General features: G+C 72.3%; 33 protein-coding genes. 16 read left to right on the forward strand and 17 right to left on the reverse strand.

Going from position 1 to position 44,067, the window contains the following annotated elements; genetic code table 11:
- The first annotated feature begins 548 nt into the window (after positions 1-548).
- The 6 genes from ACFV1J_RS34750 (at position 549) to ACFV1J_RS34775 (ending at position 8,859) form a co-directional block, all read left to right on the forward strand.
- A complete protein-coding gene (locus tag ACFV1J_RS34750; protein ID WP_385864990.1) occupies positions 549-3,701 on the forward strand; it encodes an alpha-N-acetylglucosaminidase TIM-barrel domain-containing protein in 3,153 nt (1,050 codons plus the stop codon).
- 34 nt (positions 3,702-3,735) lie between these two features.
- Complete coding sequence (locus ACFV1J_RS34755; RefSeq protein ID WP_385864992.1) at positions 3,736-3,966, forward strand: DUF397 domain-containing protein; 231 nt, start codon at positions 3,736-3,738, stop codon at positions 3,964-3,966.
- Positions 3,967-4,075: 109 nt separating this feature from the next.
- A complete protein-coding gene (locus ACFV1J_RS34760) occupies positions 4,076-6,049 on the forward strand; it encodes a hypothetical protein (protein ID WP_385864994.1) in 1,974 nt (657 codons plus the stop codon).
- A 67-nt stretch (positions 6,050-6,116) separates the two neighbouring features.
- Entirely contained in the window at positions 6,117-7,031 is a 915-nt protein-coding gene (locus tag ACFV1J_RS34765) for a metal-dependent hydrolase (protein ID WP_385864996.1), read from the forward strand.
- A gap of 1 nt (position 7,032) precedes the next feature.
- A complete protein-coding gene (locus ACFV1J_RS34770) occupies positions 7,033-8,127 on the forward strand; it encodes a PDR/VanB family oxidoreductase (protein ID WP_385864998.1) in 1,095 nt (364 codons plus the stop codon).
- Between the two features lie 36 nt (positions 8,128-8,163).
- Positions 8,164-8,859, forward strand: a complete 696-nt coding sequence (locus ACFV1J_RS34775; RefSeq protein ID WP_385865000.1) for a TetR/AcrR family transcriptional regulator — start codon at positions 8,164-8,166, stop codon at positions 8,857-8,859.
- A gap of 64 nt (positions 8,860-8,923) precedes the next feature.
- Here the strand turns inward: ACFV1J_RS34775 and ACFV1J_RS34780 are convergent, their stop codons facing one another.
- Together ACFV1J_RS34780 and ACFV1J_RS34785 are read right to left on the reverse strand one after the other, a co-directional pair.
- On the reverse strand, positions 8,924-9,604 hold the full coding sequence (locus tag ACFV1J_RS34780) for a class F sortase (RefSeq protein ID WP_385865002.1): 681 nt from the start codon (positions 9,602-9,604) through the stop codon (positions 8,924-8,926).
- Complete coding sequence (locus ACFV1J_RS34785) at positions 9,601-10,428, reverse strand: hypothetical protein (protein ID WP_385865004.1); 828 nt, start codon at positions 10,426-10,428, stop codon at positions 9,601-9,603. The genes ACFV1J_RS34780 and ACFV1J_RS34785 overlap by 4 nt, the downstream gene beginning before the upstream one ends.
- A gap of 166 nt (positions 10,429-10,594) precedes the next feature.
- Here ACFV1J_RS34785 and ACFV1J_RS34790 point away from each other — a divergent pair, with 166 nt between their 5' ends.
- A complete protein-coding gene (locus ACFV1J_RS34790; RefSeq protein ID WP_385865006.1) occupies positions 10,595-11,110 on the forward strand; it encodes a GNAT family N-acetyltransferase in 516 nt (171 codons plus the stop codon).
- 30 nt (positions 11,111-11,140) lie between these two features.
- On the opposite strand, the gene pulA is transcribed toward ACFV1J_RS34790, so the two are convergent.
- A complete protein-coding gene (gene pulA / locus ACFV1J_RS34795; RefSeq protein WP_385865009.1) occupies positions 11,141-13,840 on the reverse strand; it encodes a pullulanase-type alpha-1,6-glucosidase in 2,700 nt (899 codons plus the stop codon).
- A gap of 308 nt (positions 13,841-14,148) precedes the next feature.
- Between pulA and ACFV1J_RS34800 the strand changes: the two genes are divergently transcribed.
- Positions 14,149-15,015 carry an SAM-dependent methyltransferase gene (locus ACFV1J_RS34800; RefSeq protein WP_385865011.1) on the forward strand — a complete coding sequence of 289 codons (867 nt, stop codon included), beginning with the start codon at positions 14,149-14,151 and terminating at the stop codon, positions 15,013-15,015.
- 52 nt (positions 15,016-15,067) lie between these two features.
- On the opposite strand, the gene ACFV1J_RS34805 is transcribed toward ACFV1J_RS34800, so the two are convergent.
- Positions 15,068-15,520: an ATP-binding protein gene (locus ACFV1J_RS34805; RefSeq protein WP_385865013.1), complete on the reverse strand. Its 453-nt coding sequence runs from the start codon at positions 15,518-15,520 to the stop codon at positions 15,068-15,070.
- 153 nt (positions 15,521-15,673) lie between these two features.
- On the opposite strand from ACFV1J_RS34805, the gene ACFV1J_RS34810 reads away from it, so the two are divergent.
- Together ACFV1J_RS34810 and ACFV1J_RS34815 are read left to right on the forward strand one after the other, a co-directional pair.
- Complete coding sequence (locus ACFV1J_RS34810) at positions 15,674-16,516, forward strand: Scr1 family TA system antitoxin-like transcriptional regulator (RefSeq protein ID WP_385865015.1); 843 nt, start codon at positions 15,674-15,676, stop codon at positions 16,514-16,516.
- Complete coding sequence (locus ACFV1J_RS34815; protein WP_385865017.1) at positions 16,513-16,764, forward strand: DUF397 domain-containing protein; 252 nt, start codon at positions 16,513-16,515, stop codon at positions 16,762-16,764. Before ACFV1J_RS34810 ends, ACFV1J_RS34815 begins: the two co-directional genes overlap by 4 nt.
- Positions 16,765-16,781: 17 nt before the next feature.
- On the opposite strand, the gene ACFV1J_RS34820 is transcribed toward ACFV1J_RS34815, so the two are convergent.
- Genes ACFV1J_RS34820 through ACFV1J_RS34840 form a run of 5 tightly spaced genes read right to left on the reverse strand, consistent with a single transcriptional unit; the run spans position 16,782 to position 22,524 of the window.
- A complete protein-coding gene (locus ACFV1J_RS34820; RefSeq protein WP_385865050.1) occupies positions 16,782-17,852 on the reverse strand; it encodes a LacI family DNA-binding transcriptional regulator in 1,071 nt (356 codons plus the stop codon).
- Positions 17,837-19,471, reverse strand: a complete 1,635-nt coding sequence (locus tag ACFV1J_RS34825) for a glycoside hydrolase family 13 protein (protein ID WP_385865019.1) — start codon at positions 19,469-19,471, stop codon at positions 17,837-17,839. The genes ACFV1J_RS34820 and ACFV1J_RS34825 overlap by 16 nt, the downstream gene beginning before the upstream one ends.
- Before the next feature lies 1 nt (position 19,472).
- The gene (locus tag ACFV1J_RS34830; RefSeq protein ID WP_385865052.1) at positions 19,473-20,309 is read right to left on the reverse strand and encodes a sugar ABC transporter permease; all 837 of its coding nucleotides are present in this window, start codon (positions 20,307-20,309) and stop codon (positions 19,473-19,475) included.
- A 5-nt stretch (positions 20,310-20,314) separates the two neighbouring features.
- Complete coding sequence (locus ACFV1J_RS34835; RefSeq protein ID WP_385865054.1) at positions 20,315-21,193, reverse strand: carbohydrate ABC transporter permease; 879 nt, start codon at positions 21,191-21,193, stop codon at positions 20,315-20,317.
- 53 nt (positions 21,194-21,246) lie between these two features.
- The gene (locus ACFV1J_RS34840; RefSeq protein WP_385865021.1) at positions 21,247-22,524 is read right to left on the reverse strand and encodes an extracellular solute-binding protein; all 1,278 of its coding nucleotides are present in this window, start codon (positions 22,522-22,524) and stop codon (positions 21,247-21,249) included.
- Positions 22,525-22,774: 250 nt separating this feature from the next.
- Between ACFV1J_RS34840 and ACFV1J_RS34845 the strand changes: the two genes are divergently transcribed.
- From ACFV1J_RS34845 to ACFV1J_RS34855, 3 genes are all read left to right on the forward strand, one after another.
- On the forward strand, positions 22,775-24,397 hold the full coding sequence (locus ACFV1J_RS34845) for an alpha-amylase family glycosyl hydrolase (RefSeq protein ID WP_385865024.1): 1,623 nt from the start codon (positions 22,775-22,777) through the stop codon (positions 24,395-24,397).
- Positions 24,398-24,446: 49 nt separating this feature from the next.
- Complete coding sequence (locus tag ACFV1J_RS34850; RefSeq protein ID WP_310728892.1) at positions 24,447-25,496, forward strand: LacI family DNA-binding transcriptional regulator; 1,050 nt, start codon at positions 24,447-24,449, stop codon at positions 25,494-25,496.
- A gap of 212 nt (positions 25,497-25,708) precedes the next feature.
- Positions 25,709-26,542, forward strand: coding sequence for a phosphatase PAP2 family protein (locus ACFV1J_RS34855; RefSeq protein ID WP_385865027.1), 834 nt, complete (start codon positions 25,709-25,711; stop codon positions 26,540-26,542).
- 718 nt (positions 26,543-27,260) lie between these two features.
- On the opposite strand, the gene ACFV1J_RS34860 is transcribed toward ACFV1J_RS34855, so the two are convergent.
- The 4 genes from ACFV1J_RS34860 to ACFV1J_RS34875 all read right to left on the reverse strand — a co-directional run bounded on the left by ACFV1J_RS34860 (position 27,261) and on the right by ACFV1J_RS34875 (position 33,267).
- Positions 27,261-30,338 carry a bifunctional [glutamine synthetase] adenylyltransferase/[glutamine synthetase]-adenylyl-L-tyrosine phosphorylase gene (locus tag ACFV1J_RS34860; protein ID WP_385865029.1) on the reverse strand — a complete coding sequence of 1,026 codons (3,078 nt, stop codon included), beginning with the start codon at positions 30,336-30,338 and terminating at the stop codon, positions 27,261-27,263.
- A 27-nt stretch (positions 30,339-30,365) separates the two neighbouring features.
- The gene (gene glnA / locus ACFV1J_RS34865; protein WP_360951714.1) at positions 30,366-31,727 is read right to left on the reverse strand and encodes a type I glutamate--ammonia ligase; all 1,362 of its coding nucleotides are present in this window, start codon (positions 31,725-31,727) and stop codon (positions 30,366-30,368) included.
- 335 nt (positions 31,728-32,062) lie between these two features.
- Positions 32,063-32,950 carry an alpha/beta fold hydrolase gene (locus ACFV1J_RS34870; protein ID WP_385865033.1) on the reverse strand — a complete coding sequence of 296 codons (888 nt, stop codon included), beginning with the start codon at positions 32,948-32,950 and terminating at the stop codon, positions 32,063-32,065.
- Positions 32,947-33,267: a hypothetical protein gene (locus ACFV1J_RS34875; RefSeq protein ID WP_385865036.1), complete on the reverse strand. Its 321-nt coding sequence runs from the start codon at positions 33,265-33,267 to the stop codon at positions 32,947-32,949. Before ACFV1J_RS34875 ends, ACFV1J_RS34870 begins: the two co-directional genes overlap by 4 nt.
- Positions 33,268-33,703: 436 nt before the next feature.
- Between ACFV1J_RS34875 and ACFV1J_RS34880 the strand changes: the two genes are divergently transcribed.
- Positions 33,704-35,788, forward strand: a complete 2,085-nt coding sequence (locus ACFV1J_RS34880) for a multicopper oxidase domain-containing protein (RefSeq protein ID WP_385865038.1) — start codon at positions 33,704-33,706, stop codon at positions 35,786-35,788.
- 112 nt (positions 35,789-35,900) lie between these two features.
- Positions 35,901-37,655, forward strand: coding sequence for an NAD+ synthase (locus ACFV1J_RS34885; RefSeq protein ID WP_385865040.1), 1,755 nt, complete (start codon positions 35,901-35,903; stop codon positions 37,653-37,655).
- A gap of 41 nt (positions 37,656-37,696) precedes the next feature.
- Here the strand turns inward: ACFV1J_RS34885 and ACFV1J_RS34890 are convergent, their stop codons facing one another.
- The 4 genes from ACFV1J_RS34890 to ACFV1J_RS34905 all read right to left on the reverse strand — a co-directional run bounded on the left by ACFV1J_RS34890 (position 37,697) and on the right by ACFV1J_RS34905 (position 42,677).
- Entirely contained in the window at positions 37,697-38,923 is a 1,227-nt protein-coding gene (locus tag ACFV1J_RS34890; RefSeq protein WP_385865042.1) for an MFS transporter, read from the reverse strand.
- A 178-nt stretch (positions 38,924-39,101) separates the two neighbouring features.
- On the reverse strand, positions 39,102-40,106 hold the full coding sequence (locus ACFV1J_RS34895) for an endonuclease/exonuclease/phosphatase family protein (RefSeq protein WP_385865055.1): 1,005 nt from the start codon (positions 40,104-40,106) through the stop codon (positions 39,102-39,104).
- Positions 40,107-40,392: 286 nt separating this feature from the next.
- A complete protein-coding gene (locus ACFV1J_RS34900; protein WP_385865044.1) occupies positions 40,393-41,052 on the reverse strand; it encodes a TetR/AcrR family transcriptional regulator in 660 nt (219 codons plus the stop codon).
- On the reverse strand, positions 41,049-42,677 hold the full coding sequence (locus ACFV1J_RS34905) for an MFS transporter (protein WP_385865046.1): 1,629 nt from the start codon (positions 42,675-42,677) through the stop codon (positions 41,049-41,051). The genes ACFV1J_RS34900 and ACFV1J_RS34905 overlap by 4 nt, the downstream gene beginning before the upstream one ends.
- Before the next feature lie 229 nt (positions 42,678-42,906).
- Here ACFV1J_RS34905 and panB point away from each other — a divergent pair, with 229 nt between their 5' ends.
- Positions 42,907-43,767 (forward strand): 3-methyl-2-oxobutanoate hydroxymethyltransferase, encoded by an 861-nt coding sequence (gene panB, locus ACFV1J_RS34910; protein ID WP_385865048.1) that lies wholly within the window; start codon positions 42,907-42,909, stop codon positions 43,765-43,767.
- The last annotated feature ends 300 nt before the right edge of the window (positions 43,768-44,067 follow it).

The following is a 44,067-nucleotide window of genomic DNA, read 5'->3' on the forward strand; positions in this document are numbered from 1 at the left end:
GGGGCCTTGTTCGTGGACTGCTTCGCTTTACGTCCACGAACAAGGCCCCTCCGGCCCGTCCCCTCCCGTGAGGGGGGAAGTTGAGGGCGGTGGGGGCGGGCGTCGGAGGTCCCTTAGGGCGGGGCCGAACAGATCCCGTAAGGGATACGGGCACCCCTTGCGGGCCACAACTCGACGGGCCGGGAAGGTATTCCCGACACCGCACGACACAAGACACCGCACGACACGAGACACGGCGCGACGCAAGACACCGCCGAACGACAACGCCCACCCCCACTCACCCCTCCCCCCACCAACGGGAGGGGACAGACCGGAGGACGAAGTCTGTAGGGCTGTCACCGCACCCAAAAACACCACGCCCGCCGCCAGGCGCAACGGCGAACAACCCCGACGGCGGGACAGACGACAACGTACGCGGCGCCGCAAAGCGCGCAACGGCGAGCGAGCCCCACGGCGGGACAGACAGGTACGTACGCGGCGCCGCCAAGCGCAGCGGAACGGCGAGAAGACCCGCGGCGGGACAGCCAGGTACGTGGGAGCATTTGCCCATGGGCCAACCGTCACGGCGTGCGTTGTTGGGGACAGCAGGGGCGATCGGGGCAGGGGCGGTGCTCGGTGGGACCGGGTACGCCGCCACGGAGCGGGTGGGGGCATGGGACACCGGTCCGGCGCGGACCGCGCTGGAGCGGTTGCTGCCGGAGCACGCCGATCAGTTCCGGCTGGTTCCGCTGGCCGCGGGGCGCGCCGACCGGTTCCGGGTCGACGGGACGGCCGGGCGGATCACCGTGGCGGGGACCTCGCCCGCCACGCTGCTGACCGGCGTCCACTGGTACCTCAAGTACACCTGCCGGGCCCATCTGTCCTGGGCCGGTGACCAGGTGGCGCTGCCCGCCAGGTTGCCCGCGCCCCGCTCCCCCTTGGAGCGGAGCAGCACCGTGCCGCATCGGTTCGCGCTGAACGACACCCACGACGGGTACACCGCCCCGTACGCCGACTGGGCGCGCTGGGAGCGGCTGATCGACGTCCTGGCGCTGCACGGCGTCAACGAGGTGCTGGTCACGCCGGGTACCGAGGCCGTCTACCACCGGCTGCTGACCGGGTTCGGGTACTCCGATGCCGAGGCCCGCCGCTGGCTGCCGGCGCCCTCGCACCAGCCGTGGTGGCTGTTGCAGAACATGAGCGGGTACGGGGGGCCGATGAGCCCCGAACTGCTGGCGCGGCGAGCGGAATTGGGGCGGCGGATCACGGGGCGGCTGCGGGAGCTGGGGATGCGGCCGGTGCTGCCCGGGTACTTCGGCACCGTTCCGGACGGTTTCGCGGGCCGTAACGCCGGGGCCCGGACCGTGCCGCAGGGCACCTGGTCGGGGCTGAAGCGGCCCGACTGGCTGGATCCGCGCACCGGGGTCTTCGCCGAGGTCGCCGCCGCCTTCTACCGGGCGCAGGAGCAACTGCTGGGCCCCGCCGGGTACTTCAAGATGGACCTGTTGCACGAGGGCGGCGATCCCGGTGACGTACCGGTGGCGGAGGCGGCGCGGGCCGTCGAGCGGGCGCTGCGTACCGCGCACCCGGACGCCACCTGGGTGATCCTCGGCTGGCAGGACAACCCGCGGCGGGACCTGCTGGACGCCGTCGACCACGACCGGATGCTGATCGTGGACGGGCTGGGCGATCTGGACACGGTCACCGACCGGGAGCGGGACTGGGGCGGGGTGCCGTACGCCTTCGGGTCGATCCCCAACTTCGGCGGGCGCACCACGATCGGCGCGAAGACCCACATCTGGGCGGAGCGCTTTCCGGCCTGGCGGGACAAGCCGGGCAGCCGGCTGGTCGGCACCGCCTATATGCCGGAGGCCGCCGAGCGCGATCCGGCCGCGTTCGAGCTGTTCAGCGAACTGGCCTGGCGGGAACGGCCGGTGGACCGCGCGGCGTGGTTCGAGGACTATGCCGCGTTCCGTTACGGCGACCGTGATCCGCACGCCCGTGCCGCGTTCGCCGCGCTCGGCACCAGCGCGTACGAGATCGCCAGCAAGGACGGCCGGCCGCACGACTCCGTGTTCGCCGCCCGGCCCGATCTGGCCGCCCGTTCCGGGACCACCTATGCCACCCACACCCCGGCCTTCGACCCGGCCGCGTTCGACACCGCGTTCGCGGCGCTGCTCGCGGTCCGGCCCGCGCTGCGCGGCAGTGACGCCTACCGCCACGATCTGACCGATGCCGCCCGGCAGGCGCTGGCCAACCGGTCCTGGCAGCTGATCGGGCAGCTCCAGGACGCCTACCGGCGCAAGGACCGGGCGGCCTTCCGGGCGCTGTCCGGGCTGTGGCTGCGGCTGATGCGGCTGAGCGACGAGATCGCCGGCGCGCACCGGCACTTCCTGCTCGGGCCGTGGCTCGCGGACGCGAAGGCGAGGGCGTCCGGCCCCGAGGAGGAGGCCCAACTGGAGCATTCCGCACGGGCGTTGATCACCACCTGGGCGGACCGGGCCACCGCGGACGGCGGGGCGCTCGCCAACTACGCCAACCGCGACTGGCACGGCCTGATCTCCGAGGTCCACCTCCCGCAGTGGCGGGCGTATCTGGACGAGCTCGCGGATGCGCTGGCCGCGGACCGCCCGCCGAAGACGTTCGACTGGTACGCCCTGGAGGAGCCCTGGACGCGGGCGCGGACGAGCCATCCGCTGCGCCCCACCGCCGATCCGTACCGGACCGCCCGGCGGGTCCACGACGTCCTCGCCACGGCCCCGTACCAGGGCACGCTCACGGTGGCCGCCGATCCGGCCGCGCTGCCTCCGGGCGGTCGCGCCCTGCTGACCGCGGCGCTGCGCAACGAGAACGGCCTGCGGGCCACCGGCCGCGTCGACTTCGCGCTGACCGGGCTGCCGGCCACCGCCGACGGACCGGTCGGCGTGGCGTCCGTGCCTCCCGGCGGCACCGGGCGGGCCCGTTGGCGGATCACCGCCCCGGCCGGTCGGCCGGAAGAGCCGCTCCAGCCCCTCCCCTACCGCCTGACCGCCGCTTACGGCCCCCGGGGTGTCTCGCGGGTCCGGGCCGTCCGGGACGGCCGGCTCTTCGTCGCCGGGCCCCTGGACGCGGACCTGCGGACGGTGACCACGAACGCGGCCGTCTTCGGGCAGCTGGGCGACCGTTTCGCGATCAACGGTTCCGGCGCGGATCTGTGGCGCTCCACCGCGGAGTTCGGTGCGCTGTACCGGCCGGGCGCCCTCGCGGTGGGCGGTGCGATGACGGCCGAGGTGACCAGCCAGGACCCGACCGCGCCCTGGGCCCGGGCCGGTCTGATCGTCCGCAACCGCCTCGCCCCGTCCGGCCCGGACGCGCCGGACGCCGCCCTGGGCTTCCTCAACCTCTCCGTCACCCCGGCCACCGGCGTCGTGCTGTCCTACGACGCCGACGGCGACGGCCGGCTGGACACCTTCCGCCGCCTCACCGGTGTCACCGCGCCCGTCCGGCTGCGGTTGACCCGCGGCCCGGACGCCGGGCGCGCCGGTACGTACACCGGCTCCTGCTCCACCGACGGCGGCGCGACCTGGCGCGAGATCGCCACCGTGACCGTGCCCGGAGCGGCCGGCCGGCAGGACGCCGGGTTGCACCAGTCCGCCGCCAACTCCGGTTCCGGGGACCGCGGAACGGCCGCGTTCCGTCACTGGACGATCACTGGAAGCACGCGCGGCCACCGCGTACGCTGATCCGGAACTGCACCACGAGCGAGGGGATCACGGTATGAGTGCCGCAGCAGAGAAGGAGTGGCTCTACGCCCTCGACATCTCCGGCGCCGTCTGGCAGCGCCCGCCCGGCGATGCCGAGGAAGCGGTGGAGATCGCCTTCCTGGAGCGCGGCGCGGTGGCCATGCGGAACTCCACCGAGCCCGACGTGGTGCTGCGCTACACCGAGGCGGAGTGGCGGGCGTTCGTGCTGGGCGCGAAGGACGGCGAGTTCGACCTGGAGCGCTGAGCGCGGCCCGTCGCCGGGGGCCGGCCGGCGGCCGCCCCCGGGCCCGGTCACCCGTCGGGGCGTCAACGCTCGCCGGTGACCATCACAGGATTCACTCGTTTCACGGAACGTGAAACAGCAGCAGTCCTCCCCCGCGCGTCCGGACCGCACCCCCTCCGGCAGCCTCGCGGACATCGACGAGGTCATCGATGTCGAGCAGGCCGAGGCGGCGCTGGTCGAGCACTACCCCCGGCTGGTCCGGCTGGCCTATCTGGTCCTGCCGCCCGGCCGGAGCCGCGGCCGCCGGGTGCTGGCCGCCCACGGTGTGGTGCAGCGGGCCCTGCCACGCCAGCGCAGCTCCACCCGCGCCCTGGGACTGCCGGGCCAGCGCGCCGGCGCACAAGCGGCGATCGACCCCGGCTACGCCTTCGTCCGGATGCGGGTGCTGCGCGCGGCGCTGGCCGCCGCCCGGTCGCCCCGCCGGCTGCCGGCCCCGCCGCCGCTCCTCCCCCAGGTGTGGGGGCTGCGGCTGTTCCCCCGTTCCGGCGGCGCCGATGAACTCGCCCTGGACCAGACACTGTCGGCGCTGTCCGGGCCCGGCCGGGCCGCGTTCGTACTGCGTGATCTGGAACGGCTGAGCCCGCCCGAGGCGCGCCGGGTGCTGGAGGCGGCGGGGGTGGCCGAGCCGCGGGAGGCGTGGGACGAGGCGGAGCGGGCCGCGACGCCGGCCGGTAGCCGGGACCGGTCGCTGCTGGAGTCGCCGGAGTTCGACCCGTGCGCACTGCAGGCCCGGCCGACGGATCTGATCCGGCGGCGCCAGAACGGGCGGGCGGTGCTGGCGGCGGGGGCCGCGGTCCTGGTGTGCGGGGCGCTGCTGGGGCTGCCGGGCGACGGCTGGGGCCCGGACGGCGCGGCCGCCCCGCCGTACGCGCGCAACGCCGCGTCCGAAGCCGCCCTGGACCCGGGGAAGTTGCTGGTCACCTCGGCCGCGGCCTGGAAGAGCGCGGCCCGTCAGGACTTCGCGGCCTGGCCGGCCCGTGGGGACCGCCGCCACGACAAGGCCCTGCTGCGCCGTGCGCTGGCCGTATGGGCGCGTCCCGGCTCGGGGGTGCAGATGTCGGCGACGACCGGCACCCCGACCGGTCCCGCGGCGGGCCCGCCGCAGTTGCTCTTCGCGGGCGTGGTGGACCACGCGGTGGTGGTGCTCTTCCACGACGGCCTGCGGGTGGTCCGGTACGCCGAGGCGGCGGACGGCGAGGGACAGGGCGAGGGCACCGGTGCGGCGCTGGACTTCGCCCGTACGGACGGTGCCGCGGCCGATACGGCGAGCGCCGTGGTGGTGGGCCGCACCCAGGGCAACGTCCGCTATCTGACCGCCCCGTGGGTGAAGGGGAAGGCCGCACTGGTCGATCTGACCAGGCCGGATGCGGCAGCCCAGCCGGTGCCGGTCGGGGCGGACGGGCTGACCGACCCGGTGCCGGTGCCCCGTCCCGACCAGAAGTGCACGGGCTGGCCGGCGCTGCGGCTCGGCGGCCACCTGCTGACCGACCTCGGCGAGCTGACCCCGGCGCGGCTGACGTACGGCAGGCCGCGCAGGCCGGGTGAGGTGACCGCTCCGGAGGCCAGGACGGCCTGGGCGCGGACGGCCTGTGAGCTCGCCGCGGTCCGCGGTCAGGGCGTGCGCACCGTCAACGCCTGGGAGTTCGCCCGGCAGCCGCTGCCCGGCGGTGCGGGCAGTGCGGTCTGGCTGTGCACCCGCGCGGAGACCTGGCGGGGCGCGGGCAGCCGGACGCTGGCCCAGATCCAGACCCCGCCGCCGAACGGGCAGCCGTACGCCCCCGGGGCGGTGACCGCCCGCGCGGAGGGTGGTACGGCCTGTGGTCCGCGGGCGCCGCAGGCGCTGGCCGGGGTGCTGTGGAAGGCGCCGGCCGGCCAGTGGTGGCTGCTGGCGGCCGGCAGCGACCAGGTCGCGTCGATCACCGCGTCCGGTGCGGTGCGCGGCGAGGCGCCCGGCCGGTTCCTGACGCTGCCGGCGAAGGCGGGCGACAACGCGGAGCTGGCCGGCCGGCTGACCAACGGCAGGAAGATCGACGCGGTGGGCTGACGGAGTCGCGGGATTTTCGCCGCACGAGGGGTATCGACAACTCCTTACCCGCCAGTACATTGACGCCATGTCTAACAAGGCCTCGTTGCGGCCCCAGCCGGTCGCGTCCGAGCACACCCCGCTGAAGGCCCGCAACGTCGCCTTCGACTGGGCGGACACCCCGTTGCACTGGATCCCCGGCGACCCCGCCAGCACCCATACGATCAATGTGCTGCACCTGCTGCTGCCGGCCGGCGAGCGCTGGTTCGTGCACGTCTACAAGCAGGCGCTGCCGTACGTCCGCGACCCCCAACTCCGGGCGGACGTCCTCGGGTTCATCGGCCAGGAGGCGATGCACTCCCAGGCGCACGACGAGGTGCTGCCGCACCTCAAGGCACAAGGCCTGGACCCGACCCCGTACACCGCGCAGGTCGACTGGCTCTTCGAGAAGCTGCTCGGGGACCGTACGCTGCCCCCGGGCCGGGCCCGCCGGTGGTGGCTGCTGGAGCGGGTCGCCCTGATCGCCGCAATCGAGCACTACACCGCCTTCCTGGGCGACTGGGTGCTGGGCGCCGAGGCGCTGGACGCCAGGGGCGCCGATCCGACCATGCTCGACCTGCTGCGCTGGCACGGCGCCGAGGAGGTCGAGCACCGGTCCGTCGCCTACGACCTGTTCGTCCACCTCGACGGCGGCTACCGGCGCCGGGTCCGCACCTGGGCCACGGCCTTCGGCGCGCTGGTCTTCCTGTGGCAGCGCGGCACCCGTTTCTTCATGGCGAACGACCCCACACTGGCCGACGGCCGGGCCACCTTCCGGGAGTTCCTGCGCGGCGGACGCGAAGGCGTACTGCCGACCGCGGGCGCCATGGCCCGCTCCATCCCGCAGTACCTGAGCCGCGGTTACCACCCCTCCCAACACGGCAGCACCGCCCGGGCCGTGGCCTATCTCGCCGGCTCCCCCGCCGCCACCGCGGCCGAGGCCCGTACGTCCGGAGGTGCCTGAGATGCCCCGCATACGGACGGTCGTCGCGGTGGGTGCGGCGGTCCTGGTCACCCGGCGGGCGCTGCGCCGGCGCGTCCAGTCATCGCCACTGTGGCCGCTGCCGGCCCTGGACGAACCGGTCTCCGGCCGCGGCCGGGCCGGTGCGCACGCCGGCGCACGACGGCTGACGGTCGTGGAGCGGGCGACGGAGGCCGAGGGCGTGCTCCGCCTCCGCCTGGAGGGCAGCGATCTGCCCGCCTGGGAACCGGGCGCGCATGTGGACCTCGTACTGCCGTCGGGCGCGGTCCGCCCGTACTCGCTGTGCGGCGATCCCGCGACACCGGATGCGTACACCGTCGCCGTCAGGCTCGTCGAGGACGGCCGGGGCGGCTCGCGCGAGGTCCACGAGCAGCTGCACGAGGGCACGGAGGTGGAGGTCCGCGGCCCCCGCAACCGCTTCCCGCTCGCCGACAGCCACGCCTATGTCTTCATCGCGGGCGGCATCGGCATCACCCCGATCCTGCCGATGGTCCGGCAGGCCGAACGGGAGGGGGTGCCGTGGCGGCTGCTGTACGGCGGGCGGTCCCGGGCCTCGATGCCGTTCCTGGCGGAGGTGGAGAAGCTGGCGGGGGCCGGGGCGGACCGGGTGACGGTGGTCGCCGAGGACGAGGACGGCCGGCCCGACCTGGCCGCGCTGCTCGCCGGCGCACCCCCGCACGCGGCGGTCCACTGCTGCGGCCCGCAGCCCCTGATGGACGCGGTCGCCGCCCTGCTGCCCGACGGGCCGGACGGCCTCACCCTGCACACCGAACGCTTCGCCCCGGCGGCTCCCGCGGCGGCCGGCGAGCAGCTGCCGTGCGAGGTGGAGCTGCGGCGCACCGGCCGTACGGTCACGGTGCCCGCGGACGAAAGCGTCCTGCGGGCGATCCGCGACCAGGCGTTGCCGGACCTCCCGTACTCCTGTGAGCAGGGCTTCTGCGGCACCTGCCAACAGCGGGTGCTGGCCGGCGAGGTGGACCACCGCGACGAGCTGCTGACCGACGCCGAGCGCGACGACTCGTTGCTGATCTGCGTCTCACGGGCGCGGGACGGCGGACGACTGGTCCTCGATCTGTGATTCCGCGCCGCGCCCCGGATCGTTAGGGTGGTCCGCATGACGACCGGGGCGCGGCGCAGGATGGGCGTCGAGGAGCGGCGCGATCAGCTGATCGCGGTCGCCCTCGACCTGTTCAGCCACCGTGCGCCCGAGGACGTGTCGATCGACGAGATCGCCGAGGCGGCCGGGATCTCGCGGCCGCTGGTCTACCACTACTTCCCGGGCAAGCAGCAGCTGTACGAGGCCGCGCTGCGGCGCGCCGCCGAGGAGCTGACCGCCCGCTTCGTGGAACCGCACGAAGGGACGCTCGGCGCCCGCCTGTCGCGCGTCATGGAGCGCTTCTTCGACTTCGTCGACGAGCACGGCCCCGGCTTCTCCGCGCTGATGCGGGGCGGCCCGGCGATCGGCTCGACCCGTACCGGCGCCCTGATCGACGGCGTCCGCCAGGCCGCGTACGAGCAGATCATCGCCCACCTCGGCCTCACCGATCCGCCACCGCGGCTGGAGATGGTGGTGCGCTCGTGGATCTCGCTGGCCGAGACCACCGCCCTCCTCTGGCTGGACGGCCGCCGGGTCCCCCGCGCCGAACTGGAACGCCAGCTCGTCCACGATTTCGCCGCGCTGGCGGCGGTGAGCGCGGCGTACGACGACCGCATGGCCGGGATCGTCCGCCGCATCCTGGCGGACGAGCCGGCGGACGGGATGTTCGCGGATCTGGTGGGCCGCTTGATGGCGCTGCCGCAGCCGGTGTAGGCGGGGAACGGGCGGTTCCGTCGGGTGGCCGCCCCTGGGGCTCGGGGCGGCCGCCGGAGGACGTCTAGGCCTTGCCGGTGAGGCTGGCGAACACCACCACGTTGTCCGGGTAGTAGTGCTTGCTCTGGTCGTAGTCCCCGCCGCAGGTGATCAGGCGAAGGCCCGCGTGGTCGAGGTTCTGGTAGACCTCCACGGTGGGGAACTTGTTCTTCGGGTACTGGGCGACCCGGTCGACGGTGAACTTCGCCGTGCTGCCGTCCTTCCGGGCGACCTCGATGGTGTCCCCGCGCTTCATGGAGGACAGTTTGCGGAACACCGACGGGGTGCCGTTCCAGGTGACGTGGCCGGCGATGACGGCCGGCCCCCGGGCTCCCGGTGTCGGCCCGGGCCGGTACCAGCCCGCCTTGGCCGGATCGCGCGGGGTCTCCATCGTCCCGTCCGGGTGCTGGCCCAGCGTCTCCAGCGTGGACGACACCTTCAGCGCGGGGATGGAGAGCCGTACGGGGTCCGACGCGGGCATGCTCGCGGCGGCGGCGCCCGGTCCGTCCGCCCCGGCGGACGCCTCGTCGTGGGCGGCGTGACCGCCCTGGCCCTGCTGCCCGGCGGGGAGCGGGCGCGACGCCGCGGCGTCCTGTCCTCCGCATCCGGCGAGCAGTACGGCGGCCACCGCCGCGGCGAGCGCACCGCCGAGGGCCCGGCGGCCCCGGCGTCCGATGGGCACGGCGGAACGGGTGGGGGTGCTCATGCGGCGGCCCCGCCGTTCTCGCCGGGTACCGGGGACAGTTGGGCCCGGCGGCGGCGCAGCAGGACCAGGGTGCCGGTCGCCGCCGCGACGGCGGTGCCGCCGGCGCCCAGCAGCGCGAGGGGAGCGCTCGTACCGGCGGGCGGGTCCACGGGCCCGGTGCCGGTCTCGACCCCGCCGATCGGGATGGACCCGACCGCGGCGCCCTGGATCTCACCGCAGTTGGTCGGGGCGGTGGCCTCCTGGGGGAGTTTCGGGTCGAGTTCGCTCTTGCCCGCGCCGTCGAAGTCGTACTTGTTGTTGCCGTTGCGGTCGATGCCGTGCTGCACGATGTGCAGGTCCTTGATGTGGTCGATCACGTCCTGGGAGACGGTGAGCGTGCGCTCGTAGGAGAGCTTGCCCTGGGCGTCCGCCGTCGGCATCCGGTCGACGGCGAGGCCGCTCTTGGCGTCGGTGGAGCCCTGGGTGGTCAGCGAGATGTTGATGTCTCCGTACTGGACCGTGGCTTCGGTGTTGTTGATGACCCCGTCGCCGTTCGTGTCGGCGCTCGGGTCGGGGCAGTGGAAGTCGTGCCCGTCGGTGGAGCCGTGGAGGTGCTGGGCGTGCGGCTGCCCGGGGACGAGCCCCTCGGACTCGATCTTCACGGTGAGCTGGTCGCCCTTGAGGCTGAGCATCGCGACGCCCTTGGAACCGGAGTTGTTCAGCTGTGCCAGGTTGATCTGGTAGGCGCCGTCGGCGGCGGCCGGGGAGGCGGCGGCCAGGGTGAGGGCCAAGGCGGCCGGCAGAGCGGCGAGTGCGGCAAGGCGGCTGGTGCGCGTGGGGATCACGTTCGTTCCTTTCCGACGGCCCTCCGTGGCGGAGGCCCGCATCATCCAGGTGCGAAGCGACACCTCGGTGAGGCATCACCCTCTTATTCGCAGCGGGGGCGCCCCAGGGCGGCTGGTACGGAAAATTTGTCGTCACGGCACAAATCCGCGCGGCACAATTCCGCGCATGGCAGAGGAGATCACTTTCCGGCTCGCGGACGAGGGCGACCTTCCGGTCCTCGTGGGCCTGTACGACGCGGCCGCACGGTGGATGCAGCGGTCCGGCATCGAGCAGTGGAAGCCCGGCGGGAAGAGCGAGGAGCACTTCCGGCTGCGGATGAAGGAGGGCGAGGTCTGGCTCGCGGAGGCCGACGGGCACATAGCGGGCGGCTTCGAGCTGTGGTGGACGGACGAGCCCGCGTGGGGGCCGCAGCCGCCGGAGGCCGGGTATGTGCACCGGCTGATGGTGGACCGGGAGCGGGCGCCGAAGGGGACCGGGCGGGCGATGCTGGCGCATGCGGAGCGGCGGGTCGCGGAGGCCGGGCGCCCCTGGGCGCGGCTGGACTGCCTGTCGTCCAATCCGCGGCTGCGGTCGTACTACGAGGGTGCCGGGTACACGGTCGTCGGGGAGCAGCCGTTCAAGGAGGGTGGCGGCGGAAGTCCGTACGCCGTCACCCTCCTTGAGAAGCGGCTGGGTGGATAGCCGGTCGGTCCGGGGGCCGGCGGCGAGGGCTCAGCGGCTGTGGAAGACCGCCACCGTGTAGGGCGGCACCGTGAAGGTGCCGGTGGCCTCGGTGTACGAGGCGGTGGCGGTGGTGCGGTCCGTGCCGTGGGCCTGGACGGGGTGCAGGGCGTAGGGCCGGCCGGCCAGGGCCGCGACGGTCTGGTGCTGCGGGTGCGGGGTGGCGTTGAAGACGACCACCAGGTGGGCCAGGCGCATGGTGAGCACGCCGGGGGTCTCGTCCTTCCCGGAGAGGGGGAAGGCGAGCTGCGACTGGACCGCGGCGGCGGTGCGCAGGCCGAAGGCCGGTTCCGTGGCGTGGATGCGGAGCAGGTCGCGGTAGGCGGCCGAGGCGCCGTGGACGGTCGGGCAGTCGGGGCGGAGCGCGGGGTCGGCCAGCAGTGGCTTGTCGTAGGGCCACTTGTCCTTGTTGTCGGCGGCCGGCGGCAGCCCGCGGCCGAAGCCGTTGCCGTCGGCGCAGTTCCAGTGGACGGCGTTGAACCAGTCGCCGCTGTTGAAGGAGTTGCGGTCCAGGGACTTGGAGCGCAGGAGGTCCGAGCCGGCCTGGGAGAGCGCGGGGCCTTGCGAAAGGGCCGCGGTGGCGAGTGCAAGAACTTGCAGGCGGGCACGGTCGGTTGGGCTGGTTCCTTGCGGAAGCTTGTACGCAAGGGCGTCGTAAAGGGTTTCGTTGTCATGCGCGTCGGCGTACGCGAGCGCGTCGCCGGGAGCGGCGGCGTACCCGGCCGGTGCGCCGTTGTAGTCGACCTGTGAGCCCTTGACGCGGTGGCCGGCGGTGTCGGTGAAGGTGTAGTCGGCGAGGTTGCCGGTGAGGCCGACCTTGAGGAGGTCCTGGTAGTGCAGCAGCCGGGCCCGCTGGGCGGCCGGATCGCCGTTCGCCGATGAGGAGTTGGGGGCCGTGTAGAGGCCCGAGGCGAAGCCCTGGACGCGGGGGTCGGCGTCGAAGGGGCCGCCGCCGCGCACCGCGTCGCGGGCCCGGTCGCTGAAGGTGGCGATGCCGGTGCCGGCCATGTTCCGCTGGGTGGCCTGGACGAAGCGGGCGTCGTGCGCGGCCTCGCCGAAGTCCCAGCCCTCGCCGTAGAGGACGATCTTCTTGCCGTCCACGCCGTCCCGGGCCGGGGTGAGCGCGTCGAGGGCCTTGCGGACGGCGAGGATGTTGGCCTTCGGGTGGTGTCCCATCAGGTCGAAGCGGAAGCCGTCGACCTTGTACTCCTTGGCCCAGGTGACGACCGAGTCGACGACGAGCTTGCCCATCATGGTGTGTTCGGGTGCGGTGCCCGAGCAGCAGGTGGAGGTGGCGACCGTGCCGTCGTCGAGCAGCCGCTGGTAGTAGCCGGGGACGATGCGGTCGAGGACCGAGTGCGGGTCCTGGCCGGCGGCGGCGGTGTGGTTGTAGACGACGTCCATGACGGTGCGCAGCCCGATGCCGTTGAGGCCCTGCACCATGCGGCGGAACTCCACGGTGCGGGCGGTGCCGTCGGGGTCGGAGGCGTAGGAGCCCTCGGGCACGGTGTAGTGCAGCGGGTCGTAGCCCCAGTTGTACGCGTCGCGGGCGGCGGACCCGGTCACGCACTGCTGCTGGCTCTCGGAGTCCGGCGCGTAGGAGGCGAGGTCGCAGCGGGGGCGGTCCTGGTCGGCGCGCTTTTCGGGGACGGTGGCGCCGTCAAAGGCCGGCAGCAAGTGGACGTAAGAAGTTCCAGCGGCGGCAAGGGATTTCAGATGGCGCATGCCGTCGGAGCGGCGGTCGGTGAAAGCGAGGTACTGGCCGGGGTGACGGGAGGTGCGGTCCTCGACGGAGAAGTCGCGGAGGTGCAGTTCCTGGATGCGGGCCCGGCGCAGCGGCACCGCGGCGGGCTTGCGCAGGTCCGCCCAGCCCTTGGGGGCGAGCCGCGGGTCGTCGAGGTCGACGACCAGGCTGCGGGCGGAGTCGGCGGTCAGGGCGGTGGAGTAGGGGTCGGTGACCTTGTTGGTGACGGTCCTGCCGACCGTGGGCGCCCAGACGGTGACGAGGTAGCGGTAGGGCTTCCCGGCCCAGTCGCGCTGCCCCTGGACGCGCCAGATGCCGCTGCGGTCGTCGCGCCGCATCGGGACCGTACGGCCGTCGAGTTCCAGGGCGACGGTCCGGGCGGTGGGTGCCCATACGGAGAGGGTGGGGCGGCCGTGGTGGAAGACCGGTCCGAGGGCGGCGTGCCGGGCGTGCGGGCCGTAGAGGTCGTCGAGCACCCCGGGTATCTGCACGCCGGTCGTGGCGCTTCGGCCGTCCGCGGTGTGCTGGGTGGCGACCAGGCGTCCGCGCAGCGCCGTACGGGCGAGGCCGCGGTCGCGGGGGTCGACGGTGAAGGCCGGGTAGCCGGACAGGTGCGGGAAGGCGGCCCGTTCGGCGGGGGTGAGCCGACCGGGGGTGAGCCGGAGGCGCCCGCCGGCCGCCCCTGCCCGGCCGGTCCCGAACTCCAGCTGGGCGGTGGTCCGTTCGGCGCCCTTCCAGATCACGGTGTCGCGGTCGATCCACTGCGCCAGGGCCGCTTGCGGGCCGGACGGGGCGGCGTGGGCCGGCTGGGCGGTCGGCGCGGAGAGGAGGCCGGTCGCGCCGAGGGCGAGGACGAGGACGGCGGCCAGGCGCCGGCCGGGCCGGCGTCGGGCGGAGGACCGTGCGGTGGTGGCCCGTGCGGTGGAGGCCCGTGCGGTGGTGGACATGGCTCATGGTTCTATCCGCGACGATCCAGCGTTGCAAGACCTTACGCAAGACATTGCAAGGGTGTTACGTTGCGGGACCAGCCGGTCCGGCCGGCCGGAGGCCCACCCCAACGGGCCCTACGCGCCCGGCCGGTCGGACCGGCCCCATCCCCGAGAAGTGCCGCTGCAGTACCCCGTGCAGTGGCGCTGCAGCATCCCCGAGAAGCAGCGCTGAAGCATCCCCGTGCAATGGCGCTGAAGTGGCGCATTGTCACCCGTACCGCCGCACATACCGCGTCAGTCCTCCGCGAGCGGGGAAGTCACCCCGCATGATCGACGATCCTGGGCACGACACCGCCCGCACACCGGACCACGACGACGCGACCCGCCGCTACTACGAGACCGGCGATGTCGACGCCTTCTATGACGCCGTCTGGGGCGGTGAGGACATCCACGTCGGCATCTACGCCGAGGGCGACGAGCCGATCGCGGAGGCCTCGCACCGTACCGTCGAGCACGCCGCGGACAAGGTCGCCGACCTGCTCGGCCCGCACGCCACCGTGCTCGACCTCGGCTCCGGATTCGGCGGCTCGGCCCGCGCGCTCGCCGCACGCTTCGGCTGCCGGGTGGTGGCCCTCGACCTCAGCGAGGCCCACAACCGCCGCCACCGCGCGGCCAACGCCCAACGCGGCCTGGACGGTCTGATCGAGGTCGTCACCGGCTCCCTCAACGACCTGCCCTACGAGGACCGGCGGTTCGACGTCGTCTGGTCCCTGGAGGTGCTCTGCCACGTGGAGGACCGGGAAGGCGCGCTGGGCGAGGCCGTACGCGTGCTGAGACCGGGCGGCGCCCTGGTCTTCTCGGACATCATGGCGCCCGAGGAGCCCCCGGCGGACGCGGTACGCCCCGCGTTCGCCCGGCTCGGCGTACAGCACCCCGCCACACCCGCCTTCTACCAGGAGCAGCTGGCCCAACTCGGCCTCAAAGGCGCCGACTTCGAGGACCGCACCCCGGACCTCGCCACCCACTACGCCCGCCTCGACGAGGACGTCCACCGGCGCGCGGCCGAACTGCGGGACCGCATCAGCCCGGCCTACGTCGACGACCTCCTGGCCAATCTGCCCCTCTGGACCGACATCACCCGCCGCGGCCTGCTGCGCTGGGGCCTCTTCCACGCCCGGCGCCCCGCCGTCTAAGGCCGCCCGAGCCGCTCCGTTCGGCCCCCGGAGGTCCTCCTCAGGGTCCTCCTCACCTGCCCGGCAGGTCCAGATCCGCCCGGATGATCTTGCCGACCGCGGGCCGGTCGAGGACGGTCCAGCAGGTGGCGAGCGCGGTGACGAGGACCAGCCCCCAGCCGGACTCGGCATCGGGCGCCGGCGGCACGAGGGCGCCGGGGGCCGGCGGGCGCCGCTCCGTACGGGTGTCGGCGACCTCGATGCGGAGGGTGCCCGGCCGGGCCGAGCCGGGCAGTTTCAGCAGCCGCAGTTCGAAGTCCCGTCCGGGCACACGTCCATGGGTCGCCGCGTTCGCGGCGAGCTCCCCGATGATGAGGGCAGCGGTCTCCGACACCTCGCCGCCGTACGGGAAGCCCCAGACGTCGAGTTGCTGGACGGCCAGATAGCGGGCGAGGCGGGCCCCGCGCCGGGTGGCGCTGAAACGCTGCGTGAACATACGTACGGTGCCGGTCGCTTGAGCTTGCATGCGGCCAACCTTGCTGGTCAGCAGGTACGTACACCAGAAACTCAACTCGTACTTCGGGAATTGTACGAGCTGAGTACGTGGACGGGTCGGGTAACGGCCCGTAACCATGGGTGACTTGCGGGGCCAGTACCAGTCACCTCGGGAGTACCCGACATGGAAGACAGCAGCACCGACCACTACGACAGCGGCAAGCCCGAGCCCTCCGGCAGTCTGCGGACCTTCGGCGCGGTCTATCAAGGATTTCGCGAGAACGCGGGTTTTACGCAAGAGGCGCTGGCACCGGCGATCCGGTACTCGGCGCACTACATCGGCTCCGTCGAACAGGGCCGGCGCCTCCCCTCGAAGAAGTTCATCGACCGCTCGGAGGAAGCACTCCACGCGAACGGCGTGCTACGGAAGGCCGCCAGGCGGCTGTCGAAGCAGCCTGGACTCGCACGGTGGTTCCGCGAGTGGGCGGAACTGGAGAAGCAGGCGATCAGCCTCTACACGTACGAATGCCGACTGGTGCCGGGGCTGTTACAGACGGAGGCTTATGCGCGGACGTTGTTCACGGAGCAGGTTCCGTACCTGGACGAAGAGCAGATCGAGGCTCGCTGGGCGGCACGGTCCGAGCGGCAGCGGTTGCTGCGGGAGCGTCCCAACACCGCGTTCAGCTTCATCCTCGAAGAGCATCTGTTCCTGCGCCGCACGGGTGGGGTGGAGATCACCAGGCAACTCATCGACAACGTCCTCGAACTCTCGGAGATCCGGAACGTAGACATCCAGCTCATGCCACTTGTGCGGGAGAAGCACGCTGGCCTGCATGGACCGATGCAACTGCTGGAGACCCCGGACAACGAGCGATTCGGCTACTGCGAGGGGCAGCGCACCGGACTGTTCATCTCCGACCCAAATGAGGTCAGCATCCTCCAAATGCGGTATGCAAAACTGCTTTCGCAGGCCCTGACCCCCAAAGACTCGCGGGGCCTGCTGGAGCAGATGCGAGGAGCGCTATGAACAGCACCCCCGAACTTGCCTGGTTCAAAAGCAGCTACAGCAGCAGCGGCGACGGCGACTGCGTAGAAGTCGCCCTCGCCTGGCGTAAGTCCAGCTACAGCGGCGGTGACGGCGACGACTGTATAGAAATCGCCGCCTGCCCCGCCACCGTCCACATCCGCGACTCCAAGGACAAGAACGGCCCACAGCTCGCGGTGGCGCCGGGGGCCTGGGCCGCGTTCGTTTCGTACACGGCCAAGGAAGCCTGAAGCCTGGCCGCCGAAGGTCACCCCGGCGCCGGCCCCGTTGACCCCCGTACGACCAGTTCCGGCTGGAAGACGAACTCGGTGTGGCGGACGGCGTCGCGTTCGCCGCGGTTGCGGTCGTGGATCTCCTCGATCAGGGCGCCGACGGCCGCGGTCGCCATGGCGTGCACCGGCTGGCGGACGGTGGTCAGGGGCGGGTCGGTGAAGGCGATCAATTGGGAGTCGTCGAAGCCGACGACGGAGAGGTCGCCGGGCACGTCCAGGCCGCGGCGGCGGGCCGCGCGGACGGCCCCCAGGGCCATCAGGTCGCTGCCGCAGACAAGGCCGGTGCAGCCCTGGTCGAGCAGGGCGGCGGCGGCCGCGTCGCCGCCCTCGACGCTGAACAGTGTGTGCTGGACGCGCCGTTCGGCCTGCCCCCTCGACAGGCCGAACGACTCCTCCAGCGCCGCCACGAAGCCCTCGGCCTTGCGGCGGGAGGGGACGTAGCGGACCGGACCGACGGCGAGGCCGATCCGTTCGTGCCCCAGCTCGGCCAGGTGGCGCACCGCCATCCGGGCCGCCGCGCCGTCGTCGGGTGAGACGAACGGCGCGTCGATCGCCGGGTGGTAGCCGTTGATCAGGACGTACGGGACGCCGCGGGCGGTCAGGCGGGCGTAGCGGGACGGATCCGCGCGGGTGTCGGCGTGCAGGCCGGAGAGGAAGACGATGCCGGTGACGCCGCGTTCCTCCAGTTGCTCGACGAGTTCGTCCTCGGTGGCGCCGCCCGGCATCTGGGTGCACAGGACCGGGGTGTAGCCGTGGCCGGCCAGCGCCTGCTCGATGATCTGCGCGAAGGCCGGGAAGATCGGGTTGGTCAGCTCGGGGATGACCAGCCCGACCAGGCCCGCGCTGCGGCGCCGTAAGCGGACCGGCCGCTCGTGGCCGAGGACGTCCAGCGCGGCGAGCACCCGCTGCCGGGTGCCCGCCGCCACGCCCGCCCGGCCGTTCAGGACCCGGCTCACGGTCGCCTCGCTGACCTGCGCCTGCGCGGCGACGTCGGAGAGCCGGGGCGGGTGGTGCGGTGGACCGGACAGGGTCACTCCGTCCACCAGACGGTGGTGTCGGCGGGCAGTTCGACGTCGTCCGGTGCGGTGACGGCGAGCGGGCCTGAGGCGAGCAGGACACGGCCGGGAACGGAGATGCGGACCGGTTCCTCCGTGGTGTTGGCCGTGCAGACCAGGCCGCCGGGGCGACGGAAGGCCAGCACGCCGGCGGGGGCGTCGAGCCACTCGACGGCGTCACCGGCGCCGAGGCCGGGGTGGCTGCGCCGCAGGGAGAGCGCGGTGCGGTAGAGCTCCAGGGTGGAGGACGGGTCACCGGTCTGCGCCTCGACGGTGAGCGGGGCCCAGTCGGCGGGCTGCGGCAGCCAGCTGCCGCCGGTCCCGAAGCCGTACGGGGGTGCGTCGCCGCTCCACGGCAGCGGTACCCGGCAGCCGTCGCGCAACCCGTCCTGGCCGCTGTTGCGGAAGAAGGACGGGTCCTGGCGGACCTCGTCGGGCAGGTCGGTGACCTCGGGCAGGCCCAGTTCCTCGCCCTGGTAGACGTACGCGGAGCCGGGCAGCGCCAGCATCAGCAGGCTGGCGGCACGGGCCCGGGCCGGGCCGCCGCCGAGACGGGTGCGGTGGCGCACCACGTCGTGGTTGGACAGCACCCAGGTCGTCGGGGCGCCGACCGGGCGCATCGCGTCGAGCGAGGAGTCGATCGCCTCGCGCAGCGCCTCCGCGTCCCAACCGGTGTTCAGGTAGTGGAAGTTGAACGCCTGGTGGAGCTCGTCGGGGCGGAGATAGAGCGCGGTGCGTTCGGCGGTGGGGGTCCATGCCTCGGCGACCGCGATCCGCTCGCCCGGGTACTCGTCGAGGACGGTGCGCCAGGAGCGGTAGACGGCGTGCACGCCGTCCTGGTCGAAGAAGGGCAGGGCCTGGTTGCCGAGGAGGGTGAGCTGCTCGGCGTGGCCCATGTCGGGCAGGCCGGGTGCCTTCACCAGTCCGTGCGCGACGTCGACCCGGAAGCCGTCCACGCCGAGGTCCAGCCAGAAGCGCAGGATGGAGCGGAACTCGTCCTGGACGGCGGGGTGGTCCCAGTTGAAGTCGGGCTGTTCGGGGGCGAAGAGGTGGAGGTACCACTCTCCCTCCTCGCCCGCCTTCGGCGAGGAGGGGCCCACCGGAACCCGGGTCCAGGCCGGGCCACCGAAGAGCGACTCCCAGTCGTTGGGCGGGAGTTCGCCGTTCTCGCCGCGGCCCTTGCGGAAGTGGAAGCGGTCCCGGGCCGTGGAGCCGGGCCCCTCGGCCAGTGCGCGGCGGAACCACACGTGCTGGTCGGAACAGTGGTTGGGGACGATGTCGACGATGATGCGCAGGCCCAGGTCATGGGCGTCGCGGATGACCGCCTCGGCATCGGCCAGGGTGCCGAACATCGGGTCGATGGCGCGGTAGTCGGCGACGTCGTACCCGGCGTCGGCCTGCGGTGAGGCGTAGAACGGGCTGAGCCAGACGGCGTCCACGCCCAGGTCCCGCAGATACGGCAGACGCCCGCGGATACCCGCCAGGTCGCCCATACCGTCACCGTTGCCGTCGGCGAAACTGCGCGGGTAAACCTGGTAGATCACCGCGTCCCGCCACCAGTCGGTGGCACGGGTGGCCTGCTCAGGGGTGGCGTTGTGCTGGAGGGTCATCTCATCCCTTGGTGGTGCCGGCGGTGAGGCCGGCGACGAGGTGGCGCTGGGCGAAGGCGAAGACGAGCGCGGCCGGAACGGCGATGATCACGGCGGCGGCGGTCATCGAACCCCAGTCGTTGGTGTACTGGTTGACGAAGGTCTGTAGCCCGCCGGCGAGGGTGAGGTTCTCCTCGCCGGTCATGAAGGCGGAGGCGTAGGCGACCTCGGCCCAGGCGGTGACGAAGGTGTAGAAGCCGGTGACGGCGAGGCCGGGGCGGGCCAGCGGCAGGACGAGCCGCCAGAAGGTGCCGAACGGGTTGAGGCCGTCGACCCGGCCGGATTCGTCGATCTCCACCGGGATGGTGTCGAAGTAGCCCTTCATCATCCAGGCGCAGAACGGGACGGCGATGGTCAGGTAGGTGATGACCAGGCCCGCGGGCTGGTTCAGCAGGCCCAGCGTCGCCATGAGGTTGTAGAGCGGCACGATGAGCACCGCGACCGGGAACATCTGGGTGATCAGCAGCAGCCACATCAGCGGGCGCATGCCGGGGAAGCGGAAGCGGCTGACGGCGTAGCCGGTGGTGGCGGCGACGAAGACGCCGATGACAGTGGTCAGCCCGACGATCACCACGGAGTTCTTGAACCAGGTGAGGAACTCCGTGTCGGCCAGTACGTGGGTGTAGTTGGCGAAGGTGAAGTGGCTGACGAGGCTGGTGGAGAAGGCGTCGTTCTTCGGTTTGAAGGACGTCACCAGCAGCCAGAGGGGCGGGAAGACGGCGATCACGGCGGCGAGGGCCAGGCCGGTGTGCAGGCCGGCGGACGCCAGGCGGGAACGTTCGCCTCGTTTGCGGGTCATGGTGGTCACCACACCTCTCCCTGCTTGCGCAGCGCCCGGCGGTAGACGACCGCGACGGCGGAGAGCAGGAGCAGGATCAGGACGCCCCAGGCCGCGGACTCGGAGAAGTTGCGCGGGCTGTCGACGAAGGAGAGCCGGTAGGCGTAGGTCACCAGGATCTCGGTGGCGTCGCCGGGGCCGCCCCGGGTCAGCAGGAAGATCACCGGGAACATGTTGAAGGTCCAGATGGTGGAGAGCAGGATCACGGTGCTGCTGACGGCGCGCAGTCCGGGCACGGTGATGTTCCGGAACCGCTGCCAGGCGCTCGCGCCGTCCATCTCCGCGGCCTCGTACAGCTCGGCGGGGATGGAGGTCAGGCCGCCGAGCAGCGCGACGAGCATGAAGGGCACGCCGAGCCAGACGTTGACGGCGACGACCGAGAGCTTGGCCCAGGTGGGGTCGTTGAGCCAGGGCACGGCGTCGATACCGCCGCCGGCCAGCAGCTTGTTGAGGATGCCGCTCTTCTCGTTGTAGAGCATCCGCCAGGTGAAGACGGAGATGAACGCGGGGATGGCCCAGGGCAGGATCAGCGCGAGGCGGTAGAAGGTGCGGCCCCGCAGCTTCCGGTTGAGCATGGTGGCCAGCGTCAGGCCGAGCAGGAAGGTGAGGCCGACGCAGGCGACGGTCCATACGACGGTCCAGCCGAGGCGGTCCCAGAAGACGCCGTCGGAGAGCACCGCCTTGTAGTTGTCCAGGCCGGTGAACTTGTAGGTGGCGGGGATGTGGTTGACGCCGATGTTGCGCTCGACGTTGGCCTCGTTGGCGTCGGTGAGCGAGAGGAAGACGCCGCGGACCAGCGGATAGCCGATGATCACCCCGATGACGAGTACCACCGGGGCGACCATCGTCCATGCGTACCAGTGGGTGCCGAAGGCCCGGCGCACCCGTACAGCAACGGTCACTTGTAGTCCTTGAGCAGCTTCCGGTAGGCGTCGCCGGTCGCCTTGGCGGCCTGCTCGGGCGAGGCCGCGCCGGTGAGCACCTTGTTCATCTGGACCTTGATCGGCTCGAAGAGGGAGTTGCCCTCGGCGATCCAGGGGCGCTGGACGGCACCGTCGACGGCGGGCTTGAAGAACGTGACCATCTCGTTCTTCTTGACGGCCGGGACGTCGTAGACGGACTTGCGGGTGGGCAGCAGGCTGAGCTGCTCGGTGGTCTGCTGCTGGACCTTGGCGGAGCTCATGTACTTGACGAAGGCGTAGGCGGCGCGGAGGTTCTTGCTGCCGGCGTATACGGAGAGGTTCCAGCCGCCCTGCGGGGAGCCCTGGGCGGCGCTGCCGGCCGGGACGGGGGCGACGCCGAGGTTCTTCTTGTCCTTGAAGGCCTTGCCGGCGCGGGCGCCCTCGATGTCCCAGGGGCCGTCGATCGCCATCGCGACGGTGCCGTCCTTGAGGGCCTTGAGCTGGTTCTCCTGGCCGTCGGTGGCGTCGGTGATGGCGGCCTTGGAGTCGACCAGGCTCTTGATGGTCTTGAAGGCCTTGACGCCGGCGCCGTCGTCGATCTGGACGATCTTGTCGCGGGCGTCGACCATGTTGCCGCCCTCGCCGTAGAGGTAGGGCAGGAACCAGTAGGGGTCGTCACCGCGGAGGTAGAGGGCGGTGGCGCCGGTCTTGGCCTTGATCTTCTTGGCGGCGGTGGTCAGTTCGGCGAAGGACTTGGGGACCTCGACGCCGGCGTCCTTGAGGAGCTTCTTGTTGTAGAAGAGGCCCAGGGTGTCGATGACCTGGGGTGCGGCGTAGGTCTTGCCCTTGAACTTGGTGGAGCCGACGGCCTGCGGGAGGTAGTCGTCGGTCTTGTCGAGGGCGGGGGTGCCGTCGAGGGGGGCGAGGTAGCCGAGGTTGGCGAAGTCGGCGGTCCAGGCGACCTCGGTGCGCATCACGTCGGGGGCACCGGAGTTGCCGCCGGCCGCGTTCTTGAACTTGGCGTTGGCGTCGCCGAAGGGGACGTTCACATAGGTGACGTGGACCTTGGGGTGTTCCTTCTGGAAACCTTCGGCAAGCTTGCGGTAGGTCGCCTTCTCGGCGTCGTTGGAGGTGTCCCAGAAGGTCACGGTTCCCGACAGTTCGCCTCCGCTGTCCGTGTTTCCTCCGCCGTCACCCCCGCCGCAGGCCGTCGCTGCCAGTGCCAGGCCCGCTACCAGCGCGGTGGCGACCGCGCCCCGTATGCCACGCCGCATGTGAACTCCTTAGGGGAAATGCCTCAGATGGCGGTCAGGAACGTAACAGCGCTGCAAACAAACCGAAAGACCTTGCGGCAAATTGCTGCAAGACCACTGGAAGGGATTGCAACGGGATGTCCGGAAAGAGACCCTGGAGAGGCCTGCGGCACCGTCACCCGGCGACCGCCCGAGCGTTGACCCCGTGAAGGCAGGACCCCTGCCTCGCGGCCCCGCCTCTCATGACTCTTGACCTCGACAGGGACGGCAGATGACCCAGGAGCTCACTTCCCCCAGCCCCGCCCCCCAGATGCCCGGACCGGGCCGAGGAACGGGGTGGTGGCGCGACGCCGTCATCTACCAGATCTATGTGCGCTCCTTCGCCGACAGCGACGGCGACGGCATCGGCGATCTGCGCGGGGCCCGCGAACGGCTGCCGCACCTCAAGGACCTCGGCGTGGACGCCGTCTGGCTCACGCCGTTCTACGCCTCACCGCAGGCCGACGGGGGCTACGACGTCGCCGACTACCGCGCCGTCGACCCGCTCTTCGGCACCCTCCAGGACGCCGACGACCTGATCCGCGCCGCCCACGACCTGGGCCTGCGGGTGATCGTCGACGTCGTCCCCAACCACACCTCGGACCGGCACCCGTGGTTCCGCGACCCCGAGCTCGCCCGGCAGCGGTACGTCTTCCGCCCCGGCCGCGGCGAGCACGGCGAACTCCCGCCCAACGACTGGGAGTCGGTCTTCGGCGGCCCGGCCTGGACCCGTACCGACCGCGGTGACTGGTATCTGCACCTCTTCGCCCCGGAACAGCCCGATCTGGACTGGGACAACCCGGAAGTACACGCCGAATTCGAGGCAATCCTGCGCTTCTGGCTCGACCTCGGCGTGGACGGCTTCCGGGTCGACGTCGCACACGGCATGGTCAAGGCGCCCGGCCTGCCCGACATCGGACACGGCCAGCAGGCCAAGCTGATCGGCAACCAGGTCCTGCCCTTCTTCGACCAGGACGGCGTGCACACCATCCACCGCGCCTGGCGCCGGCTGCTGGACGGATACGGCGCGGACCACGGCAAGCAGGTGATCGGCGTCGCCGAGGCCTGGGCCCCCACCCCCGAACGGCTGGCGCTCTACGTCCGCCCCGACGAACTCCACCAGGCCTTCAACTTCCAGTTCCTGAACACCCCTTGGCGGGCCGACGCGCTGCGCCGGGTCATCGACGCCTCGCTCGCCGCCACCACGTCGGTCGGCGCCCCCACGACCTGGGTGCTCTCCAACCACGACGTGGTCCGGCACACCACCCGCCTCGGCGGCGGCCTCGCCCGGGCCCGCGCCGCCACCCTGCTGATGCTGGCCCTGCCCGGCTCCGCGTACCTCTACCAGGGCGAGGAACTGGGCCTGCCCGAGGTCACCGACCTGCCCGACGAGGCACGCCAGGACCCGGCGTTCTTCCGCGGCCACGCCTTCGGGACGAGCGGCCAGGACGGCTTCCGGGACGGCTGCCGGGTCCCGCTCCCCTGGTCCGGCGAGGCCCCGCCGTACGGCTTCGGGCCGGGCGGCAGCTGGCTGCCGCAGCCCGCCGACTGGCGCGCCCTGACCGTCGCCGCCCAGACCGGCGACCCGTCGTCCACCCTGGAGCTCTACCGCACCGCGCTCTCCCTGCGGCGCGAGCTGCCGGGACTGGGCGACGGGGAGATGCGCTGGCAGGACGCCCCCGACGGGGTGCTCGCCATCGCCCGCCCCGGCATGCTGTGCACCGTGAACACCCTCGGTCACGAGATCGGGATCCCGCTCCCCGGCTCTCCTCTGCTGTCCAGCGCCCCGGTGGCCGTCAACGGCACGACGGCCGCACTGCCCGGGGACAGCTGCACCTGGTGGGCAACCCGGTGACCGCTACACCTGGTGGGCAATCCGACAGCCGGACGGTAAGGTCCCATCCATGACCGCCCGGCTGGCAGACATCGCAGCGCAGGCGGGTGTCAGCGAGGCCACCGTCAGCCGGGTTCTCAACGGGAAGCCCGGTGTCTCCGCCACCACCCGCCAGTCCGTGCTGGCCGCCCTCGACGTGCTGGGCTACGAACGCCCGGTACGGCTGCGGCAGCGCAGCGCGGGCCTGGTCGGGCTGATCACACCCGAGCTGGAGAACCCGATCTTCCCGGCGTTCGCCCAGGTCATCGGGCAGGCACTGACCCGCCAGGGCTACACCCCGGTGCTCGCGACGCAGACCCCGGGCGGCTCGACGGAGGACGAGCTGACCGAGATGCTGGTCGACCGCGGGGTGGCCGGCATCATCTTCGTCTCCGGGCTGCACGCCGACACCTCCGCCGACATGCAGCGCTACGAGCAGCTGCGCGGCCAGGGCGTGCCGTTCGTCCTGATCAACGGCTTCTCCGACAAGGTCCAGGCACCGTTCGTCTCCCCCGACGACCGGGCCGCGGTGGACCTGGCCGTCACCCACCTCGCCGCGCTGGGCCACCGGCGGATCGGGCTGGCACTCGGCCCCAAGCGCTTCGTACCCGTCCAGCGCAAGATCGAGGGCTTCGTCCGCGCCATGCAGGAGCGACTGCAGATCGGCCCGGCCGAGGCGGAGCCGTACATCCAGCACTCCCTCTACACCCTGGAGGGCGGGCAGGCCGCGGCGAGCGCGCTGATCGAGCGGGGCGCGACCGCGATCGTCTGCGCCAGCGACATGATGGCGCTCGGCGCGATCCGGGCGGCCCGGCAACGCGGGCTGGACGTCCCGCGCGACATCTCCGTCGTCGGCTTCGACGACTCCCCGCTGATCGCCTTCACCGACCCGCCGCTGACCACCATCCGGCAGCCGGTCACGGCGATGGGGCAGGCGGCCGTACGGGCCCTGCTGGAGGAGGTCGGCGGCACCCCGGCGCCGCACAGCGAGTTCGTCTTCCACCCCGAGCTGGTGGTCCGCGGCTCGACCGCATCCGTCCCGAAGACGGCCCGCATCCCCAAGCCACTGCGCGCCACCTGACGGACCGTCTCGTGGCCCGCCGGACGGACCCTCTCGGGGTCTTCCTGAGGGACCGTCTCATGGCCCGCCGGAGCGGCCTTCTGAGGGACGTCCCAGGGTCCGCCCCTGAGAACGGCGGGGGCCGCGCGTCCGTCTCAAGTGCGATACGGCGGGTCGAATACCCGACCGAAGGATGATCGGCGACACGCCCCTTTCTGGCAGACTGTCTGCCTATGGGTGATGCGCTGACGAGGACTCTGGACGGCCTGCCGACCACCCCGCCACCCAAGGGGGACCGAGCGGACCCGCCGGTGGAAGAGGGCCGACTGGCCCGCCTGCGCACTCCTCGCGCACCCCGGCTCTGGTTCGAGATCCTGCTGATCGCGGTCAGCTACTGGATCTACTCGATGATCCGCAACGCGGTACCGGAGCAGAAGGCGAAGGCACTGCGGAACGCGGACTGGATCTGGCAGGCCGAGCACTCCCTCGGCATCGCCGTCGAGCACACCGTCAATCATGCGGTGAACTCGGTGACCTGGCTGATCGTGACGATGAACTACTACTACGCGACGCTGCACTTCATCGTCACGATCGGGGTGCTGGTCTGGCTCTACCGCTGGCACCCGGGCCGCTACGCCGCGGCCCGGCTGGCCCTGTTCGCCACCACCGGCGTCGCGCTGATCGGCTACTACTTCTATCCGCTGGCGCCGCCCCGGCTGATGCCGGGCGGCGACTTCATCGACACCCTCATCGACCACGGCACCTGGGGCTCGATGGCGTCCGGCAACCTCGCCTCGATGTCCAACCAGTACGCGGCGATGCCGTCGATGCACATCGGCTGGTCGCTGTGGTGCGGCATCACGATCGCGATGCTCGCGAAGCCGGTATGGGCCAAGGCGCTGGGTCTTCTCTACCCCAGCATGACACTGCTGGTCATCGTCTCGACCGCCAACCACTTCTGGCTGGACGCACTGGGCGGCGTCCTCTGCCTGGGCTTCGGCTTCAGCCTCGCGGGCCTCTGGTTCGGCACGTTGCCGCATCGGCTTGCTCCCCACGTTGCCGTCTGACGTTCCGCTGCGCTTGGCGGCGCCTCCCACGTACCTGTCCGTCCCGCCGTGGTTGTTGCTCGCCGTTGCGCTTTGCGGCGCCTCGTACGTACGGGTCTGCGGCGCCGCGGTGGTTTCTCGCCGTTGCGCTTTGCGGCGCCTCCCACGTACCTGTCTGCGGCGCCGCGGTTGTTTCTCGCCGTTGCGCCTGCGGCGGGCTGGGTTCTGTTGGGTGCGGTGACGGTCCTCCGGGGCCGGTTGTGTGGACTGCTTCGCTTTACGTCCACACAACCGGCCCCTCCGGCCCGTCCCCTCCCGTTGGGGGGAAGTTAAGGACGGTGGGGGCGGGCGTGGGGGGTTCCCTTAAGGGCGGGACCGAACAGATCCCGTAAGGGATACGAGCGCCCCTTGCGGGCCACAACTCGACGAGCCGGGGCGATATTCCCGACACCGCACAACGCGCACAACACGAGACACCGCCCCACCGCCGAACAACAACGCCCACCCCCACTCACCCCTTTCCACCCACCAACGGGAGGGGACAGACCGGAGGACGAAGTCCGTAGGGCTGTCACCGCACCCAAAAACACCACGCCCGCCGCCAGGCGCAACGGCGAGATGACCCGCGGCGGGACAGCCGACAACGTACGCGGCGCCGCAAAGCGCGCAACGGCGAGCGAGCCCCGCGGCGGGACGGCCAAGTACGTACGCGGCGCCGCAAAGCGCAGCGGAACGGTGACTACGTGGGGGCTCCATAGAAGAGTCGTTCGACGACGCTTCTTGCGCGGCGGGTGATGCGGCGGTAGTCGTCGATCATTTCGCCGCTGCGGCCGCTCGCCTCGCCGGGGCGGGAGTTTTCGGAGGGGCGGCGGCTGAGGCCGTCCTCGTAGCCGAGGTAGCGGCCGACCGCGGCGAGTTCGCGGCCGTCGACCGGGAACGTGTCGCCGGGGCGGCCCCGTACGAGCATCACCGCGTTGCGGACCCGGGCCGCCAGGACCCATGCCTCGTCCAGTATCTGGGCGTCCTCCGTGGCGATCAGGCCGGCCGCGTGGGCGGCGGCCAGCGCCTCGCGGGTGCGGGTGGTGCGCAGGCCGGGGACCTCCCAGCCGTGTTGCATCTGGAGCAGCTGGACCGTCCACTCGACGTCGCTCAGGCCGCCGCGGCCCAGTTTGGCGTGAGTGGTGGGGTCCGCGCCGCGGGGCAGTCGTTCGGACTCCATCCGGGCCTTGAGCTTGCGGATCTCGCGCACCGCCTCGTCGCCCAGGCCCTCGGCCGGATAGCGCAGCGGGTCGATCAGTTCGATGAAGCGCCGGCCGAGGTCGGTGTCGCCGGCCACGGGCTCGGCGCGGAGGAGGGCCTGGGACTCCCAGACCAGGGACCAGCGGCGGTAGTAGGCCGCGTAGGAGGCGAGGGTGCGTACGAGCGGGCCGGTGCGGCCCTCCGGGCGGAGATCCGCGTCGATGAGCAACGGCGGGTCGGAGGAGGGGAGTTGGAGCAGCCGGCGCATCTCGTTGGCGACCGCGTGGGCGGCCTTGGCGGCTTCCTGTTCGTCGGCGCCCTCGCGGGGTTCGTGGACGAAGAGGACGTCGGCGTCCGAGCCGTAGCTCAGCTCGTGGCCGCCGAAGCGGCCCATGCCGATCACCGTGAAGCGGGTGGGCAGGGTCTCGCCCCACTGTGCGCGGACCGCGGCGCGCAGCGCACCGGCGAGGGTGGCGGCGTTGAGGTCGGAGAGCGCGGAGCCGACCGCGTCGACGGAGTGGCCGTGGTCGGTGTCGGCGGGGCTGAACTCCGTGCCGTAGGCGCCGATCACGTCGGCCGCGGCGGTGCGGAACATCTCCCGGCGGCGCACCCCGCGGGCCGCCGCGACCGCCGCCTCCGCACCGTCCGCGCGGCCGACCGCGGCCAGCACCTCCTGTTCCAGGGCGGCGCGGGTGCGCGGCTGGAGGCCGTCCGTGGCGCCGAGCAGGGCGACCGCCTCGGGGGCGCGCAGGAGCAGGTCGGGAGCGAGGCGGCCGGCCGACAGGACCCGGGCGAGGTTCTCGGCGGCCGCGCCCTCGTCGCGCAGCAGCCGGAGGTACCAGGGGGTCTTGCCGAGGGCGTCGGAGACCTTGCGGAAGTTGAGCAGTCCGGCGTCCGGGTCGGCGGAGTCCGCGAACCAGGCGAGCAGCACCGGGAGCAGGGTCCGTTGGATGGCGGCCTTACGGGTCACGCCGGAGGCCAGGGCCTCCAGGTGGCGCAGCGCGGCCACCGGGTCGGCGTAGCCGAGTGCCTCGAGGCGGTGGCCGGCGGCCTTGGCCGACAGCCGGGCCTCGCCGGGCTCCAGATGGGCGACGGCATCGAGCAGGGGGCGGTAGAAGAGCTTCTCGTGCAGTCGGCGCACTTCCCTGGCGTGCCACTTCCACTCCCTGCGGAGGGTGTCGACCGGCTCGGTGCGCAGCCCCAACGACCGTGCCAGGCGGCGCAGTTCGCCCTCGTCCTCGGGCATCAGGTGGGTGCGGCGGAGGCGGAAGAGCTGGATGCGGTGTTCGAGGGTGCGCAGGAAGCGGTAGGCGGCGTCCAGGGCGGCGGCGTCCTGACGTCCTACGTACCCGCCGGCCGCGAGGGCGGCCAGCGCGTCCAGGGTGGTGGAGCTGCGCAGGGTGGCGTCGCTGCGGCCGTGCACCAACTGCAGGAGCTGGACGGCGAATTCGACGTCGCGCAGACCGCCGGGGCCGAGCTTGAGTTCACGTTCGACCTGCGCGACGGGGATGTTCTCGACGACCCGGCGGCGCATCTGGCGGACGTCGGAGACGAAGTTGTCGCGTTCGGCCACCTCCCACACCATCGGGGCGAGCGCGTCGACGTACTCCTGGCCGAGGCCGAGGTCGCCGGCCATCGGGCGGGCCTTGAGCAGCGCCTGGAACTCCCAGGTCTTGGCCCAGCGCTGGTAGTAGGCGAGGTGGCTGCTGAGGGTGCGCACCAGTGGGCCGTTGCGGCCCTCGGGGCGCAGGTTGGCGTCGACCGGCCAGATGGTGCCCTCGACGGTGTTGTCCGAACACAGCCGCATCATCCGGGCGGCGAGCCGGGTCGCGGCCTGCAGTGCCTTGGCCTCGTCGACGCCGTCCTTGGCCTCGGCGACGAAGATGACGTCGACGTCGGAGACGTAGTTCAGCTCCCGGCCGCCGCATTTGCCCATGCCGATGACGGCCAGCCGGCACACCGCGGCGTCGCCGGGCGCCTCTTCGTAGGAGATCTGCAGGGCGGCGCGGACGGTGGCGGTGGCCAGGTCGGCGAGTTCCGCGGCGGCCTCGGCGACGTCGGTCGTGCCGCACACGTCGCGGGCGGCGATGCCGAGCAGGGCCCGGCGGTAGGCGGCGCGCAGCGCGTCGGCGCGGGACCGGCCGGTGCCCTGCTCGCCCCAGATGCCCTCGGCGAGGGCCTGCTCGAACTCGGGGGTGGTCGGGTGCAGATCGACCGACTCGTAGGTGACCAGCGACCGCCAGTCGCCGGGGTGGCGGGCGAGGTGGTCGGCGAGCGCCTCGGAGGCGCCCAGCACGCCCAGCAGCCGGTCACGCAGCGGTTTCGCGGCGACGAGGGTGCTCAGCAGCGCCTGGCGCTCGTCCTCCGGCAGCGCCTCCGCCAGCCGGACCAGACCGCGCAGGGCCAGGTCCGGGTCGGCGGTGGCACCGAACGCCTCCAGGAGGACCGAGTCGTCGCGGACGGCGGCGAGTTCGGGAGCGTCCAGCAGTTCCCCGGCCGCCGAGGGGTCGGTGAACCCGTGTTTCAGCAGCCGGGAGAAGGTGCTGCTCCGCCGTCCCTGCGGAGCGGGTAGTGCCATGGTCCAGCCTCTCGGTGGCGCGGTGGCTCAGAGCACGGGCAGCATCTTGCGCAGTTCGAAGGCGGTGACCTCGGAGCGGTACTCCTCCCACTCCTGCTTCTTGTTGCGGAGGAAGAAGTCGAAGACGTGCTCGCCGAGGGTTTCGGCGACGAGTTCGCTGCGCTCCATGAGCTCGATGGCCTCGCCGAGGTTCTGCGGCAGCGGCTCGATGCCCATCGCCCGGCGCTCGGAGTCGGTCAGCGCCCAGACGTCGTCGTCGGCGCCGGCCGGCAGCTCGTAGCCCTCCTCGATGCCCTTGAGGCCGGCGGCGAGCAGGACGGCGTAGGTGAGGTAGGGGTTGGCGCCGGAGTCGATGGAGCGGACCTCGACCCGGGTCGAGCCCATCTTGCCGGGCTTGTACATCGGGACGCGGATCAGCGCGGAGCGGTTGTTGTGGCCCCAGCAGATGTACGACGGGGCCTCGCCGCCGGCGCCGGCGGTGCGGTTGGTGCCGCCCCAGATGCGCTTGTAGGAGTTCACCCACTGGTTGGTGACGGCGGAGATCTCGCCGGCGTGCTTGAGCAGTCCGGCGATGAACGACCGGCCCACCTTGGAGAGTTGGTACTCCGCGCCGGACTCGTGGAAGGCGTTGCGGTCGCCCTCGAAGAGGGAGAGGTGGGTGTGCATGCCGGAGCCGGGGTACTCCGAGAACGGCTTGGGCATGAAGGTCGCCTGGACGCCCTGCTCCAGCGCGACCTGCTTCATGACCAGCCGGAAGGTCATGATGTTGTCGGCGGTGGAGAGCGCGTCGGCGTAGCGCAGGTCGATCTCCTGCTGGCCGGGGGCGCCCTCGTGGTGGCTGAACTCCACCGAGATGCCCATCGACTCCAGCATGGTGATCGCCTGGCGGCGGAAGTCCATGCCGACGTTCTGCGGGGTGTGGTCGAAGTAGCCGGAGGAGTCGCCGGGGATCGGCCGGGAGCCGTCCACGGGCTTGTCCTTGAGCAGGAAGAACTCGATCTCGGGGTGGGTGTAGAAGGTGAAGCCGAGGTCGGAGGTCTTCGCCAGGATCCGCTTGAGGACGTACCGGGGGTCGGCGTACGAGGGCGAGCCGTCGGGCATCAGGATGTCGCAGAACATCCGGGCGGTGCCGGGGGCCTCGGCGCGCCAGGGCAGGATCTGGAAGGTGCCGGGGTCCGGCTTGGCGATCATGTCGGATTCGTACACCCGGGCGAACCCTTCGATGGCCGACCCGTCGAAACCGATGCCCTCGTCGAAGGCCTGCTCCAGCTCGGCGGGCGCCACCGCCACCGACTTGAGGAACCCGAGCACATCGGTGAACCACAGCCGGACGAAGCGGATGTCGCGCTCTTCCAGCGTCCGGAGCACAAACTCCTGCTGCTTGTCCATGGGTCACCAATCCTTGCAGGTCAATCGGCCTGTCCACGTACGTCGAACGACGTGCGTGGCAACCAGTATCACGTGAGGGGGTTACCGTCACATTACGCACCCTTGGCCTGAACCAGAACCGCCGACCCGTAACCCCCGTTCCGCTCCCTTCCCGCATCCTTTCCCGCGGCGAGCAAGCTCAGCGCGGCCGGCGGCGGCAATCGGGCCGCTTGGTCCACTCTTGAAGCCGCCCTGAAGGGCCGTTGACCAGCCGTTGAGGGGGCCGTTCCGCACCGGTCGCCGACGGTTCCGGGTGGTGCGCGAGGGGTGATCGCGCGGGGAGGGCCGCGGGGGATCTACGGGAGCCGGGTGACGTCCCGGCCGGTGTCGGTGAGGTCCAGGACCGCGCGGGCCACGGATTCCGGGACGTCGGCCATCACCAGGTGACCCGCGGGCGCGGCGACCGCGAACCGTCCGCCGAGTTCGGCGGCGAGCGCCCGCTGCCGCTCCAGCCAGCGCAGCCGTCCGGCGGTCTCGCTGCCGTCGTAGGCCGCGAGGACGGTCACCGGGACGGACGGCATCGGGCGGTCCCGGCGCAGGGCGACGAGGTCGGCGGCCTGGTAGGGGTAGGTGGCGTTCTCCAGGACGCAGGCCCGGGCGACCCGGCTGGTGCGGTAGCCGGCCCGCTCCCAGGGGTGCGGCGGATGGCTGCCGACCGTGGAGGCACGGCCCACCAGGCGGCGGGCGACCGGGCCCAGGGCGCGCGGCAGACCGGCCGCCGACAGCGCCCCGGCCACGCCGCCCGCCCAGGCCGTCCGCACCGCACGCGGCAGCCGGGGCCGTGGGTCCTCCTCGATGCTGCCGTCGACGAGGACGACTCCGTCGCAGCGGTCCGGGTGCAGCCGGGCGAACGCCTCGGCGTGGAACCCGGCGAGGGAGTGGCCGACGACGGTGGCCGGTCCGTCGTGGCCGAGCCCGTCGAGGAGCCGGGCGATCCGGTCCGCCTCGGCGGCCAGGGCGGGCGGCGCGGGGGCCGGGGCACTGAGCCCGAGGCCGGGGCGGTCGAAGCGGACGACGGTGCGGTACGGGGCGAGCAGTGCGGCGACCGCGTCCCAGTCGAACCACGCCATGCCGAGGCCGCCGCTGAGTACGCACAGCGGGCCGGTGCCCTCCGTCACGACGTGCAGCGGCACCCCGTCGACGCGCACGAACCGGCCGGGGGTGGGGAGGCGGTGGCTGCTCATCGGTGGGGGATCTCCTTCACCTCGGTGACGGGTTCGGTGCGGACCGCCCGGTCGTGCCGGGCCACGCGGAGTGCGAGCAGCACCGGGGAGAGCGCGATCAGCAGGAGCGGCCGGTCGGCGGCGGCGAGTTCGCTGACGTGGGCGCGTACCGGATCGGGGCCGGTGGTGAGCACCGGTTCCAGGACCCGGGCGGTGCAGGCGGCGGCGCCGAGCAACAGCAGGACGGCGGCCATCCGGCGGCGGCGCGCGGTAGCGGCGGCGGGAGGACGGGTACCGGTCACGGACATCCAGGTGCTCGGGCGGAACCGGCCGGCCATACGGGGGTCCCCGGCCGCGCCGGAGGTGCCCCGGGGCCCGCCGGTGGGGCGGGAAGGCCAAGGATAGGCGGGCGACGCCCCGTTCGGCGGCGCTGCGGTGGAGGGTCATACCCCTCGGGGGTAGGGTGCGAACCGGCGGCGCCCTCCGGTGTCCGCCACCCTCGTCGGGAGGTCCGCAATGCGTGCACAGGGCACGGCCGCCGCCGCTTGGTGCGGCCCGCTGCCGCGGTGCACGGGGCCGGTACGCGCGGGTCTGCTGTCCGTCCGGTGGCCGATATCTGCGCCGCCGCGTCACATACTCCTCACCCCCTCGTCGGTGCCGCGCGCCCGGTAGCGCGCCCCGCCACCGACGTCCCCGGAGTTCGCGGCGGAACCCCGCCAGCCGACCCGCAGCCGACCTTGCTCCCACCCACACCGTTTCGAGGTGCTCTCTTCCATGCACGAATCGCAGCGCCCTGCCCTGCACGATGACCCGACCGGTGACCTGTCCGACGGCCCCTCGGACGGCCCGTCGGAAGGCCCGTCGGAAGGCCCCTCGGGCGTACGGCCGGAAGACCGGTCAGAAGGCCCGTCGGAAGGCCGGTCCGAAGGCCGGTCCGAAGCGCCGGGTGATGCCCGGCCCGCCGCTTCGCGCACGCCCTCGCGGCGCGCCCTGCTCGGTGCGGGGGCCGCGGTCGCCGGCAGCGGGCTGCTGGCCGCCTGCGGTGCGTCGGACACCGCTTCCGGCCCGGACGTCAAGGCCCGTCCGTACGGCCCCCACCCCTCCCGCCGGCCCCCCGAGTCCCCCGGCTCGCACGGCTACCACGGCTCCCCCGGCAGCCCGCGACCTCATGGCACCCACAAGGACCATGACGGGCACGGCTCCCACGATTCCCATGGCACGCATGACGCCCATGGCACCCACGGCTCCCACGGCGGCGGTGGCTCCAGCGGGAAGCCCCCGCGGGGCTATGTGGTCCCGGGCGGCCGCGAGGTGGCCGACTGCGAACGCAGGCGCGGCTCGGGACCCACCCGGCACTTCACCCTGACCGCCGCGCCGACCCGGCTGGAGCTCGGCGGCGGCCGGACCGTCAGGACCTGGGCGTACGGCGATGAGCTGCCGGGCAAGGAGATCCGGGTCACCGCGGGCGAGCGGATCGCGCTGACCCTCCACAACCACCTGCCGCAGTCCACCACCCTCCACTGGCACGGGCTGCACGTGCGCAACGACATGGACGGCGTCCCGGACCTCACCCAGCGGGCCTGCCGGCCCGGCGGCTCCTACGACTACCGCCTGATGGTCACCCAGCCCGGTACGCACTGGCTGCATCCGCACGTCGGCGTGCAGCTGGACCGCGGGCTGTACGCGCCGCTGATCGTCGAGGACCCCCGGGAACCGCTCTCGTACGACCGGGAGTGGGTCGTCCTGATCGACGACTGGATCGACGGGATCGACGGCCACACCCCGGACGCGGTCCTGGCCGGCTTCCTCAAGCGCGCGGGCCGGCACGGCGGCGGTATGGGCCACATGGGCGCCATGGGCATGGGCATGGGGGACGACGGGAAGGGCGGCGGCGGGACCGACACCCGCGGCGGCCACGACGACCACGGACACGACGAGCACGACGAGCACGATGAGCACGACGACCGGCACGACCGCCGGCACGGGCGCCACAAGGGAGACCACGAGCGCCACCACGGCCACCACCACGGATCGTCGCGGCGGCCGTTCGGCGGGCGGCGGCGGCTCTGGGGCGACCCGGGCTCGGTGGACCACCCGCTGCACCTCATCAACGGCCGTACCGCCCGGCATCCACACACCTTCCGTGCCCGGCCCGGCGACCGGATCCGGATCCGGATCATCAACGCGGGCGGGGACACGTCGTACCGGGTCGCGCTGGGCGGCCACCGGATGACCGTGACCCACACCGACGGCTTCCCCGTACGGCACGCCAAGACGGACGCGCTGCTGCTCGGCGTGGGCGAGCGCTATGACGTCCTGGTCACCGCCAAGGACGGCGCGTTCCCGCTGACCGCGCTCGCCGAGGGCAAGCGGAACCGTTCCGCGCTGGCGGTGCTGCGGACCGGGAGCGGCGCCGCGCCCGGCCCGTCCGACCGGCCCGAGGAACTGCGCGGCAGGCTGATGACCGCGGACCGCCTGAAGGCGGCCCCCTCCGCACGGCTCACCTCGCGCCGCCCCGACCGCGTCATCGACATGACCCTCACCGGCAACATGGCCCGCTACAACTGGGCGATCAACGGCCGGCCGTACACCCCGTACCAGCGCTATCCGGTGCGGGAAGGTGAGCGGGTGCGGATCGTCTTCCGCAACCACACCCGGATGTGGCATCCGATGCATCTGCACGGGCACCACTTCGCGCTGCCGCACGGCGGGCCCCGGAAGGACACCACGATCATGCTGCCGGGGCGGCGGCTCGCGGTCGATTTCGACGCCGACAACCCGGGGCTGTGGATGGTCCACTGCCACAACATCTACCACTCGGAGTCGGGGATGATGACGATCCTGGGCTACCGCTCGTAGGGCACGGACGGGCGGCCGGTGCCCGACCCCCGGACGCCGGCCCGGCTCCCTCCACCCGCCTCTTCCGCCCCTCTCCCCCACATTGCGTCAGAAAGACGATTACACTGGCGGGGTGCCTCAACTCCGCCTCGCCCTCAATCAGATCGATTCCTGCGTCGGCGACCTCGCGCAGAACGCCGAGACGATCGTGCGCTGGACCCGGCACGCCGCCGACCAGGGCGCCCACCTCGTCGCGTTCCCCGAGATGGCGCTCACCGGCTACCCCGTCGAGGACCTGGCGCTGCGCCCGTCGTTCGTCGAGGCGAGCCGGGCCGCGCTGCGGGCGCTGGCCGGCCGGCTGGCCGACGAGGGGCTGGGCGAACTCCCCGTCGTCGTCGGCTATCTCGACCGCTGCGAGCAGGACCGGCCGCGCTACGGACGCCCGGCCGGCGCCCCGCAGAACGCCGCCGCGGTGCTGCACCGCGGCGCGGTCGCGCTCTCCTTCGCCAAGCACCACCTGCCCAACTACGGCGTCTTCGACGAGTTCCGCTACTTCGTGCCCGGCGACACGCTGCCCGTCGTCCGGCTGCACGGCATCGACATCGCGCTGGCCATCTGCGAGGACCTGTGGCAGGACGGCGGCCGGGTGCCGGCGACCCGCAGTGCGGGGGCCGGGCTGCTGCTGTCCGTCAACGCCTCCCCGTACGAGCGGGACAAGGACGACACCCGGCTGGAGCTGGTGCGCAAGCGGGCGCAGGAGGCCGGCTGCACCACGGCCTACCTCGCCATGATCGGCGCCCAGGACGAGCTGGTCTTCGACGGCGACTCGATCGTGGTGGACAAGGACGGCGGGGTGATCGCGCGGGCGCCGCAGTTCGCGGAGGGCTGTGTGCTGGTCGACCTGGACCTGCCCGCGGCGGCGCCGGAGCCGCCGGCCGGCGTCCTGGACGACGGGCTGCGCGTGGACCACCTCGTGCTCTCCGCCGACCCGCTGCCGGCGTACCCGCCCGAGAGCCCCGGCGGGGAGGCCGAGCGCCTCGTCGACCTGGAGGAGATCTACACCGCGCTGGTCGTCGGCCTGCGCGCGTACGTCGCCAAGAACGGCTTCTCGAGCGTCGTGGTCGGCCTCTCCGGGGGCATCGACTCGGCGCTGGTCGCCACCCTCGCCTGTGACGCGCTGGGTGCCGCGCACGTCCACGCGGTGGCGATGCCGTCGCGCTACTCCTCCGAGCACTCGCTCACCGACGCGGCCGAGCTCGCCCGCCGGACCGGGCTGGCGTTCCGTACCGTCCCGATCGGGCCGATGTTCGACGCCTACATGGACTCGCTCGGTCTCTCCGGTCTCGCGGAGGAGAACCTCCAGTCCCGGCTGCGCGGTACGACCCTGATGGCGATCTCCAACCAGGAGGGCCACCTGGTCCTCGCCCCCGGCAACAAGTCCGAGCTGGCCTGCGGCTATTCGACGCTCTACGGGGACTCGGTGGGCGGCTACGGCCCCATCAAGGACGTCTACAAGTCCGTGGTCTACGAGCTGGCCCGCTGGCGCAACCAGGCCGCCGCGGACCGCGGCCGGACCCCGCCGATCCCGGAACACACCCTCACCAAGCCGCCGAGCGCGGAGCTCCGCCCCGGCCAGGTCGACACCGACTCACTGCCCGACTACGACGTCCTGGACGGGATCCTGGAGCTCTACGTCGACCGGGACCGCGGCCACGCCGACATCGTCGCCCAGGGCTATGACGCCGCGCTGGTCACCCGGGTGCTGCGGATGGTGGACCACGCCGAGTACAAGCGCCGGCAGTACCCGCCGGGCCCCAAGATCTCCGCCAAGGGCTTCGGCAAGGACCGCCGGCTGCCGATCACCAACCACTGGCGCGAGGGCCGCTGAGGGCCCGCGCGGCGGCCGGTCATCCCCATCCGGCCGGCCGGTTACGACCCGCCGCCGGTCCGGGCGGCCGCTGCGGCCGGGGTCGGGGCGCCGTCGCTGCGGGCCACGATGCGCGAGGGGTCGTGCGGGGCCCGGTCCAGCAGGCCGGCGGTCACCGCGACGGCCAGGCCGAGGGCGGCCAGGACGGCGCCGACCAGGGCCGGGGAGGTCCAGCCCCAGCCGGCCGCGAGGGCCAGTCCGCCGACCCAGGCGCCGCCCGCGTTGGCGAGGTTGAAGGCGGACTGGTTGGAGGCGGCGGCCAGGGTGGGGGCCTGGTGGGCCTTGTTCATGACCAGCATCTGGAGGGGTGTGGTGGTCAGGAAGCCGATCGCGCCGACGAGGACGACGGTGACCATGGCCGCCCACGCCACCGGGGCGGTGAAGTGCAGGGCCGCAAGGACCAGGGCCAGCGCCGCCAGGGAACCGTAGAGGGTGGGGCGCAGCGCGCGGTCGGTGAGCGGGCCGGCCGCGAGCGCGCCGAGGGTCATGCCGATGCCGAAGAGGGCGAGCACGAGCGGGACCGAGCCCTCGGCGAGGCCGGTGACCTCGGTCATCATCGAGGCCAGATAGCTGTAGACGGCGAAGATGCCGGCGAAGCCGAAGACCGTGGTCAGCAGGCCGAGGAGGACCTGGCGGTCGCCGAGCGCACGCAGTTCGCGGGCCAGGCCGGTGCGTTCCTCGGCGGGCAGCGGCGGGATCAGCCGGGCCAGCGAGGCCATGGCGATCAGCCCGATGGCGGCCACGATGAGGAAGGTGGCGCGCCAGCCGAGCCGCTGGCCGAGGAGGGTGGCGGCGGGCACGCCGACGATGTTGGCGATGGTCAGGCCGAGGAACATGGTGGCCACCGCGCGGGCCTGGCGGCCCTCGCGGACGAGCCGGGCGGCGACCACCGCGCCGACGCCGAAGAAGGCGCCGTGCGGAAGACCGGCCAGCAGCCGGCCGGCGATCAGCAGCCCGAAGGTGGGGGCGAGCGCGGAGGCCAGGTTGCCGACCGTGAAGACGGCCATGAGCAGGACGAGCATCCGCCTGCGCGGGATGCGGGAGCCGAGGGCGGTCAGCAGCGGGGCGCCGATGACGACGCCGAGGGCGTAGGCGGAGACGAGGTAGCCGGCGGTGGGCACCGAGGTGCCGAGGTCGTCCGCGACGTTGGGCAGCAGGCCCATCATCACGAATTCCGTGGTGCCGATACCGAAGGCCGAGATCGCGAGGGCGAGCAGAGCCAAGGGCATGGGAGGCCTTTCGGGGACGGGTTCCGTGCGTGCGGGGAGCGGGAGACGCGGCCGTGCGTCCTGCCGGGCCGGCAGGACGCACGGACTACTACGGTCTCTTAAGTTCGCTTACGGAACAAAGTCTCCCAGGCCCAGTATTCCAGCGGGGGAACGGGACGTTACGGGGCCGCGTCGACCGTCAGATCTTGACCGAGGCCGCGACCGGGAGGTGGTCACTGCCGGTCGAGGGCATCACCCACGCCTTGACCGGGTCCATGCCCTTCATCATGATCTGGTCGATCCGGGCCATCGGGAAGGCGGCCGGCCAGCTGAAGCCGAAGCCGTCGCCGGCGGCGCCCTGGGCGGAGCGCATCTGCGAGGTGACCGGGGCCAGCGAGCGGTCGTTCATGGTGCCGTTGAGGTCGCCGAGCAGCATGACCTTCTTGACCGGGTCGGCGGCGATCGCCTCGCCCAGCGCCTCGGCGCTGCCGTCGCGCTGGTTGGCGGTGAAGCCGGCCTCGACCTTGACCCGGACCGACGGCAGGTGGGCGACGTAGACGCCGAACTGCCGGCCGTCGGTGGCGGTGACGGTGGCGCGCAGCGCGCGGACCCAGCCCATCTTGATGTCCACCGGCCGGGCGTCGCTCAGCGGCAGCTTGCTCCAGAGGCCGACCGTGCCCTGGACGGTGTGGTACGGGTACGCCTTCGCCAGCCCCTTCCGGTACGTGGGCAGGGCGTTGCCGGTCAGCTCCTCCAGGGCGACGACGTCCGCGCCGGAGTCCACGATGTCCCGGGCGGTGGCCGCCGGGTCCGGGTTGTCGGCGTTGACGTTGTGGGTGACGACGGTGACGTTGCCGCCGGTGCCGGCCTTGTCCGTGAGCTGGCCGGCGAAGAGGTTCACCCAGGCGAAGACCGGCAGGACCAGGGCGACCAGGGCGGTCGCGGAGCGGCGCAGGACCGCGGCGAGCAGCAGCAGCGCGATGCCCAGGCCGAGCCACGGCAGGAAGGTCTCCAGCAGGCTGCCCAGGTTCCCCACGTCGTTGGGCACCCGGGCGTGCAGGAACATCAGCAGTCCGAGTACGACCGCCAGCACCGCGAGCACGATGCCGCGCCGCCACATCCCGTCCGGGCGCCACCAGTTCCGCAGGCGTCCGGCCCGGGAAACGGCACCCTCGGGACCCCGCCCCTGCTCCGGCTCCGTCATGTATGCCTGCGCCATTCCGCTGTCCTCACTGCCTTGCTCCGGTGCTGTCACCCGTGATCACCGACCCTAGGTGATGGCCGTAATGCGGTTTCTTAGATTCGCGCCGGGCCGTGCCGCGCGCTCTTCGGAGGTGAGGACGGTGGTGTCGCGGGGCGGGGTTCCGGTCATGGGGTCCGTGACCACGGCTGTGACAGAACGGGCACGGTCCGGTCATATGGCGCGGGCTTTCCGGGGCCCGGACGACCCTGGGGACGGCCCCGGACACCACCCCTCGGCCCGGGACCGCTCAGCCCGCCGCGGCCTGCGGGCGGGGACGTACGCCGTCGAGGACCATGTCGACGATGTCCTCGGCCAGCCCCTCGGGCAGGTCCTTCCACTGGTGGAGGACCACCCGCGACAGCATCGGGCCGACGAAGAGGTCGGCGAGGGTGTCGACGGGGCGGTCGGTGCGGATCTCCCCGTTGGCCATGCCGCGGCGGAGCACGGCGAGCAGCGCGTCGTTGCGGGCCCGGACGACCGTGCGGTGGTACTCGTCCCACAGCTCCGGGTGCGCCTGGACGTGGCTGACGACGGTGCGCAGCAGCGCGGAGTCCCGTTTGGCCAGGCCGCGGCGGCGGAGGAATTCCAGCAGGGAGACCAGGTCGTCGCGGACCGAGTCGCCGTCGAGCGGCGGGAGCGGGGCGTCCAGGGACCGCATGACGTCCAGCATCAGCGCGTCCTTGCCGGGCCAGCGGCGGTAGACCGTGGCCTTGCCGACGCCGGCCTCACGGGCGATCCCTTCCATGGACAGCTCGCCTATGGACGCACCGTTCTCGATCAGGCGGAGCACGGCCTCGATGATGGCGGAGTCGGCCGCGGCGCTGCGCGGCCGGCCGCGGCGCTCCGGGGCCACCGGGTCCGGCCCCGCCCCGGCCGCCGCCGCGGGCTCCCGTGCCGCCCCGCTCATCGCGCTGCGCCCGCCTTCCGTTCGTCGTGCGGCTCCGCGGACCGCGGCGCCGGTCCCATTTTGCCCGGCAGGAAGGCCAGCACGACCAGGGCGCCGACGGCCGAGACGGTGGCCGAACCGAGGGCGGTGATGTGCATGGCGTGGATGAAGGCGTCGTTCGCGGCGGTGACCAGCGGCCGGCCCGGAGCGCCCATCCGGTCCGCGAGGCCGAGGGTGGCCTCGATCGACTCACCGGCCGCGTGCCGGGCGCCGGGCGACAGTCCGGGCACGGCGTCGAGGACGCCCTGGATGCGGTCCCGGTAGCTCGTGGACAGCAGCGAGCCCAGCACGGCGACGCCGAGGGTGCCGCCGACCTGCCGGAAGACGTTGTTGAGCGCCGAGCCGGAGCCGGCCTTCTCGCGGGGCAGCGACTGCATGATCGAGACGGTGACCGGCGGCATGATGTGCGCCATGCCGGCGCCCTGCAGGAAGAACAGCGCCTCCATCACCCAGATCGGGGTGTCGGCGTCCAGCAGCAGCAGGCCCAGCATGGTGTCGGCCACCACGAACATGCTGAACGTGCACACCGCGCGGGCGCCGTAGCGGTCCACGGCCAGCCGGGCCCGCGGCGCGAAGATCATCTGGGCGGCGGCCAGCGGCAGGAGCAGCAGGCCGGCCTGGAGCGGGGTGAAGCCGCGCACGCTCTGCACGTAGAAGACGATGAAGAACGTGACGCCCATCAGGGAGAAGAAGACCAGGGCGATGGCGGCGATCGCGGCGGAGAACGCGGGCTTGCGGAAGTAGTTGATGTCGATGGACGGGTGGTCGCTGCGCTTCTGGTGCACGACGAACGCGGCGAGCACCACCAGGCCGGCCACGACCGTGCCGATCACCTGCGGTTCGGTGAAGTCGGCGAGCTGGCCGCCCTTGATGATCCCGTAGACCAGCAGGACCAGCCCCACGACGGAGAGCAGCACGCCGAGCGGATCGAGCCGGCCGGGGCTGGGGTCCTTGGAGTCGGGCACCAGGATCAGCATGGCGGTCAGCGCGATCAGCACGATGGGCACGTTGACCAGGAAGACCGAGCCCCACCAGAACTGGTTCAGCAGCAGCCCGCCGGCGATCGGCCCGATCGCGATGGCCAGGCCGACCCCACCGGCCCAGATGCCGATCGCCTTGGGCTGCTCCTCGCGCTCGAAGACGTTCATGAGGATGGCGAGGGTGGCCGGCATGACGAAGGCGCCGCCCAGCCCCATGAGCGCACGGAAGGCGATCAGCTGGGTCGGCGAGCCGGCGAACGCGGCGAGCACCGAGCCGGTGCCGAACACCGCCAGGCCGAAGAGCAGCGTCTTCTTGCGGCCCAGCCGGTCACCGAGCAGGCCGGCGGTGAACAGCAGCCCGGCGAAGACCAGCGTGTAGGCGTTGATCGCCCATTCCAGTTCGCTCTGGGTGGCACCGAGGCCGTGCGGGGCCGGTGTGGCGATCGTCTTCATGGCGACGTTGAGGATGGAGTTGTCCAGCACCACGATCAGCAGGCTGAGCATGAGGGTGGACAGGATCACCCAGCGTCGCCGGTGCACGCGGTCGGGGACCTGCCGGGCGGGCGGGCCGCCCGGTGCGGTCGGTGGGGTCGATGAGGTGGCCATGCCGACACCCTACGCTTTTCGATACGAGTCCGTTCCGTATTGATAAGGGAAACCGGATCCGCGGCCGGATTCCCCGGCGGGGCGGCCGTACGTCCCACTCTCCCGCGGTTGTGCCGTTCCGGCTCCCGGTGCGCCCTCCCTTTTCCTTTGTGTCGGCGGCATGCCAGCATGGTGGGGAGTCCGGGGACACCGTCAGGGTGCCTCGAGATGACGAACAGGAGCCGTCACCATGACGCAGCCTTCGCCTGCCCAGAAGCCGGTGCCCAAGTCCCTCTACGGCGGAACGAGCTCGCGCCGGATCACCGTGCGCGACATCGCCGCCGCCAAGGAGCGCGGCGAGAAGTGGCCGATGCTCACCGCCTACGACGCGATGACCGCCTCCGTCTTCGACGAGGCCGGCATCCCGGTCCTGCTCGTCGGCGACTCGATGGGCAACTGTCACCTCGGTTACGAGTCCACCGTGCCGGTCACGATGGACGAGATCACGATCCTGTCCGCGGCGGTCGTCCGGGGCACCAAGCGCTCCCTCGTCGTCGCGGACCTGCCGTTCGGCTCGTACCAGGAAGGGCCGGTCCAGGCCCTGCGCAACGCCACCCGGCTGGTGAAGGAGGCCGGCGTCGGCGCGGTCAAGCTGGAGGGCGGCGAGCGCTCCGCGGACCAGGTGGAGCTGCTGGTCTCCTCCGGCATCCCGGTGATGGCGCACGTCGGGCTGACCCCGCAGTCGGTGCATGCCTTCGGCGGCTACCCGGTCCAGGGCCGCGGCGAGGAGGCCGCCCAGCAGCTGCTGCGGGACGCCAAGTCGGTACAGGACGCGGGCGCGTTCGCGGTCGTCCTGGAGGCGGTACCCGCCGAACTGGCCGCCGAGGTCACCCGCTCCCTGCACATCCCCACCGTCGGCATCGGCGCCGGCCTGGAGTGCGACGCGCAGGTCCTGGTATGGACCGACATGGCCGGCATGACCGCGGGCCGCGTCCCCAAGTTCGTCAAGAAGTACCTGGAAATGCGCGAACTGCTGGGCGGCGCGGCCAAGGCCTTCGCCGAGGAGGTCGTGGGGGGCACGTTCCCGGGGGCGGAGCACACGTTCCACTGAGCCGCCCACGTTTTTGTCTGCGGCGCCGTTCCGCTGCGCTTGGCGGCGCCGCCCACGTACCTGTCTGCGGCGCCGCGGGGCGTCTCGCCGTTCCGCTGCGCTTGGCGGCGCCGCCCACGTTTTTGTCTGCGGCGCCGCGGTTGTTTCTCGCCGTTGCGCGCTTTGCGTCGCCGCCCACGTACCTGTCTGCGGCGCCGCGGTTGTTTCTCGCCGTTGCGCCTGCGGCGGGCTGGGTGGTGTCGGGTGCGGTGACGGACCTCCGGGGCCGGTTGTGTGGACTGCTTCGCTTTAAGTCCACAC

The sequence above is a fragment of the Streptomyces sp. NPDC059649 genome, assembly GCF_042734445.1.
GTDB lineage: Bacteria > Actinomycetota > Actinomycetes > Streptomycetales > Streptomycetaceae > Streptomyces.

Excerpts from the sequence above, each read along its gene's own strand:
- ACFV1J_RS34750 (WP_385864990.1), top strand. The coding sequence starts at position 549 with ATGGGCCAACCGTCACGGCGTGCGTTGTTGGGGACAGCAGGGGCGATC.
- ACFV1J_RS34755 (WP_385864992.1), top strand. The coding sequence starts at position 3,736 with ATGAGTGCCGCAGCAGAGAAGGAGTGGCTCTACGCCCTCGACATCTCC.
- ACFV1J_RS34765 (WP_385864996.1), top strand. The coding sequence starts at position 6,117 with ATGTCTAACAAGGCCTCGTTGCGGCCCCAGCCGGTCGCGTCCGAGCAC.
- ACFV1J_RS34770 (WP_385864998.1), top strand. The coding sequence starts at position 7,033 with ATGCCCCGCATACGGACGGTCGTCGCGGTGGGTGCGGCGGTCCTGGTC.
- ACFV1J_RS34775 (WP_385865000.1), top strand. The coding sequence starts at position 8,164 with ATGACGACCGGGGCGCGGCGCAGGATGGGCGTCGAGGAGCGGCGCGAT.
- ACFV1J_RS34780 (WP_385865002.1), bottom strand. The coding sequence starts at position 9,604 with ATGAGCACCCCCACCCGTTCCGCCGTGCCCATCGGACGCCGGGGCCGC.
- ACFV1J_RS34790 (WP_385865006.1), top strand. The coding sequence starts at position 10,595 with ATGGCAGAGGAGATCACTTTCCGGCTCGCGGACGAGGGCGACCTTCCG.
- pulA (WP_385865009.1), bottom strand. The coding sequence starts at position 13,840 with ATGTCCACCACCGCACGGGCCTCCACCGCACGGGCCACCACCGCACGG.
- ACFV1J_RS34800 (WP_385865011.1), top strand. The coding sequence starts at position 14,149 with ATGATCGACGATCCTGGGCACGACACCGCCCGCACACCGGACCACGAC.
- ACFV1J_RS34805 (WP_385865013.1), bottom strand. The coding sequence starts at position 15,520 with ATGCAAGCTCAAGCGACCGGCACCGTACGTATGTTCACGCAGCGTTTC.
- ACFV1J_RS34810 (WP_385865015.1), top strand. The coding sequence starts at position 15,674 with ATGGAAGACAGCAGCACCGACCACTACGACAGCGGCAAGCCCGAGCCC.
- ACFV1J_RS34815 (WP_385865017.1), top strand. The coding sequence starts at position 16,513 with ATGAACAGCACCCCCGAACTTGCCTGGTTCAAAAGCAGCTACAGCAGC.
- ACFV1J_RS34825 (WP_385865019.1), bottom strand. The coding sequence starts at position 19,471 with ATGACCCTCCAGCACAACGCCACCCCTGAGCAGGCCACCCGTGCCACC.
- ACFV1J_RS34830 (WP_385865052.1), bottom strand. The coding sequence starts at position 20,309 with ATGACCCGCAAACGAGGCGAACGTTCCCGCCTGGCGTCCGCCGGCCTG.
- ACFV1J_RS34835 (WP_385865054.1), bottom strand. The coding sequence starts at position 21,193 with ATGGTCGCCCCGGTGGTACTCGTCATCGGGGTGATCATCGGCTATCCG.
- ACFV1J_RS34840 (WP_385865021.1), bottom strand. The coding sequence starts at position 22,524 with ATGCGGCGTGGCATACGGGGCGCGGTCGCCACCGCGCTGGTAGCGGGC.
- ACFV1J_RS34845 (WP_385865024.1), top strand. The coding sequence starts at position 22,775 with ATGACCCAGGAGCTCACTTCCCCCAGCCCCGCCCCCCAGATGCCCGGA.
- ACFV1J_RS34850 (WP_310728892.1), top strand. The coding sequence starts at position 24,447 with ATGACCGCCCGGCTGGCAGACATCGCAGCGCAGGCGGGTGTCAGCGAG.
- ACFV1J_RS34855 (WP_385865027.1), top strand. The coding sequence starts at position 25,709 with ATGGGTGATGCGCTGACGAGGACTCTGGACGGCCTGCCGACCACCCCG.
- ACFV1J_RS34860 (WP_385865029.1), bottom strand. The coding sequence starts at position 30,338 with ATGGCACTACCCGCTCCGCAGGGACGGCGGAGCAGCACCTTCTCCCGG.
- glnA (WP_360951714.1), bottom strand. The coding sequence starts at position 31,727 with ATGGACAAGCAGCAGGAGTTTGTGCTCCGGACGCTGGAAGAGCGCGAC.
- ACFV1J_RS34870 (WP_385865033.1), bottom strand. The coding sequence starts at position 32,950 with ATGAGCAGCCACCGCCTCCCCACCCCCGGCCGGTTCGTGCGCGTCGAC.
- ACFV1J_RS34875 (WP_385865036.1), bottom strand. The coding sequence starts at position 33,267 with ATGGCCGGCCGGTTCCGCCCGAGCACCTGGATGTCCGTGACCGGTACC.
- ACFV1J_RS34880 (WP_385865038.1), top strand. The coding sequence starts at position 33,704 with ATGCACGAATCGCAGCGCCCTGCCCTGCACGATGACCCGACCGGTGAC.
- ACFV1J_RS34890 (WP_385865042.1), bottom strand. The coding sequence starts at position 38,923 with ATGCCCTTGGCTCTGCTCGCCCTCGCGATCTCGGCCTTCGGTATCGGC.
- ACFV1J_RS34895 (WP_385865055.1), bottom strand. The coding sequence starts at position 40,106 with ATGACGGAGCCGGAGCAGGGGCGGGGTCCCGAGGGTGCCGTTTCCCGG.
- ACFV1J_RS34900 (WP_385865044.1), bottom strand. The coding sequence starts at position 41,052 with ATGAGCGGGGCGGCACGGGAGCCCGCGGCGGCGGCCGGGGCGGGGCCG.
- ACFV1J_RS34905 (WP_385865046.1), bottom strand. The coding sequence starts at position 42,677 with ATGGCCACCTCATCGACCCCACCGACCGCACCGGGCGGCCCGCCCGCC.
- panB (WP_385865048.1), top strand. The coding sequence starts at position 42,907 with ATGACGCAGCCTTCGCCTGCCCAGAAGCCGGTGCCCAAGTCCCTCTAC.